At 55.4% G+C, this 54,948-nt stretch carries 43 protein-coding genes and 5 pseudogenes; 25 read left to right on the top strand and 23 right to left on the bottom strand.

All coding sequences use genetic code 11. The annotated features are described in order from the left end of the window. Positions 1-4 precede the first annotated feature (4 nt). Positions 5-229 carry a DUF7504 family protein gene (locus tag ACP99_RS21635; RefSeq protein WP_449271593.1) on the top strand — a complete coding sequence of 75 codons (225 nt, stop codon included), beginning with the start codon at positions 5-7 and terminating at the stop codon, positions 227-229. A 184-nt stretch (positions 230-413) separates the two neighbouring features. Here ACP99_RS21635 and ACP99_RS15060 read toward each other — a convergent pair whose 3' ends face one another. Next, positions 414-1,343, bottom strand: a complete 930-nt coding sequence (locus tag ACP99_RS15060; RefSeq protein ID WP_049987385.1) for a hypothetical protein — start codon at positions 1,341-1,343, stop codon at positions 414-416. Between the two features lie 288 nt (positions 1,344-1,631). Here ACP99_RS15060 and ACP99_RS15055 point away from each other — a divergent pair, with 288 nt between their 5' ends. Further along, positions 1,632-2,291: a hypothetical protein gene (locus ACP99_RS15055; RefSeq protein ID WP_197052487.1), complete on the top strand. Its 660-nt coding sequence runs from the start codon at positions 1,632-1,634 to the stop codon at positions 2,289-2,291. A 4-nt stretch (positions 2,292-2,295) separates the two neighbouring features. After that, a complete protein-coding gene (locus ACP99_RS15050) occupies positions 2,296-2,862 on the top strand; it encodes a helix-turn-helix transcriptional regulator (RefSeq protein WP_049987391.1) in 567 nt (188 codons plus the stop codon). A 63-nt stretch (positions 2,863-2,925) separates the two neighbouring features. On the opposite strand, the gene ACP99_RS15045 is transcribed toward ACP99_RS15050, so the two are convergent. The 5 genes from ACP99_RS15045 to ACP99_RS15035 all read right to left on the bottom strand — a co-directional run bounded on the left by ACP99_RS15045 (position 2,926) and on the right by ACP99_RS15035 (position 8,745). After that, on the bottom strand, positions 2,926-4,071 hold the full coding sequence (locus tag ACP99_RS15045) for an ABC transporter permease (protein WP_049987383.1): 1,146 nt from the start codon (positions 4,069-4,071) through the stop codon (positions 2,926-2,928). Next, the gene (locus ACP99_RS15040; RefSeq protein ID WP_049987382.1) at positions 4,068-4,733 is read right to left on the bottom strand and encodes an ABC transporter ATP-binding protein; all 666 of its coding nucleotides are present in this window, start codon (positions 4,731-4,733) and stop codon (positions 4,068-4,070) included. Before ACP99_RS15040 ends, ACP99_RS15045 begins: the two co-directional genes overlap by 4 nt. After that, on the bottom strand, positions 4,730-5,872 hold the full coding sequence (locus ACP99_RS19510; protein ID WP_231554307.1) for a hypothetical protein: 1,143 nt from the start codon (positions 5,870-5,872) through the stop codon (positions 4,730-4,732). Before ACP99_RS19510 ends, ACP99_RS15040 begins: the two co-directional genes overlap by 4 nt. Before the next feature lie 211 nt (positions 5,873-6,083). Continuing rightward, positions 6,084-7,844, bottom strand: a complete 1,761-nt coding sequence (locus ACP99_RS20160; protein WP_156105761.1) for a DUF7282 domain-containing protein — start codon at positions 7,842-7,844, stop codon at positions 6,084-6,086. Between the two features lie 292 nt (positions 7,845-8,136). After that, positions 8,137-8,745, bottom strand: coding sequence for a TetR/AcrR family transcriptional regulator (locus ACP99_RS15035; RefSeq protein WP_049987381.1), 609 nt, complete (start codon positions 8,743-8,745; stop codon positions 8,137-8,139). A 275-nt stretch (positions 8,746-9,020) separates the two neighbouring features. Here ACP99_RS15035 and ACP99_RS15030 point away from each other — a divergent pair, with 275 nt between their 5' ends. Next, complete coding sequence (locus ACP99_RS15030) at positions 9,021-10,616, top strand: COG1361 S-layer family protein (RefSeq protein ID WP_156105760.1); 1,596 nt, start codon at positions 9,021-9,023, stop codon at positions 10,614-10,616. 4 nt (positions 10,617-10,620) lie between these two features. Next, positions 10,621-13,112: pseudogene (locus ACP99_RS15025) on the top strand (efflux RND transporter permease subunit). A gap of 74 nt (positions 13,113-13,186) precedes the next feature. On the opposite strand, the pseudogene ACP99_RS21425 reads toward ACP99_RS15025, so the two are convergent. After that, positions 13,187-13,588, bottom strand: a pseudogene (locus ACP99_RS21425) (zinc ribbon domain-containing protein); the annotation flags it as partial. A gap of 1,235 nt (positions 13,589-14,823) precedes the next feature. On the opposite strand from ACP99_RS21425, the gene ACP99_RS15020 reads away from it, so the two are divergent. The 4 genes from ACP99_RS15020 to ACP99_RS20630 all read left to right on the top strand — a co-directional run bounded on the left by ACP99_RS15020 (position 14,824) and on the right by ACP99_RS20630 (position 24,019). Next, complete coding sequence (locus ACP99_RS15020) at positions 14,824-17,583, top strand: BGTF surface domain-containing protein (RefSeq protein ID WP_081927511.1); 2,760 nt, start codon at positions 14,824-14,826, stop codon at positions 17,581-17,583. A gap of 477 nt (positions 17,584-18,060) precedes the next feature. Beyond that, entirely contained in the window at positions 18,061-20,031 is a 1,971-nt protein-coding gene (locus ACP99_RS15015) for a DUF7827 domain-containing protein (protein WP_197052486.1), read from the top strand. A 29-nt stretch (positions 20,032-20,060) separates the two neighbouring features. After that, a complete protein-coding gene (locus tag ACP99_RS21630; RefSeq protein WP_049987377.1) occupies positions 20,061-20,837 on the top strand; it encodes a BGTF surface domain-containing protein in 777 nt (258 codons plus the stop codon). Positions 20,838-21,313: 476 nt separating this feature from the next. Then, complete coding sequence (locus ACP99_RS20630) at positions 21,314-24,019, top strand: BGTF surface domain-containing protein (protein WP_081927509.1); 2,706 nt, start codon at positions 21,314-21,316, stop codon at positions 24,017-24,019. A 106-nt stretch (positions 24,020-24,125) separates the two neighbouring features. On the opposite strand, the gene ACP99_RS15000 is transcribed toward ACP99_RS20630, so the two are convergent. Further along, a complete protein-coding gene (locus tag ACP99_RS15000) occupies positions 24,126-25,241 on the bottom strand; it encodes a tubulin/FtsZ family protein (RefSeq protein ID WP_049987375.1) in 1,116 nt (371 codons plus the stop codon). A 232-nt stretch (positions 25,242-25,473) separates the two neighbouring features. Here ACP99_RS15000 and ACP99_RS21020 point away from each other — a divergent pair, with 232 nt between their 5' ends. The 3 genes from ACP99_RS21020 (at position 25,474) to ACP99_RS14985 (ending at position 28,613) form a co-directional block, all read left to right on the top strand. Next, a complete protein-coding gene (locus tag ACP99_RS21020; protein ID WP_049987374.1) occupies positions 25,474-26,514 on the top strand; it encodes a SipW-dependent-type signal peptide-containing protein in 1,041 nt (346 codons plus the stop codon). A 393-nt stretch (positions 26,515-26,907) separates the two neighbouring features. Further along, positions 26,908-27,300, top strand: coding sequence for an IS200/IS605 family transposase (tnpA, locus tag ACP99_RS14990; RefSeq protein WP_049987373.1), 393 nt, complete (start codon positions 26,908-26,910; stop codon positions 27,298-27,300). A 2-nt stretch (positions 27,301-27,302) separates the two neighbouring features. After that, positions 27,303-28,613 carry an RNA-guided endonuclease TnpB family protein gene (locus ACP99_RS14985; RefSeq protein ID WP_049987372.1) on the top strand — a complete coding sequence of 437 codons (1,311 nt, stop codon included), beginning with the start codon at positions 27,303-27,305 and terminating at the stop codon, positions 28,611-28,613. Between the two features lie 227 nt (positions 28,614-28,840). Here the strand turns inward: ACP99_RS14985 and ACP99_RS14980 are convergent, their stop codons facing one another. Next, positions 28,841-30,991: a PAS domain S-box protein gene (locus tag ACP99_RS14980; protein WP_081927508.1), complete on the bottom strand. Its 2,151-nt coding sequence runs from the start codon at positions 30,989-30,991 to the stop codon at positions 28,841-28,843. A 771-nt stretch (positions 30,992-31,762) separates the two neighbouring features. On the opposite strand from ACP99_RS14980, the gene ACP99_RS19500 reads away from it, so the two are divergent. Further along, positions 31,763-32,206: a pyridoxamine 5'-phosphate oxidase family protein gene (locus ACP99_RS19500; RefSeq protein ID WP_081927507.1), complete on the top strand. Its 444-nt coding sequence runs from the start codon at positions 31,763-31,765 to the stop codon at positions 32,204-32,206. Positions 32,207-32,245: 39 nt separating this feature from the next. Here ACP99_RS19500 and ACP99_RS19495 read toward each other — a convergent pair whose 3' ends face one another. The 3 genes and pseudogenes from ACP99_RS19495 to ACP99_RS19490 all read right to left on the bottom strand — a co-directional run. Continuing rightward, a complete protein-coding gene (locus ACP99_RS19495; protein ID WP_197052485.1) occupies positions 32,246-32,623 on the bottom strand; it encodes a pyridoxal-phosphate dependent enzyme in 378 nt (125 codons plus the stop codon). Positions 32,624-32,718: 95 nt separating this feature from the next. Further along, a complete protein-coding gene (locus ACP99_RS14970; protein ID WP_049987370.1) occupies positions 32,719-33,969 on the bottom strand; it encodes an RNA-guided endonuclease InsQ/TnpB family protein in 1,251 nt (416 codons plus the stop codon). A gap of 136 nt (positions 33,970-34,105) precedes the next feature. Next, positions 34,106-34,582: pseudogene (locus tag ACP99_RS19490) on the bottom strand (threonine ammonia-lyase); the annotation flags it as partial. A gap of 55 nt (positions 34,583-34,637) precedes the next feature. Between ACP99_RS19490 and ACP99_RS19485 the strand changes: the two are divergent. The 3 genes and pseudogenes from ACP99_RS19485 to ACP99_RS19480 all read left to right on the top strand — a co-directional run. Next, a pseudogene (locus ACP99_RS19485) lies at positions 34,638-35,266 on the top strand (IS607 family transposase). Then, a complete protein-coding gene (locus ACP99_RS14965) occupies positions 35,259-36,995 on the top strand; it encodes a zinc ribbon domain-containing protein (RefSeq protein WP_049987369.1) in 1,737 nt (578 codons plus the stop codon). The pseudogene ACP99_RS19485 and the gene ACP99_RS14965 overlap by 8 nt, the downstream one beginning before the upstream one ends. A gap of 607 nt (positions 36,996-37,602) precedes the next feature. Then, positions 37,603-37,812: pseudogene (locus ACP99_RS19480) on the top strand (transposase); the annotation flags it as partial. Here ACP99_RS19480 and ACP99_RS21275 read toward each other — a convergent pair. From ACP99_RS21275 to ACP99_RS14955, 4 genes are all read right to left on the bottom strand, one after another. Further along, a complete protein-coding gene (locus ACP99_RS21275; protein ID WP_269319673.1) occupies positions 37,811-37,939 on the bottom strand; it encodes a hypothetical protein in 129 nt (42 codons plus the stop codon). The pseudogene ACP99_RS19480 and the gene ACP99_RS21275 sit on opposite strands and share 2 nt — an antisense overlap. A gap of 148 nt (positions 37,940-38,087) precedes the next feature. Further along, complete coding sequence (locus tag ACP99_RS14960) at positions 38,088-38,498, bottom strand: DUF7344 domain-containing protein (protein WP_049987368.1); 411 nt, start codon at positions 38,496-38,498, stop codon at positions 38,088-38,090. Further along, positions 38,491-38,808: a hypothetical protein gene (locus tag ACP99_RS20625; RefSeq protein WP_197052484.1), complete on the bottom strand. Its 318-nt coding sequence runs from the start codon at positions 38,806-38,808 to the stop codon at positions 38,491-38,493. The genes ACP99_RS14960 and ACP99_RS20625 overlap by 8 nt, the downstream gene beginning before the upstream one ends. 201 nt (positions 38,809-39,009) lie before the next feature. Further along, entirely contained in the window at positions 39,010-39,885 is an 876-nt protein-coding gene (locus ACP99_RS14955) for a DUF7504 family protein (protein ID WP_156105759.1), read from the bottom strand. A gap of 233 nt (positions 39,886-40,118) precedes the next feature. Here ACP99_RS14955 and ACP99_RS14950 point away from each other — a divergent pair, with 233 nt between their 5' ends. The 4 genes from ACP99_RS14950 to ACP99_RS14945 all read left to right on the top strand — a co-directional run bounded on the left by ACP99_RS14950 (position 40,119) and on the right by ACP99_RS14945 (position 42,700). Further along, positions 40,119-40,370 carry a winged helix-turn-helix domain-containing protein gene (locus ACP99_RS14950; RefSeq protein ID WP_049987366.1) on the top strand — a complete coding sequence of 84 codons (252 nt, stop codon included), beginning with the start codon at positions 40,119-40,121 and terminating at the stop codon, positions 40,368-40,370. A 265-nt stretch (positions 40,371-40,635) separates the two neighbouring features. Next, positions 40,636-41,025 (top strand): HNH endonuclease, encoded by a 390-nt coding sequence (locus tag ACP99_RS19475; protein ID WP_081927505.1) that lies wholly within the window; start codon positions 40,636-40,638, stop codon positions 41,023-41,025. Beyond that, positions 41,006-41,317 (top strand): hypothetical protein, encoded by a 312-nt coding sequence (locus tag ACP99_RS20135; protein ID WP_156105758.1) that lies wholly within the window; start codon positions 41,006-41,008, stop codon positions 41,315-41,317. The genes ACP99_RS19475 and ACP99_RS20135 overlap by 20 nt, the downstream gene beginning before the upstream one ends. 108 nt (positions 41,318-41,425) lie before the next feature. Continuing rightward, positions 41,426-42,700: an RNA-guided endonuclease InsQ/TnpB family protein gene (locus ACP99_RS14945; RefSeq protein ID WP_049987365.1), complete on the top strand. Its 1,275-nt coding sequence runs from the start codon at positions 41,426-41,428 to the stop codon at positions 42,698-42,700. 283 nt (positions 42,701-42,983) lie between these two features. Here ACP99_RS14945 and ACP99_RS14940 read toward each other — a convergent pair whose 3' ends face one another. The 3 genes from ACP99_RS14940 to ACP99_RS14930 form a co-directional block, all read right to left on the bottom strand. Beyond that, a complete protein-coding gene (locus ACP99_RS14940; RefSeq protein ID WP_049987364.1) occupies positions 42,984-43,451 on the bottom strand; it encodes an HVO_A0114 family putative DNA-binding protein in 468 nt (155 codons plus the stop codon). Further along, positions 43,432-43,740, bottom strand: a complete 309-nt coding sequence (locus ACP99_RS14935) for a toxin-antitoxin system TumE family protein (RefSeq protein ID WP_049987363.1) — start codon at positions 43,738-43,740, stop codon at positions 43,432-43,434. Before ACP99_RS14935 ends, ACP99_RS14940 begins: the two co-directional genes overlap by 20 nt. Before the next feature lie 405 nt (positions 43,741-44,145). Then, positions 44,146-45,480 (bottom strand): IS200/IS605 family transposase, encoded by a 1,335-nt coding sequence (locus ACP99_RS14930; protein ID WP_049987362.1) that lies wholly within the window; start codon positions 45,478-45,480, stop codon positions 44,146-44,148. A 360-nt stretch (positions 45,481-45,840) separates the two neighbouring features. Between ACP99_RS14930 and ACP99_RS20620 the strand changes: the two genes are divergently transcribed. The 3 genes from ACP99_RS20620 to ACP99_RS14915 all read left to right on the top strand — a co-directional run bounded on the left by ACP99_RS20620 (position 45,841) and on the right by ACP99_RS14915 (position 48,763). Further along, positions 45,841-45,987: a hypothetical protein gene (locus ACP99_RS20620; protein WP_197052483.1), complete on the top strand. Its 147-nt coding sequence runs from the start codon at positions 45,841-45,843 to the stop codon at positions 45,985-45,987. Positions 45,988-48,015: 2,028 nt separating this feature from the next. After that, positions 48,016-48,300, top strand: coding sequence for an AbrB/MazE/SpoVT family DNA-binding domain-containing protein (locus ACP99_RS14920; RefSeq protein ID WP_049987360.1), 285 nt, complete (start codon positions 48,016-48,018; stop codon positions 48,298-48,300). After that, positions 48,293-48,763 (top strand): type II toxin-antitoxin system VapC family toxin, encoded by a 471-nt coding sequence (locus tag ACP99_RS14915; protein WP_049987359.1) that lies wholly within the window; start codon positions 48,293-48,295, stop codon positions 48,761-48,763. The genes ACP99_RS14920 and ACP99_RS14915 overlap by 8 nt, the downstream gene beginning before the upstream one ends. 68 nt (positions 48,764-48,831) lie before the next feature. Here ACP99_RS14915 and ACP99_RS14910 read toward each other — a convergent pair whose 3' ends face one another. Both ACP99_RS14910 and tnpA (ACP99_RS14905) read right to left on the bottom strand, forming a co-directional pair. Continuing rightward, entirely contained in the window at positions 48,832-50,070 is a 1,239-nt protein-coding gene (locus ACP99_RS14910) for an RNA-guided endonuclease InsQ/TnpB family protein (RefSeq protein ID WP_049987358.1), read from the bottom strand. Then, positions 50,067-50,456 carry an IS200/IS605 family transposase gene (gene tnpA, locus ACP99_RS14905; RefSeq protein WP_049987357.1) on the bottom strand — a complete coding sequence of 130 codons (390 nt, stop codon included), beginning with the start codon at positions 50,454-50,456 and terminating at the stop codon, positions 50,067-50,069. Before tnpA (ACP99_RS14905) ends, ACP99_RS14910 begins: the two co-directional genes overlap by 4 nt. 788 nt (positions 50,457-51,244) lie before the next feature. Between tnpA (ACP99_RS14905) and ACP99_RS14900 the strand changes: the two genes are divergently transcribed. Both ACP99_RS14900 and ACP99_RS14895 read left to right on the top strand, forming a co-directional pair. Next, entirely contained in the window at positions 51,245-53,440 is a 2,196-nt protein-coding gene (locus tag ACP99_RS14900; RefSeq protein ID WP_156105757.1) for a hypothetical protein, read from the top strand. A gap of 107 nt (positions 53,441-53,547) precedes the next feature. After that, positions 53,548-53,889, top strand: a complete 342-nt coding sequence (locus ACP99_RS14895; RefSeq protein ID WP_156105756.1) for a hypothetical protein — start codon at positions 53,548-53,550, stop codon at positions 53,887-53,889. 145 nt (positions 53,890-54,034) lie between these two features. On the opposite strand, the gene ACP99_RS14890 is transcribed toward ACP99_RS14895, so the two are convergent. Together ACP99_RS14890 and ACP99_RS14885 are read right to left on the bottom strand one after the other, a co-directional pair. Next, positions 54,035-54,457 (bottom strand): HVO_A0114 family putative DNA-binding protein, encoded by a 423-nt coding sequence (locus ACP99_RS14890; protein ID WP_049987354.1) that lies wholly within the window; start codon positions 54,455-54,457, stop codon positions 54,035-54,037. 38 nt (positions 54,458-54,495) lie between these two features. Further along, positions 54,496-54,813 (bottom strand): toxin-antitoxin system TumE family protein, encoded by a 318-nt coding sequence (locus tag ACP99_RS14885; protein WP_049987353.1) that lies wholly within the window; start codon positions 54,811-54,813, stop codon positions 54,496-54,498. Between the last annotated feature and the right edge of the window lie 135 nt (positions 54,814-54,948).

Below are 54,948 nucleotides of genomic sequence, written 5' to 3'. Positions count from 1 at the left end.
CGAAATCACCAAATTCTTAGATTCAATAGGGGCCGAAGCATACCCGACGCTAATCATCGTCGATTCACTGTCGGTTATACTCCAGTATCTCTCGCTCGATAGTACTGTTCGCTTTACCCGTCAATGTATCTCACTTTTCGAGCAGTATAGGACAATCGGTCGGTTCTCTATTTGTCCTCACGCCCATACTGAGGAGACGGTTAATACGATCAAATCCCTCTTCTCTTAGCTACATTAAGGCGCTAAGCCCTCTTCCTGATCGCGCCTCCTGTTCGGTTGACGCTCGCTGAGGAAGGGGGTTAGTGATATTGTTTTGCAGAGAGTAGCAGAGTATCTGCAAAGCTCGTTGTAGAAAAGGAAGTCCTACCCTCACGGAGCGAATGGCGTCAGCCGTGAGCGAGTAGGATCCTAGCTCACTCTCCTCGTTCGAAAGTTACGGTACTGTTGTCGGTGGCATCGCTGACAACGACTGTATTGGATCCATCACTCTGTTCGATCGATATTTTTGTCCACGTGTTGAGGACGGTTTCAGACTCAAGATTGACTCTCGTGATGACTGTGTGCCCCTCGATAGTGGGGTCGGTCAACTTCACCTCGATCACACCGTCGTTTGTCGCCTTGAGCACAGTTGCATTCAGTTGGGAGGACGTATCAAATTCGGTTTGAATGGTATAGCTGGCGTACGTGTTCGATTCAAGAAGCTGTTCGAGTAACTTCCGCTCCGTATCGTCAAGGACACCCATAGTGTCAGTGACATTCAACTCGAGATCCTCGATCTCCGGGTGGGCCGCGCGCACGTCCACCGACTGGTTGTCGAGCATCACCTCGGCTTCAACCGTTGGGAGGCAGTCATCGACTGGCCGAACACGAACACCGACAGTATCTCTCGGTTCTTCCCGGGCAACAGTTTCGTAATACTGGTTGACCCGAATTTCGACGTGGTCGTAATTCTCGAATCCGGCAGTTGCAGAGACTTCATCCCACACTAACTCTGCGAACTGTTCCCGGTTGATCTCGTCGAATGGCTCGTCGTGGTCTTCGACCAATGTGACCGTCACACCTTCAAGTTCGACATCCGTTCGGGTCTGATCAGGATCGTCGACGCGGAGGTTGCCTCGACAGGTGCGCTCACCTTGATCAAAGGCAACGGTACTGTTGCTGTCGGCCACCGAAATATCGATCCGATTCGCTTCGTCGATGGTCACGTTCTGATCGGTTCTATCCGTCGAGGACGGCGAGGAATCCGGTGGGGCGTCACCCGCGACGACAATTGCACCGCTAATAGCGAGCACGGCCAACGATACTGCGACTGCGTACGCTGCGAGGCGATATTCGTCGTTCATTTGTTTCTGTACCTCTCCGATTGCGGGGATTTTGTTGGGGACATCTGTAGTGGGCGGCGATCTTGGCCATCTCTCCGAACGAGACGGTACACCGGAGGCGTGTGACAAGGTCGGAAATGACCGTGGTTCGCCCGGATAGTGGCCTGATCGCGGCGAGTGGGAGTTAGACGAAAGAGTTGGTAAACCCCCGTTGGAAACGGGCGTGAAACGCGTTTCGACGCCCGTTTCATTCGTTTCAAAGTGTTGAAAATCAGCACTTTCATACCACAAACCGTCGGTCACAGAAATGTGAAGTCGGATGCCCTCCCCCGCATCGTGCTGCTCGTTGCACTTGCCGGTCTTGCCGGCAGCTTTGCCGTCCTCGTGAACGTGTCCGGTGTGATATCTGCACCACCATCAGACACGACCCACGAGTTCACGATCGAAGACGGACAGCTCATCGACGTACGCGATGGAACGAGTCAACCGCTACGAACGGATCTGAGTACCGTCGAACGGATCACAATCACTGATCTTGAGACTACCCCTGTCGTTACAATTACGCCCCGTGACCCGCCCCAGTTGAGCCTCGCAGAGCGGAAACGTGCAAAACAGATTGTGACGGCAAACGGAACGCTTGCTACTCCAGATGACGCCATCTATACGATGCGACCGATTCCGGTCGGCACTCGTAGTGATCGGGCCGCCATCGTTGGCGCGGATCCTGAGATGACGTGGAGCCAACTCGAGACGGTCAATGAGACCGAATTCACTATTCGAGATGGAACCCCTGAGGATACGGTCGTTCTCGAACGAAAAGACAAACAGATGAGCACTCAACGGGTGCTTGTCGTCGTCGACCCACTCGAGGGGAATGTCAGATACAGCGCGATTGTGAACTTAGAAACCGAGACGGTCGAAGCCTTCGTCCGACTGAGAGGCGTGACCGGAGAATCAGTTCCAAATTGAGATGATGGCTGATACGTCACTTCGGCCCAAAGCGCTGCTCGCTGCAGGTATTTTCGTCCTTACAACCACTGTGCTTCTCGTACTGGTCGTCCGCCTCGTGACACCGCCCTCGATCGTAGTTCGGCTTGGTGGCGATCCTGTCTACACGGGGGCGATCCGGCCAAGCCTCACATTCGCCGAGGCAGCCGTTCTCATCACGACCGCGTTCACCGCTGGTGTAAGCGCAGCAGTACTCTATCTCGAAGGCCGTCATACTCCCAGTTCTGCGGAGCGATCTATCGAGTCGAATCCCAAGGGCCCTTCTCACCGTGGCTCCGATCCAAAGCCCACAGACGAACTACTTGAGGCTCGTCGACGTGACTGGGAGGAGACTGCAGACCGGCTCGCCGATACTGAGCTGGCCGTCTACGAGGTCATACTTGAGGCAGATGGAGTGCTCCCGCAAAGTGAGATCGTCGAGGAGACAGAGTTCTCGAAGGCAACGGTGAGTCGAACGCTAGACACACTCGAGGCCAAAGAACTCATAGAACGCAAACGCCGTGGCGTAGGAAACGTGGTCTTGTTACGGTAAGAGGTTTCTTTTGCCCGCTCGAACCCCCACGGCTAGCCGGCCGTGGAGGTGATCATCCTGTGGTCATCCACGAAGCGCTTCGACGGGCGGATCGTTCGCTGCTTTCCACGCTGGGTAGAGCCCACTCAACATACTCGCCACGACAGCGAACCCGAACCCCAGAAGTAAATATCGAAGGCTGGGCCAGCTGAAGATGAGCATCGGATCGTTCGTCACCAACTGGAAGATGACGAGGCCAACCCCAACTGAGGCAAGTGCACCGCCGAAACCTCCAATGATGCCAAGGAAGGTTGCCTCTGCCAGAATCATCCGAAGGATCTCACCACGTCGAATCCCCACCGCTCGAAGGACGCCAATTTCGCCGCGGCGTTCAATTGTACTCATCAACATCACGTTGAGGATGGCCACGCTAGCGACAACGAGCGAAATCGAACCGATGCCAAGTAATGCGAGGTTGAGCGTATTCATAAATGACCCAACATTCTCCCGTGCAGCGGCGAAGCTGGTGACACTCAGTACCTCGTCATCGCCCTCGTTGAACCGAGCTTCGAGTGCATTTGCAACTTCTTGGGCTTGGTCACCGTCTTCGGTGATGATCGTTACTGAACCGTAGTATTCCTGCTCTGAGAGTGCTGACACTGGAAGGACGAGTTCCCGTCCACCACGGCCAAATCCACCTTGTGATTCGACGAAACCTCGAATTCGGTAGAGTTGTCCGTCATACTCGACGGGATCGCCCAGTTCGAGATCCAGTTGCTGAGCAGTGCTATTGCTCAGCAGCGCCCCCGACTGGAGACGATCTGGATTCTCACCTTCTGAGACGGTATACATCGCACTGGCTTGGGTCAATCCGGTGACGCCGACGAACACCTCTCGTCCGTCCCTTGTCTCTAGGGTTGTGTGATTAGTCTTCTCTGGGACCACCGTCGCATCACCAGCGACAGAACGGATGTCAGTGACCTGCTCCTCAGTAATTCCATCTTCAGGACTGTCAGGACCAGCGGAGATCATCACTTCATCCGTGAGGCTACCAAGATTCGCTGTGGCCTGCTGTTGGATTGCGACACCGGCGATCCCAAGCGAGGCAATCGCGACGACGCCGATGACGATACCCAGCATTGCGAGCGCGGTTCGAACTCGGTTACGTCCGAGGTTTCGCCACGCCATCTGGACACTTGGAAAGCGCCACAGAAGCTCAGTAATGCTCATTGCTCGATCACTCCATCGACGAGGCGGACGATCCGATCTGAGTAATCGACTAATTGTTCGTCGTGGGTGACTGATACAATCGCAATGTTCTCATCTTCTTTGAGCCGCGTCAGTTCATCGAGTATCGTGCGGCCTGTATCTTGATCGAGATTCCCTGTCGGTTCGTCTGCAAGCAAGATATCTGGCTCGTTAATGAGCGCGCGGGCGATCGCGACACGTTGTTGTTGACCGCCCGACAGCTGGTTTGGTGTATGATCGAGTCGATCACCAAGGCCAACGCGTTGCAGGAGATCTATGGCTCGATCGCGACGATCGCGAGAGGTGTCCCACATCGACGGGAGTTCTACGTTCTCGGTTGCAGTGAGCATTGGCAAGAGATGAAATGCCTGAAAGACAAACCCAATTCCCGATCGCCGTTCCTCTGTGAGTTCGTCTTCGGAGAAGTCGGTCACATCTTGTCCATCTAGTCGAACCGTGCCTTCCGTCGGCGTGTCAAGCAGTCCGACGAGATTCAGCATCGTACTCTTTCCGGATCCAGATGGACCGATCACTGTCACCATCTCGCCACGCTCGGCGTGGAAGTCAACACGCTTCAGCGCCTCAATTAACTCCTGCCCGTTGCGATACCGTTTCACCACATCGCTGAGTTCGACAACGCTCATTGACTGCGCCAGCGATAGACACCGAAGCCGATCACGAGGACCGATACCGCTGCGATTCCAATTATCGTGAGGGAGAGACCCCCTGAACTATGGGAGTTTCCAGGCCCACCAGTATGTCCAGCTCCGGGATTGTTACTGCCAGGCATTTGTTCGGCACCGACACCCATTGATGGACCGGTCCCACCGAGCTCGATTTCCTGAGTTTTCGTCACTCGTTCGTTATCGACGATATAGGTGATTTCAACCGGGACAGTCGACACGTTTGATTCTGTTTGCGCTGTAAGCTCGAACGTGGCAAACTCACTGCCATCGATAGCACCAATAAAGTACTCTCCTGTCGGTGCGGTGGGGCTTACTTTCTCAGTTTGCGGAACTCGAACAAGGACCGACTGAGTATCCGTCCCACCAAGATTCGCAGCATCACCCTGGATTTGCACTCCAGTACCTGTCTGTATTGTTTCGACACCGGTGAGACGAATTTCTCCGAGCGGGGTTGTTTGGTCATCTAGATCCACAGTAAAGGATGTTGAGTGACGGTCACCGGCTGCTGTGTAGTTTGCAGTAACCTGTATCGTTTCTGCAGACACACTACTCGTATCGAATACGGTCGATCGATTCGAATTCGGGTGAATTTCTAAGAGGTAGTTCTGATCGATAACTTCACCGTTGGATACCGCAGTAATCTCGATGTTTGAAAGGTCGGTATTCCCGAAATTAGTCAACGAGACCTTTGTCGTATCTGTTCGGTTATTCGACAACTCAGTCGAGAGATCTGCCCGAACAGTTGGTTCGGTCACATCAACGTACATCGGGTAGGTGTAGGAGTGGAAGTTCCCGTTCTCGTCTTGGACCACGAGATGCAGATTTAACCGTTTCTCACCCGACTGATCAAATGTTGTCGAGATCGGGATAGAGAGTGAACCACCGGGTGCAATCGATCCGACATCTTCGACTCGGGCATAATCACTGGCACTACCCGGCGATCGGACGTACACATCCGTGATTTCGGCAACTGAATCACTGTTCTCTAGGTTCGCGATCGTTGCGTTAAACGTAACTCGCTCTCCAGTATTCGGCTCGTTTGGTGTTACTGAAACGGAGGATAGCTGTACTGCTGGCTCTGCTGCCGTTGCAGTCATTGTCACAGCACCGGTGCTGCTTAGGAGGACTACGACCACAACGGCCAATCGTTTCGATTGGGACCAATTCACGGCCCAAATATGTCTTATTGTGTTACTAAATCTTGCTGTCTGCGGTCAGACATTCCGAATGGATCGTGTCAGCGTTGTCGGATTCATTCCCGGCGTAAACGCCGGGATTCTCTCCTCGTAGAAAGATAGATCCCCGAGACTAGGTATGTACTCGTCGCAATACCAGAAGCCCCACGATTGCGAATGCGGCAATAGTCGTAAGCGGTGAGAGCGGCAAACTCGACTTCGTAGTTCCAGAGGGTGGTAATGGCGTCCGAGTTACAACAGGATAGGGTGTTGAAGTTGGGGTCACCGTCACCGTTGGTGTCATTGTTGCCGTTTCTGTCGGTTGCTTAGGGACCTCTATGCGAGCAGTATCGTTAACAACCGACTCGTTCTGTAAATAGAATGAGGCGTCAGGATCATAGGATTGTTCCTCGCCGGAGCGGATTACCTTCGCGCGGAGTTGTTGTGATTCTAACAGGGGTGTATTCAGCTCCGCAGAAATATTCGCGTGTTCACCAGCGGCCAGATATTCACTCCGTCCAACAACTGTGTTATCCTCACTTTCAATCTGGATGAATCCACCTTCTGAAAGCTCTGCACGAGAAACCGTGACCGATGTTCCGTTCAGTTGTTGTGATTCAAATTCGACGTATGGATCGGAGGCAACCAGGTGAATTTGTTCAGCAGTCTCGGAGCGATAGGGACGGAGCCACAACGTGGCGTTCGTTCCCCGCGGTACTGAACGCACATCAAGGGTGGTCTCGAATGTTCCGTCATCACCGATCTCCGCATCACCCAACTCAAGGAATGAGTCCGATCCAGAACCACGAAGGCCCACTTCGAGTGTTGTACCAGCAACACGGTTCGTCTCCCCAGACACAGAGAAGGCATCACCATCCCACGGTTGGTGTATCGAACCGTTCGTCGGCTCCAGTGATACCGATGCTTCACGGAGATCAAACGTAGTTGTCGCAAGCGTTGTCTTCTCGTCGACAAACGAACTCTCTTCGGTTAGAACGACCTTTGCACGGTACCGGTTTGACTCTGATCGGGCCGTAAGGTCTGTGGCAGTGGTATCCCAAAGAAGATAGATTTCATCGTCTGCGAAGTTGGGTAGAACCGTGACAGCATCAGTCTCGGTAGCGACGTATGTCCGTACCTCCTGGTTGGGATGTGGGACGGCTTGCTCAAGGACTATTCGGAGGCCATTTGCTGTGGCGCTTCCGGTAAGATCATCTCGATTTAGCGTCGTTTCGAGGCCGCTTTCAGAGAATCGTGCGACCGCGTAGTCACGGTAGGTAACGTTTCTACTGGCAACCATCGACTCTTCAATCGGCTCGACATTCGCATCCCCATTATCAGACCCTCCAAGGTACTCATCAGGCGTAAGCGATCGTGGCGCGCTGAAGGCCTCTCCTGTCATCTCATCACGCGCCTCGACAGACAGCGTAGTGACGTCGCGTTCGATCCCACCGATGATCAGCCGCAACGGGTACTTTGCGGGCTTTATTGGTTGTTCAAGCGGCTTGTGGTGGATAGTCGCTGATCCCCCCTCAATGAATGCGCCTGCATTTTCTGCCGTCGTTTGTCGTGTGTCAATCGTAATCTCATCAGTACCATCGCCATTGAGTTTGACAGTCGTGTTGAATCCGTAATCGTCACCGCCGATCACGAGCGTTGCCGTCTCAGAATGTGAGATTGAAATTGTTGTGTCATCGCCGCGGGTGACGGTCAGTCCGTTCTCATCGATCGATCCAGATGCATCTTGTATATTGCTTCTAGCACTTCCCCCTGATTTTACACTGTGGGAAACAGCATCACCTTCCACTGAAGGTGAGTTCGCTGATGAGATCTCCTCGGAGACGACAGTCCCTGGACCGACGATTAAAAGGGTACACACGATAGCGACTGTCAAAAAGACGTGATGAGGGGCCATACAGAGCAGTGTTGGCCCCAGATACCATACGGAGTTTATAAAGCAGTTCGGTCAAAATATCACAGGAGATAACAGCGGAGATGTTGGTGTGCCAATCGAGAAGTTGATGAGTTGGTCTGTAGCCCGCACGTCCACGGTTTTTGAAACTCGTGCGCGCTGACGAGACTGGGGCTCTCTCGTTCGCATACGAGAATAAACGCTGAACGCCCTCTCTACTGCTCTACCCGGTCGCTTCGACTCTGGGTTATCTCTGAAATAGAGGACTTAGCATCTAATTTCGGGTAACGGACTGCCCGTATACTCGCGTTTTCAGGTATGTCTCAATCTCAGTTTGGGCTTGGTTTTTCCACGCTTCGTTTGGGTTAACTGCACACCTGAGTAAGGCACCATCAAGAAAGAGAAGGATCGTTGTCGAAACGGCTTGAGGATCCAGGTCACGGAAGGTACCTGATTCTACTCCTGCATTGAGTAGTTCCGAAAGATAGTCTTTGAACACCTGATCGCTTCGCTCAAAGTGACGACGGTATCGTTCATCGTGTGCTGCTCGAGCCCGCAACTCCAGTAGGGTTCGGGGTCGAGTCGATTCGGTCAGCGTGGCAAACGTCTGTGCGAGAAACTCCTCTAACCGTTCTCGTGGGTCAGTGACATCACTCTCAGTAAATTCCGTTTCGAATGCATCCAGAAGGTATTCTAACGTCTCGATGACCAACTCATCTTTGTTCTCGTAATGATAATACAACAGACTCGTACTTTTATCGAATTCATCACCGATTCGCTGAATCGTCAGATCTGAGTACCCATACTTATCGAGTGCACGGTAGGTTGCCGCGAGAATTTCTTCACGCGTGCCCTCGGGATCATCAAACGTATCGGTGTTCACTGATCCGACACCCTAACCGTTCGGTCCCATTGCTGACCGTATCTTCCGGTTATTGTGGCCCCGAATCTGGTGTACTGGCCAGTCATACTGGTGTACCTTCGGTGCAGGGGGTTAAGCCATTTGATTGAACGAACAATCAAAAAGAGTATAACCTGAGCGTTAAACTACGAAGTAATGAGTGCCCCCACTGCCTTGAAATCCCCTCCAGTACGGTACCTGCAACTGCAGGTCACCCTCATCACAACTATAGATGTGAATGAGTATGGGGGAGCGAAATGAGTCGTCGAAAAAGTATTTCCGTTGTAGTGCTCGGCTTGTTAGTGATAATCGGCACTGTCGGGTTACCGCCCCTTGCCGCAGCACAAAGTAGCGGCATCACAGCCGGTGAACCGGATCTCGATGTGTATCTCCCCGACAACGAACTCGCTCCAGGAACCGAAGAGACCGTTGCCTTCCAGATTGCAAACGATGGGGAGGTTGATTTCGGCTCGGACGTCGAACAGGTCACGACCGCCCGTGGTGTGAGCCTCGAAATTGTTGACGGTGGCCCGTTTGAGGTGAAAACTGGAGAAACACCAATCGGCCCGATTCCAGATGGACAGGTTGGTGAGGCCACCCAACGGCTTGCTGTGCCCGAAGACATCGAACCAGGAACATATGATATCGATGTCCGAGTTCGGTATGACTACACCAACCGTGTCACTTCGGGTGATACCCAACGACTTTCAGAAAGTGAGCGGCAGACAATCACTGTAAGAATTCCAGATGAACCGCAGTTCGAGGTCTCTGATGTCGAAACCGACGTCGCTCCCGGATCTGACGGAGACGCAACCCTTGAAATCGAAAATGTTGGGACTCAGACGGCTTTCGGTGCCCAAGCGACGATCAACGGCGGTGGCGGTGTCACCGTTGACGGTGGGACTGCCGAAGAGGTACTCGGTGATCTCGAACCTGGTGAATCGAGGAACGTGACAGTCCGTGCTGCAATCGATGAGTCTGTTGGCGATGATGGGGCCAAACCTCTCTCGGTCGCATTCACCTATGACGACGAGAACGGTATCGAACGCGAAGGCGAGACACTCACTGCAAGTCTTGCGCCTGCTCAGGAATTGACATTCTCCGTTGACGATATCAATAGCGCACTCCGGGTCGGTGAAACTCAGACACTCACCGGGACGGTCACAAATGAGGGCCCACGCACTGCTGATAATGCTGTGGTTACCCTTACGGATCCGGGTCCAACAATCACTCCTGTCGAGACATCTGTCGCCGTTGGCTCACTGGATTCGGGCGAGTCAGCGTCATTCGAGTTTGACGTTGAGGTGACAAGCAGTGCGGCCGCCGGCCCGAGACAATTCGAGTTCGCTGTCGATTACTGGAATCAAGAAGATACTGAACTGCAATCGAACACGCTTCCCGCTCGCGTAGATATCGGAGAGGGCACCTCCGAATTCGAGGTTGAACCAGTCAACGGTACGTTTGCAGCGGGTTCAGATGACACGTTCGAGGTCACTGTAACGAACACACGCGAGTATGTGGTTTCTGATGTCTCCGCAAAAATCTATATGGACTCGCCACTGTCGTCCTCGGACGACGAAGCATTCATTGAGGAACTTCAGCCAGGAGAATCCCGGACGATTCGCTTCCAACTGAGCGCAGGTAACGACGCTACTGCAAAAGTGTATCCTGTGAAGATGGACTTCCAGTACGATGAGCCCGATGGAGATACGATCATCTCCGATACGTATCAGGTTCCGGTTGAAGTGACAGAAGGGTCTGGCAGCGGCGGATTGCCACTTGTTCCCATTGGGGGCGTCCTCGTGTTAGTACTCGCCGCTGGAGGATATCTGTACTATCGTCGGCAGGGCTAAATCGATGCGGCTTGACTTCCAGCGCTTCGTCGACTGGGCAGACGATCATATCGTTAATCGCCCAAAGAAGGTGATGCTAGCGTTCCTCATCGTTACACTTGTGTTCGCCGGCGGGCTGGGGAACGTCTCTACGGAAGCAGGGACCCAACAATTCGCCGAGGATATTCCCGCAGCGAATGCGCTCGAACAAGTCGAAAACGAGTTCCTGCCGGTATTCGATGAAGACGGTGGTAGCACCCAACTCGTTCAGCGGGATGCAAACGTCCTCTCGAAGGACTCGATGATCGCAATGTTGCGAGCGCAGGAGACGCTTGCAGATCGGGACGATATGTATGTTTCGAGCACCTCCTCTGCAGCGAGGATTGTCGCACAGACGATTGATCCAGAAGCGACGACGCTTGAACAGCAAATCACTGCTCTCGAACGTGCACCGCGGACAGACGTCCGTCGGGCGATAGAAGAGAATGCAAATAATCCGGCGTTTACAGGGACGCTGAGCAACGATTTTAATCGTCGGTCGGCTTCAGCGTCAGCAACGATCGGTGTTGTATCCCACGACCTCCCGCAGGGAGCAGGCGGTGGGACTGCTGGGCAGTCCGGCGAGAGCCACTGACTCCAATTCAGACGGATGCACAGCGAATTATTGATACGGAACTCGACACCGATATCACTGTCTTTGGTAGCGGTATCATCGCTGATGAGTTCGGGACCGTCATTACCGATTCGCTGTTGATCGTCACGCCCGCAGCGGTCCTTCTTATCGTGGGATTTCTCATAATTGCCTACCGCGACCTCTTGGACCTTCTGTTAGGTGTTACCGCGCTCGGAATGGCTGTGATTTGGACGTTTGGTTTCCTTGGGCTTGCTGGGATCCCGTTCAACCAGATAATGATCTCTGTTCCGCCACTGCTCTTAGCAGTTGGAATCGACTTCGGAATCCACGCGATCAATCGCTACCGTGAGGATAGAGCCACTGGATTAGACATTGAGTCGGCGATGACCGTCGCAACAGATCAACTGTTGGTCGCCTTCTTTATTGTCACCGGGACGACAGTCATCGGCTTCCTCGCGAATCTTGCTTCGAGTCTGCCCCCAATCCGTGACTTTGGAATCGTTGCTGGCGTCGGAATCGTCTTTACGTTCTTTATTTTCGGTATTTTCCTGCCCGCGGCAAAGGTATGGCTTGACCGTCGACGCGGAAGCTGGCCAATTCCGACCTTTAGTCAAAGCCCACTCGGTAAGGAGGGGTCACGCCTCGGTCAGGTCCTCTCAATTGGTGTCTGGTTCTCGCGGAAGATCCCTGCTCTCATTCTCATTTTTGCACTCGTGTTTAGCGCGGGAGCTGGTGCGTATGCTACGGGTGTCGACACATCGTTCTCACAAGAGGACTTTCTCCCGCCAGAGGAGGTCTCACCACTTCTGAAGTCGCTTCCTGAACCGTTTGCACCAAGTGATTACGGCGTGGTGGGGACGCTGAATTTCCTCGAAGACAAATTCACTAGCACACAGGGGGGGTCAGTCACCATATACGTCGAAGGGAGGATGGAAAATGACGCTGCTTTAGAGCAGATCTATCGCGCGGGTGAGGACCCACCGGATGCGTTTGTTGATGACGGCGATCGACGTGCAGAGTCGACAAGCATTGTGACGGTCATCCAGGATCATGCCGAACAGGATCCCGAATTCGCCGAGCTCGTCGAACGGAATGACCGCAACGACAATGGTGTCCCCGACGATAACCTCCCGACAATCTACCGTGAACTCGAACAGTCATCTGCGGGTGGGCAGGCCTCAGAGTATCTCTCAGAGGATCATCGAAGTGCACGAATCGTGTACTCAACTACCGCGGATGCCTCCAATAGCGAAGCCACCACTGCAGCCCGTGAGATCGCGTCTGAACGCTTCCGGATGGATGCGACAGCAACGGGTAACACTGTAGTCTTTCAGCAGGTTTCTGATCTCATCTTTGAATCCGCAATCACAAGCCTCGCAATTGCACTCGGAGCGACCGTGATCTTCTTGATTGTCGTCTACTGGATTCTTGAGGGATTACCGTCGCTTGGCATCGCCAACCTCGTTCCGATTGTTGTCGCGGTTGCAGCAGTCGCAGGGACGATGCGCGTTCTCGGAATCTCATTTAATGCGTTTACCGCGACGATCCTTTCGTTGACCATCGGTCTCGGGATCGATTACTCTGTGCACGTCGTACATCGGTTCATCGACGAGCGTAGAGAGCGCCCGCTGTATGAGGCCTTAGAACGAACAGTCATTGGAACTGGTGGAGCACTTCTTGGGAGTATGGCCACTACGGCGTTCGGCATTGGCGTGCTCGTACTTGCGGTTCTGACCGTGTTAGGTCAGTTCGGGACTCTGACAGCGATTTCGATCGTCTATTCGTTCCTCGCATCGCTGCTCGTCCTCCCATCGGCACTGGTGATTTGGGACCGCATTATTAACGGAGATCCCGCTGAACCGATGGGGCATCCAGACAGGTGAATCGCCTCGGAGTCAAGCCCCGAGGCTTTCGTGTGGATTCCTGTTCTAACTGCGTAGCGTAGGACAGTAGACGAATATTTGCCGTTCACGTTCAGCGTCCCACGATTCAAGTGCATATCTACGGGTGCGCCTCTGTCGGCTGCATTTTGCCGACGACGGAGATACTGCAAATCGATGTTCTTCGAGGTGTTGTAGTCGGCGTGGTTCTTGTCCCCGCACTTCTGAGACGAAAACGTTTCACCCGACCGGTTGTCGCTATGGGTGGACCACACGCTGAACACCGCTTCGAGATATTCCGAGGGTCAACCTGCACAACTTCCACGCCATACACTTCGGCCTTGTACTCGACGTATTCGTAGAGGTGCCGGAACGCCCAGACGTGTTGTTACGTTGCCTTCGGAATGTTCCCGAATATGGGTCAAGTCCTCGAACACGATGTGCGAACAGTCGTTTTCACCGGCCTGCGCGATGATCTCCTTCGTGTATCCAGTTGATCTCGGAGAGGCTTTGAGAATATCCCCGGCCACAGTTTTCCCTGCGTCCGGGCACGGGTCGTGCCATCGGCCTGCTTGTGCTGCCCTGTATGCTATGCTGGGCAGGCACAAACGGGCGAGAGTCGCTTTTTGTCTGCCGTGTCACCACGGCTTCGAAGATGTCCTCTCCGGAATGGTGTGATGGCCTTCATCCTCCGAGTGGATCTCAACCCAACCGCCAATTTTTGCCCCGTTGTGCTTGACCACGGATACGCTGCCGAGAAGTTGACATCCTCCCCGCCCTGAAGGGCGAGGATTCCAACGCGGGACAGCGGGCCGGCCCCACGTCCCCGTTGGCAACTTCTCGCCTGCCGAACGGGGTCCGGCGAGGCGATACCGGGTTTGTGCGCGATACGTCGGCCCCGCGAGGGGTGTGGCGTGTTCGGCGTCCGGTCGGACGCGGTATCCGCTTGCACCGTACATCCCGTTCGTCTCGGAGAGACGGCGGGGATGCCCCCGGTCGCAGGTTTCCCCGCGTCCGGGCACGGGCCGTGCCATCGGCCTGCCTGCCCTTCGCGCCACGGTGGGCAGGCACAATCGAGCAAGGGTCGCTTTTTGCCTGCCGTGTCGCCACGGCCTCGGTGACGCCCTTGCGGGAACGGTATGATGTCCTTCGTCAGCCGGGCGGACCCCAATCCAACCGCCAGTTTTTGCCCGTTGTGCTTACCCACGGATACGCTGTCTGGGGGCTTAATACGGCTGTTGTAGGCCTGTTGTCGGATTCCTCCCCGCCGTGAACGGCGGGGCTTTCTCCTCGCACTTCCGTAATTCGGCGGATGAAAGCTCGTCACTCAGGTATAGCTCACTGGTTCCGTCCGCTTGAGTACCTCCAAACCCTCGATTTGGAAGCTCCAAAGAAGTAATTAATCTGGTATTTTGTGGGTAATTCATCTCTGAGATATTATCTAACTACCGGATAATTACCGGATTAATCCATTAGATAGTGCTTACTGAGAACAACGACCAGTTAACAATTCATTTAACCCAGAAGACATTTACCGGGATGTCACGATCATCTATTCGCCCCTACCCACACCAACTTCAGTATGGAGTATTCAGTCGATCTCAACTCTCAGAACCGCTGAAACAGCCATTCAAGGCGGTTGAGAGTATGAGTACTGCTCGAAACTGCTGAAGTTGCAGACAACTGGGATCCAAACTCACCAACGAGACACACTATGACAACACGAAACTATCGAATCAAGACACGCGCTGTGTTCCTCGCAGCGTTGATGGTCTTCAGCGTCTTCGCTGGGACTGTCGCGTTTGCGGGCTCGGCGAGTGCTGACGCAACTGATGTTGCTGTTGATGATGCAGAACTCGACGGCACGACCGAAATCACAGTAACGACGAGCGACACAAACGACGACGAAGCATATGTCGTTATTGACGTGAACAGAAACGGCGAATACGATGCGGGAACAGACGTCCTTTTGAACCCTGGAAACGCTGCTGCAGGCGCTGAAGACGAAATTGTATTCAGTGACGTCTCTCTTGAAGGCGCTCCTGGGGGAGATCACACCGCATATGCGACCGCTGGAATCTCTGGTGGGGCTGATGCAGCCCCAACCCCAAATGACGGAGATACACTCGGTACCGACGCCGATTGGGGTGAAGCTGAGGGAACATTCACCATCTCAGCTGAGGGGGATCGAGATGTTGATTTGTACTTCGAAACCTATCAAGACCTCCTTGATGAGCAACTGCTGTGGGGACAAGAGGTCGCTGTCGCGGGATTCACCGCTGGAGAGACGGTTGTTCTCCGTGAATGGCAAGGCGATGAAGACGGTTCCCGGACCGCAGAGCAGTTGACTGCTGATGACGACGGTGTCATCACCTTCGACAGTGCACAGCTTGAGAGCGGTGATTACTATATTGGTGAGCAGGTCGCGGCGGGCGAACCTGCCCCTGAGACGTTCGAGGTTCTGCCGCAAACGCTTGATGTTACCTTCGATGACGACGAAGTGAACAATCAGGAGTCCACGAGTGTTGAGTTCGACTCCAACCGTGGTGACTATGCAATCAATGTCAGTGCGGAGGGCCTCGACGCCGAAGAGCTCGCAACGATCTTCGGCGACGGAGCAGATCAGAACGGTGAACTCGAAATAGAAACAGTCGATGACGATGAAGATCGTATCACGCTTGCCACGCTGTCAGATGGTGAATACGACATCGGTTTCGACGGCATTGACGCTGGTGAATACGATTTCGAGTTCGAGGTGACCGACACCTCAGCGTCCGATAGCGCATCGATTACGGTGACCGAAGAGGATGTCGACTCCGCGTTTAGCGAGGGTGTGTCTTCGGATACAGCTGGGGACATTGCAGAATTCACCATTGAGCTCGACGATACCGACAGCACGTACATACAGTTCGGTGACTCCGATGTCGGCTTCGTTGACGTGCTCTATCTCGAAGATGACGATGATGATGAGGAAGTCACCTTCCGAGTGAACACTCGAACACTCGGTACCCCTGGTGCTGAAACCGACAACGTGTATGACTCCGACGATGACATCGTCGAGAGCGAGGTTCACGGCGACGACACCGGTGCCACCTTCTGGGATGAAGATGTGAGTGACGGCAACCCAGATTACACCTTCGAGGGATATCTTCAAGAACTCGATCTGATAGACAGCGGTGATAGCGCAGAAGACCAACTAACGCGGCCACTACAGCCAGCCGATTATGAACTGACCGCCGCAGCAAACGGTGAGTTCATCATCAACAGCGAGGGTGAATCTGAAGCTAATGACGAAGTCGACTCGGCACTCTTCGAGTTGATGGCACCGAGCCTCGGTGAGATAACCACACACGTCGCCCCCGAAGATCCTGCTGATGCGGATGACGAACTCGATGATCTCTTAGACACGGTGACTCAACGCGAAGAGATAGCCGAGGATGATCGTCTCATCATCCAAGTCGAAGCGACCGGTCTCTACGGGGCGATCGTTGAAGCGAACGGTGGTGATTTCGACGTCCTCGAGGATGGAACATCGCTCGCTTCACTCGGTGTCCTTACCGGTGAATCGACAGAGGCCCAAGATTGGACCGGTGAGGGGATCAACTTCGAGGTCGAAGCTGATGATGCCACCGGTAATCAAGAAGCGACCTCGCTCGACCTTGCGAACGACAATACGGATGACGGGTACATACTCTATGATGAAGAGAACGGCCAGTTCTTTGTCGTACTCGATACGACTGGTGATGGCTTCAGCCAAGACATCGAAGCTGGTGACGAATTCGAGGTGATGATGGAGTATGAAACCGATTCGGAGGACCTCTATGAGTTCGATACGACGGCCAATGCGTACCCGGCTCCGTACGCGGGTGGCGCTGGTGGTGATTCCAGTGAGGCCGCATACCCCTACTTCGAAGCTGACGCAACCGAGGACAGTACCGGCACGATCTCAATTATCGAGCGATCGGTTAGCTTCGATAACGTGAACAACGGCGTCCTCGAAGTTGAAGCAATCGACGAGGCTACGATCACTGGAGAGACTACTGTCGCGCCTGGGTCAGACGCTCAAGTGCGCGTCTCCTCGACGGATGCTGATCCGTCGTTCCGCAGCTCGACAAGAGTAGATATCGCTTCGGACGGATCCTTCGAGGCGACATTTGACTTCAGTGAGCAGTCTGCTGGTGATCTCGCTGAAACCAGCTTCCGCATCGGTGGTAGCGACGTCGATACGATCGACACCGAACTGGTCGAACAGGTGGATGAAGAAACGGATACACCGACGCCGGACACTGAAACACCCACTGAGACCGACACACCAGAGCCGGAGACAGACACACCGGAACCGGAAACAGCGACTCCCACACCAGAAACCGAAACTCCCTCTGAGACGGATACTGGTACGCCCGGCTTCGGTATCGTCGTCGCGCTGATCGCGCTCACTGCAATAGCCCTCCTCGCGATCCGCCGCGAACACTAATCGTTCGAATGGCTGGATTTCTATCCAGCTTCTCCATTCTTATTTTTCGAGGTCCTCACGGTTTACGCGTGTGCGCAGAAGACAGTGAAACTATTAGCAGGCGACGAGGCAGAAGACCAACCGGGGACCACGTTGGCAGACGGCAGGCGAAAAAAAGGCCCTACCCGATTTTTCAGCCTGCCGTACTGGGAGGGCACCCTCCACAGTAGTTTAGATAATTTATTTGATTTAGACGTTTCGTTCTGTTGGTAATTCACACACGAATACCAATACACAAAGCACTTAATGGAGAAGGTATGAATGGCAAGACGCCCCTACCTCCAAGTCGGTTGCAGTAAGGAGTATTCAGTCGCCCCGTTGGTCCGCCCGTGAGATAGTTGGTACGTGATGAGCGCCCTGGGGAATGACTGATCGAAACTACTGCGGCTGCACTGCGATGCGGATGCGATGCGACCCAAACGACAACACAAACCAAATATGACAGACGGAAACTATAGATCCAAGGCACGCGCTGTATTCCTCGCAGCGCTGATGGTCCTCAGCGTCTTCGCTGGGACTGTCGCGTTTGCAGGTTCGGCGAGTGCTGCGGCTACTGACCTTACGGTTAGTCCCGGTTCCGTTGACTTGTCTGCCGAAGACACGTCAGTGGATGTTACAGTAACGACCGAAGGAGCCACTGAAGAGGTCTCTTGGGCTCTAGCAGATAGTAGTGGAACCGTCGTAGCAAACAGTGGCGGCACTTCAGCGGCTGCCAACAGTGAAGTTACCTTCAACCCAGATCTTGGTGATCTGAGTTCGGGGACATACACTCTTGCTGTCGCCGGTGACGGCACAGCTGCACCAGCTGTGGACGACGACATCGGTGACTACGGTGACCAAGAAACCACTCTCAGCGTCTACGACTCTGGCGCTGACGAGTACGACGACGTTGATGCCTTCTACAGCGATACCGGTGCCCTGCTTGAAGAGGGTCTCCTCTGGGGTCAGGAAGTCGCTGTCGGTGGCTATGATGCTGGCGAAAGCGTCGTCCTCAGCGAATGGCAAAGTGACGAAGACGGTGCTCGGACCGCCGAGCAGCTGACCGCAGACGACAGCGGTGTCATTGTCTTCGACAGTTCTCAGCTCGAAGACGGTGATTACTTCCTCGAACCGCCCGCAGAGGGCTACGACTCGGACAACCCGCCGGAAACCTTCGAGGTCCTCCCGCAGAACCTCGATGTTGAATTCGACGATGAGGAAGTCTCCACGGGAGGCACCACTGACATCACGTTCGACTCCAACCGCGGAACCTACAACGTGGACGTCAGTGCTGACGGCCTTGACCTAGACGACCTCGAGACGATCTTCACGAATGGTGACTGGACTGACGGCGACATCACTCAAGATGACGATGATGACCACATCACCATCGATGCCGTTTCTGACGGTGACTACGAAGTCGGGTTCTCTGAGATCGATCCCGGTGAGTACAACTTTGAATTCAACGTGAGCGACACGTCTGCCTCGGACACTGCAAACATCAACGTGACCGAAGAGGACGTTGACGCCTCCTTCGCGGAGGGTGTCTCCTCGGACACGGCCGGTGACATCGCTGAGTTCACTATCGAACTCTCCGACACCGATCACACCTACGTGCAGTTCGGTGACTCCGATGTCGGCTTCGTTGACGTGCTCTACCTCGAGGACGACAACGATGACGACGAAGTCACCTTCGAGGTCAACACGCGTGCACTCGGGACCACTAACCCTGAAAACGTCTACGACTCCGAGGACGACATCGTCGAGAGCCAGATCTACGACGGCGGCGCCATCGGTGACGGTGCTGCCTACTATGATGAGGACACCGACACGCCGATCGGCAATGCAGAAACTGGCGACGATGCGTTCAACGCCTACCTCGAAGAACTTGACCTCATTGACGACGCCGATACTGAAGATGGCACGGATCAGCTGACGCGGCCGCTGCAAGCGGCTGATTACGAACTCACCGCTGCCGCAGATGGTGAGTTCATCATCAACAGTGACGGTAACACTGAAGCCGACGAGGAACTCGACTCCGCGCTCTTTGAGCTGACGCAGCCGAGCCTCGACGGCATCACGATCCACAAGGCACCCGAAGACAACGCTGACCAGGACGACGAACTGCAGGACGTCCTCGACGCTGCAACCGCTATCGACGAGGGTGGCGAAGTCGCCCTCGATGACCGTGTGATCATCCAGGCTGAAGCCTCTGGTCTCTACGGTGCGATGGTCGAAGAAAACGAAGGCGACTTCAGCACGCTCGAAGACGGCACGGCACTCGCTAACGTCGCGCCCGTCTTCGCGAATGCTGGTGATGACTGGGACGGCGAAGGGATCAACTTCGTCGTTGAAGCCGATGACGCGACCGGTAACCAGGACGCTACTGAACTTGACTACACTGGCGCAGGCGAGTCTGACGCTACGTAGTCTTCGACGAGCAGAACAGTACGTTCTTCGTGATCGTCGACACGAGCTCCGACGGTGCTTTCGCTGGTGAGGTAGACGACGGCTCCGAATTCGAGGCCTCCCTCGAATACGAGACCGACAGCGACAACCTCTACGAGTTCGATACCTCCGACAACAACGCAGGTGACGCAGGTCCGCACAGCCCGTACGATGGTGGCGCTGACGGTTCGCCCGACGAAGCCGCCTACCCGTACTTCCAGGCAGACAGCACGCAATCTGTGAGCGCTTCGTTCACAATGGCTGAAGCGTCGGTCACCTTCGACAACGTGAACGACGGTACGCTGGAGATTGAAGCGAGCGACGAAGCGACGATCTCGGGTACGACCAACATCGCACCCGGATCGGACGCAGAACTCCGTGTCTCCTCGACGGACGCTGATCCGTCCTTCCGCAGTACGTCTAGCGTGGACATTGCTGAGGACGGTTCCTTCGAGGCGACCTTCGACTTCAGCGACTACTCCGCTGGCGACCTCGCGGACACGACGCTCCGCGTGGGTGGCTCCTCGATCGATACCGTCGAGTCCGAACTCGTCGACCAGGTAAGCGAGCCTGGCACGGACGAGCCGACGGATGAGCCGACGGATGAGCCGACGGACGAGCCGACGGATGAGCCGACGGATGAGCCGACGGATGAGCCGACGGATGAGCCGACGGATGAACCCACCGAGGGCGACTCCGGAACGGACACTGGCACGCCCGGATTCGGTGTTGTCGTCGCACTGACGGCACTGCTGGCCGCGGCGCTGCTGGCTACCCGTCGCAACTAAACGGCTGAATCACCGGACCTAGTCCGGCCCTTTCGACTTTCCTTTCTTTCGGATGCTACACCTGCGAGCAACAGCTATCGGTAGTGAAGAGCACTGAGCTGGAATACAGAATACACAGACGTTACTCTGGCGTGTCGTGTTCAGCTCCACGCACAAATTACAGTTGTTATCGAACCTCATCGAAAACAAACGTACCAGTTGTTGTTCCATACAAATACGACCAGATACCGTTCGTATACCCGATTTGGCAGTGGTTTCTAAATAAATCAACATAAAAACTCGCCGCACTCTTTTCCGAACCAGTTCAGTACACAAAGCATTTAATAGATGGTTACCGACGTATAGGCGCCCCTACCCGAAAGTCGGCTTCGACGGAGTATGCAGTCGCTCTCAGTCGGTCGAATGACATCATCGTCGGACGACTATGAGACGTGACTGTTAGAAACGAATGAAGCTACAAGCGGACAGAGATAAATATGACAGAACGAAACTATAGATCCAAGGCACGCGCTGTATTCCTCGCAGCGCTGATGGTCCTCAGCGTCTTCGCTGGGACTGTCGCGTTTGCGGGCTCGGCGAGTGCTGCGGCTACTGGCGTCACCCTTGCAGGTGACGCTGTCGACCTCGGAGGAGGAGAGTACGCTGTTGCTGTAGACAGCGAGAATGTACCGGTTGATATCACAGTAAACACAGACGATACAGCTGGTGACTATTCCTACGCTATCGTCGATAGTGAGGGAACTGTCGTAGCGTCTGATTCCGTCTCTGGGGAGGCTACTGACGGATACACATTCAATGCCGACCTCAGTGGCGTCGATGAAGAAGAACACACTGTTTACGTCCAGAACAGTGGCGACGAATCCGCCCCAGCTGTAGGCGAACAACTGCCTAACGATTACAGTACTGGCACCTCTGCAACCCTTTACGCGTACGATGTTGACCGTGTCTTCGCAGACTCGGCAGACATCTCCGGAACGCTACTTTGGGGTGAAGATGTGGCTGTTGGTGGCTTCGCTTCGGATTCCGTCACACTGACCGAGCAGGTCGATGACGAGAACACCCGAACTGCTGAACAGCTTGCTGTTGACGACAACGACTTTATCAGCTTCAACAGTGCGCAGCTTGAGGACGGCGATTACTACCTTAACGGTAACACCAACGACCTATTCGAGGTCTTGCCGCAGAACCTCGACGTCAGCTTCGACGACGAGGAAGTCTCCACGGGAGACACCTCGACCGTTGAGTTTGACTCCAACCGCGGATCCTACAGCGTTGAAGTCAGTGCTGACGGTCTCGATCAGAGCGAAGTAGAGACGGTCTTCGACGATGGATTCGAGGGTGACATCACCCAGCCCGACGGCGAAGACTACATCATCGTCAGCGACATCTCCGACGGTGAGTACGACGTCGGCTTCGATGAAGTCGACCCTGGTGAGTACAACTTCGAGTTCAACGTGACGGACACGTCTGCTTCGGACAGTGCATCGATCACGGTCACCGAAGAAGACGTTGACGCCTCCTTCGCGGAGGGCGTCTCCTCGGACACAGCCGGTGACATCGCTGAGTTCACCGTCGAACTCTCCGACACCGACAGCACGTACGTGCAGTTCGGTGACGAGGACGTCGGCTTCGTTGACGTGCTCTACCTCGAGGACGACGACGATGACGACGAAGTCACCTTCCAAGTGAACACTCGGACGCTCGGCACCCCTGGTGCTGTAACCGACGATGTGTACAACTCCGAAGATGACATCGTCGAGAGTGAGGTTCACGGCGACGACACCGGTGCCACTTTCTCCGACGAGGAAGTTGGACAGAACATCGGCGATGGTCAGACCATTGAGGATTACCTCGCAGAACTCGATCTGATCGAGGATGATGACGCTGAGGCAGACTCGCAGCTGACGCGGCCGCTGCAGCCCGCAGACTACGAGCTGACCGCCGCAGCAGACGGTGAATTCCTCATCAACGCTGACGGCGAGAGCGAGGCTAACGAGGAACTCGATGCTGCACTGTTCGAGCTGACGGCACCGAGCCTCGGCGAGATCACCACGCACGCGGCACCCGCAGACGCGGCTGACGCGGACGATGAACTCGACGACCTCCTTGAGACTGTTTCCCCGCGAGAGGAAATCGCTGAGGGCGACCGTCTCATCATTCAGGTTGAAGCCACTGGCCTGTACGGTGCAATCGCCCAGAAGGGCGGTAGCTTCGACACGCTTGAGGATGGCTCCGATCTGCAGGTCCTGAACGATGTCGTTAACGAGGATGGCGAAGGCATCAACTTCAACGTTGAAGCCGACGATGCAACGGGCAATCAGGAAGCCACCTCGCTTGACCTGAACACCGATAGTGAGAGTGACGGCTACGTGGTCTACGACGAGGAGAACGGACAGTTCTTCGTCGTTGTCGACACCTCGGGTGATGCCTTCAGTCAAGATATCGAAGACGGTGACGAATTCGACGTGACGATGGAGTACGAAACGGACAGTGAAGACCGCTACGCGTTCTCCACGAACGATAACGCTGGAAACGGCGATGCGGCCGGTCCGTTCGACGGTGGCGCTAACGGCGACAACACCGAGGCTGCGTACCCGTACTTCCAGGCTGACTCCACCGAGGAGATCACTGGAACGTTCTCCATCGCAGAGCAGTCGGTCACCTTCGATAACGTGAACGACGGCGTCCTCGAGATTGCAGCGAGCGGCGACGCGACCATCTCGGGTACGACGAACGTTGCGCCCGGCTCGGACGCTGAGATCCGTGTTGCATCGACGGATGCTGATCCGTCCTTCCGCAGCACGAGTGAAGTTGACATCGAAGGCGACGGTTCCTTCGAGGCAACCTTCGACTTCAGTGAGTACTCCGCTGGCGACCTCGCGGACACCACGCTCCGTGTGGGTGGCAGCGAAGTCGACACCATCGAGTCCGAACTCGTCGACTCTGTCAGTGACGGAACGACGACCGAAGAACCCACTGAAGAGCCGACTGAAGAGCCGACTGAGGAGCCCACCGAGGAACCCACTGAGGAACCCACTGAAGAACCCACCGAAGAGCCTGCTGACGGCGACGGTGACGGTGACAGTGACGGTGACTCCGATACGTCCACGCCCGGATTCGGTGTGGTCGTTGCGCTGACGGCACTGCTGGCCGCGGCGCTGCTGGCTACCCGTCGCAACTAAGCGACTGAATCACCGGACCTAGTCCGGCCCTTCGATTCGACTTTCCTTTCTTTCGGATGCTACACTACACCTGCGAGCAACAGCAATCGTTTTCGAAGCGGAGCGCTTACGCAGATTCATCCTGCTCGGAATCCCCATCAGCGTTCGCAACTGCTCGCAGATCCGCTAGCCGGTCAGCCGGTGAGATGCCACCAAGCAGTATCAACACTTCAACCTGCTCGGCTTCTCCCCGCGGGAAATCCCCACCGCGAATCGCTTGCGACTCCGTTTGTTCTTGTACCCAGGTTCGGCTCTGCTCAATCGCGTCACGATTGAGCCAAGCAGGGGGGCCACTCACAACGACGAGGCCACGGGATGCTGACTGGATCGCACACGGGGCTGTAAGGTGCCCCAATAGTGCCTCTCGTGTTTGTGTCGTAATCCGACTCTGTGCTTCGATCGGATCGACGTCAGCGGTCGATTGCCCCCCAAAGAATCGCTTGAGACCGAACCATCCACCGTCGTCTTGTGCAGGAAGTTCACGCGAGGCGTATCCGATCGCGCCCACGCCACCACCGTGAAGGGTGTTGATAATTTCGGAGGCATCAACAACGCTCTCGCCGACGGCATCATCACGTGTTTCGCCGGCGGCAAAGAGCACGCCGAGGCGACGGGCAAGCTCAGTATTGACGGTTGCATACTCCTCAGCTGTGGGTTGTCCATCGGAGATCCAACTCTCGTTGTCGCAGATGAGGACGTGATCTGTGGTTGAGACAAACCGCCTGAGGGCCTGCACAGCCCGCTGCGCGTGTTGTGGGCCTTCCTGCGTAGCTGGGAGGACCCCCACGCCATAGACGGGTTGTTGATAGACACGGTTGAGATGCTTTGCGAGTACCGGTGCTGCACCCCCGCCTGTACTCCCACCGAGGCCCGCACAAATGAGGAAGGCATCTGCCTGTGAGACAGGTGCATTATCAGTCCCACGAAGGAGTTGGCGGTGGTGCTCCTCGGCGTGCGCTGCGATTTGATTTATGTCGGAATTCCCAGATTCATCGAACTCCTCCGCTAGGAACTGAATCTGGTTTGCTGGTGGAATCGTCGAGAGATGGTTGAAACTTGCGGCAGCTGTATCACACGCGACCGCATCGACGATGTATTCTGCTTTGCGGGTTTGCTCGTCTGCTTGGAGGGCATCAGCGATGGCACTGCCGGCTTTGCCAACGCCGAAACAGAACACCTTCATCGTGGCTGGGTTGGAATCGATACATCCTGTATGTTCCGGAGATTGATCAATAGCAGATCGGCTCTGCTGATATCCTCTTTTTCAAAGGATTTCTCGTCTGATGACGGCGGCGAATTCCCCTCCTAAGATCGCTAATTGTTCCTTTGATATTCTATCTGGCAATTAGCTATGGAATGTCCGTATCTGCGTCTTAGCGAGCCCGTTCCGGTTTCCCGGGCGGGTGGTCCAACCGATGACAGACGAGAAATTCGAACTGTCCCGCCGGCAGATGCTTGCTGGAGTCGGCACCATTGGTGCAGTCTCTGCGGGCGCTGGTCTCGGGACTACGGCGCTGTTCAGCGACGAAGAATCGTTTGAAGACAACTCGATCACTGCGGGCACGCTCGATATGAAGGTGCAAGCGCAGTTAGTCGCGGCAAGTAGTGAGTACGAGTCCGCTATTGGCGACCTTGTCTATGATGAAACCGCAGATGGTGAGCCAGAAGAAGGAGTGACCCTCGGTTACTCTCTGAGTGATTTCAAGCCGGGCGATTGGGTGATCATTTGTTATGAGATCTCCATCAATGACAACCCAGGGTACGTCGCGATCCACGGCGGGGAGTTCTCACAAGGTGGAGGGACGACCACGGAGCCAGAACCAACGCCTGATAATGGTGAGCTCGCCGATAACCTCCTGTTAACCCACTGGAATGGGGCTTCAGTGTCGACGTCGGATATCTCTTCACGCGAAGACCTAGTCGAACTAAGCCAGACGACGAACCTCAACAGTACCGAACCGATGGGCGGATCGTGGGGCGAACCCGACATCGATGGGAACGCAACGCTGGGTGGCGGTGACGAAGCCCAGTACACGGACGTCCTTGAGTTCCTTTTCGGAGCCGATCAAAACCCCAATAATGTGGGTGGGGTTCCGAACGAGACGACGCAACTTGGGAACGGATACGGTAGCACTGATGGTGTTGTCATTCGGAATCCGACTGATGGAAGTGAAGGAGGGATCGGTGGACCCGGGACCGATGTCAGAGAAGTCGGTGACTCTGAGAACTCAGAGAATCCGGATTCGGTGACCTTCTGTCAGTTACTCGAGCTCCCCCGCGAAGTCGGCAACGAAGTGCAGGGCGATTCCCTGGAGTTTGATCTGGCGTTCAAGACGGTGCAGACCCGACACGTCGGGACCACCTACAGTGATCTGAGCGACAATATTCGTGAGTACCCCTTCGAGAACCAAGTCGATGGGACTAACGAGGAGAACAATATTCCGTCGTCAACCTAACGTGGAGGACCCGATAGCTCTGTTTGATTCGGCTGCTGCTAGGTTCGTTGGATAATTACCTAGCACAGAAGAGCAGCAAATTAGTTTGTGCTCCCCTTTTGCATCCTCCATTCTTCTTGTTGAGGGTTGTCACTATCTGCTCAAAATCATTTTTAAACATTCCTAAGTATTACAACATATGAGCAAAAACCCGAGGATGGATAGTCGGTGCAGACTATCCGTAGCCCCCATTCCCCCTCTCTGTTTTCTATCTTTCTACGAGGAGAGAATCCCGCCCTTTGGGGCGGGCGTGAAGCCGACAACTCCTACACGAACCACCATCGGTTGTAGGCCGAATACCACACGACTGCAAACCTATATTAGAATTGGGTGTGTAGAAATCAGTATGGCCAAATGAAGTACAACCTCGAAACCGGGTCGCACACGGTCTACGCACTCCAATATCACTTCGTGACCGTCACGAAGTACCGCGCAGACCTCCTCACCGACGAAATCGCAGAACGCATCGGTGAGATTGCCAGCGACATCTCCGAGGACTTCGGCGTGAACATCCAGAACGTCAACGGCGGAAGCGACCACGTTCACATTCTGTTCACAGCGAAGCCAACGACTGACCTCACTAAGTTCATCAACTCGCTCAAGGGCGTCACGTCCCGCAAAATCCGTAACGAGAATCCCGAATTTCGGCAGGCACTCGACGAGGCGTTCTGGCAACCGGGATACTTTCTTGCCACCACCGGCCAAGTGAGCATCGACGTGCTGATGGAGTATGTGGAGGAACAGTAGCGATGTCCACGACCGTCACGAAGACGTTGCAGGCGACGTTCGCGCCACCCACCGCGCACAAGCAGTCGAAACTCAACGACCTGCTCGACACCTACCGTGACGGTCTGCAAGAGGCGTTCGACGCCGGGGCGAGTACGATGTCGGCAGTCAGCGACATCGTGACGCCTTACGACCTGCCGTATCAGGCGAAGGCCGCCCTCTGCAACTACGTCCCGAAACTCCGCACGACGTACAACGCCAAGGAGTTGGACGACGGTCATCCCATACGGCTCACGAATCAGGCTGCAAAGTTCGACCATTCCGAAGAACGTGACTATGGGTTCACGTGGTGGGTGCCGCGTCCTGGTCGGGGAACGAACTTCTGGATACCGCTCCGCATCAACCCCGAACAGGAATACCTCTGGCACGACCTCGTATCGGAAGACGCAAACGCAGGCGAGATACGGCTTCAACAACACCGAAAGAACTGGGTATTGCACGTCACCGTCGAGTACTCGGTCGAAGAACCAACGACTGACGGTGACGCCACGCACATCGGCTTAGATATCGGAGAAACCGCCCTCATCACGGGCTGTGCCCTCAAGGACGGTTCTCCGACTGACCCGTTCGTGTGTAGCGGAAGCAGCGCGAAGCATCTCCGCAAAGAGATGCACACCACCTTGAAACGACTCCAAGAGCGTGACGCATCCGAGTGGCGGATTGAAGACCGCTTCTCGCATTATCAGAACGCACTCACCAACATCGTAGAAAAGGCGTCTCGACAGGCCGTCGAGTACGCGAAACAGTATGAGAATCCGGTGTTGGTGATGGAGGATTTGACGTTCATTCGTGAGCGTCTCGACTACGGGAAGTATATGAATCGTCGATTGCACTCGTGGGCGTTCGCCCGACTGCAAGGGCGCATCGAGGACAAGGCGAGAGAAGCAGGCATTCCTGTCGAGTACGTGAATCCAGCGTACACCTCGCAGACGTGCCACTCGTGTCAGCGTATCGGTCGGCGGGATTCACAAGCCGAGTTCCGGTGTCCACACGACGACTGCCACGTTTCGACGTTTCAGGCCGACATCAACGCTTCTGCGAATATCGCACGACGGGTTGACCCGTGGGGAGAGAGCGTCCCGCTTGACAAGGCGGAACGCGATGACTCGCCTCGGGATGGGAGCGGTTGTGACACCGCCACGACTCACCGTGAGAAGAGCGTACCAGCGCAGATGACGCTCACGGCCTACGAAGAGTCGAAACCCTCTGCCAGCGTTCACGAGACAAAGTCTCGTGAGCCCACCAGAACCTCCGGTTCTGGGGACGACGACTGACTGGTATTCCCCATGCGTGGGAAGCCTCGCCGTTTACGGCGAGGAGGATGTCACACTGGCGATATTGCTGGCCCATTCACGATTGGTAGTGAATTTCTCTCCTACGTTATTGCAATCTTCATCGGATTCGTAATTATTACGCCAATTTTGAACAAGGTATTCGGGAGCAGTACAACGTGACCTCACGGTGATGAAATCGTCGCTTCCAAAGTATGGCTTTGGCACTCTCAGGGAATGTTGATCTCGAAACGAGCACCGCCACGTTCGTTTGTGGCTGTGATGTCCCAGTTATGGCGATCCCCAATTTCCTCTACGATACTGAGTCCAAACCCGGTTCCATCATCAGCAGTTGTATACCCTGATTCGAACACTTTGTTCGTTCCTTCGTCGGGGAGTCCTGTTCCATCGTCGGCAATATAGAACCCCGTGTCCGTTTCACCGATCGTTACTGTTACATTTGGACCGCCGTGTTCGATGGCGTTTTGCAAGAGGTTCGAGAGAAGTTGCTGGAGTTGATCGCGATCTGCACGCACCGTCTGTTCGGTCTCTATCGAGAGTGTTGCATCTGCCGTCGCCAGATCTTCCCAACAGCTCCGAGCAAGCTTCGCTATTGAGACTGCTTCGAGTTCTATTGCCTCTTCACCGGCATACGCCAGTGCCAACAAGTCCTCGATCAACCCGTCCATTTTAGCTAATGCATCCTCGATTTTGTCGAGGTGGGCGCTGTTGTAGTCTTCTCGGAGTAAGTCGACATACCCGTCTGCAATTTGTAACGGATTCCGCAGGTCGTGACTTACGACGCTCGTGAACCGTTCCAATCGCTCGTTCTGCTGGATAAGCTCTTGCTCCCGTTGTTTTTGCTCGCTGATATCGCGTTGCATCGCCACAAACCAATCTTTCCCATCGAAATTGAGCCGGATCAGATTGATTTCGATGGGGAACGTAGATCCATCGGCTCGTTTGAGCTTCCCCTCGAAGCGTCGTGGCGTGTTCACTGTGAGATCATCCCAAAACGACGTCGCGTGATCGGGGTCTGCTGCCACGTCGATATCCCAGATGTGCTGACTGTGGAGTTCCTCTTCTGTGTATCCGAGCTCCTCACACAACCGCTTGTTCACGTCTCGAATGACACCGTCAATGTCGTGGACGACGATCATATCCGGCGAGTAATCAAAGAGAGCTTCCAGTTGTGTGGTTTGAGCCTGTAACTGCTGTTCGTACTGTTTATGGTTCGTGACGTCATCTTGGAACCCGACAAATAGGTTGAGCTCACCGCTGTCGTCGAACAGTGGAGCAATACGGACGCGGTTCCAGAATTCGGTGCCGTCTTTTCGGTAATTTCGTAACTCAACAGTCGCTGAGTCGTGGTTTTCGATTGCAGAGCGGAGTTTTGCAACCGGCTCTTTTGCAGTCTGTGCTCCCTGGAGGAACCGACAGTTCCGACCGATGGCTTCGTGTCGTTCATAGCCAGTGAGGGTGGTGAATTCGTCGTTTGCGAAAATTATCGGGTTGTCCTCTTGGTGTGGATCCGTCAAGACGATGCCTACCGGCGCTTCATTGATCGCTTGCTCTTTGGCCGACAGACTCGATGTGTCTGCAGGAGTGTCTGCTATCGGGGTGATCGTACAAATGAGCGATCCATCATCCGTGTACGAGAGCGTGTGTTTGACCTCAATTTCTTCGTTGTCCTTCCGAACGAATGTCGTGGTCCCGTGCCACTGATCATCGTGTGCTTCTGGAAGCAGATTGTCATAGACAAATGGAACGTCCTCCTCGTGATAGAGTGTCTCCCAGTGTAGACCAATGAGTTCCTCACGGTCATAGCCGAGTAAGTCAGCCCAGGCGGCGTTTGCATACTCGATCTCTCCAGTCTCACTAAGGATGCTGATTCCATCTTGTGCGGTTTCGATGGCCTCGAACCCGCGGTCCATATACCGTTGCGCCCAGTAGCCTTCGACGGCATTCTGGATTCGATTGGCAAGTACACTGTATTGGTCGGTTCCCCCGGTCTTTTGAAGGTAATCAGTAACGCCCGCGGAGATCGCCTCACTGGCGATTTCTTCGCTGCCCTTGCCTGTAAAGAGAATAAATGGGAGGTCAGGATACGTTTCACGAACGCGCTCTAACACGCTGAGACCGTCTAATCCAGGCATATCGTAATCGCAGACGATACAATCGACGGTGATTTCACCCTCGGTGAGTACCTCGAGTGCCTCTTCTGGATCCGTCTTGCTATGTATGTTGAATGAGTCGTGTTCTCGTTCGAGAACGGTTGCGACGAGGTCGGCGATACTGGGATCGTCGTCGATATGCATAATTTCGATGGGTTTCGAATCAGGCGGTACTGTTGTGGTAGTCCGGCGATCCCAGTCGTCCATACTTGTGATGTTATCTGAAGTGTTATTGGCCTTATTAATTCTGTGTCATAGATGAGTTATCACTCTTGTATGGGATTCGAGCAGGACTGGTATGGTGTTACTCGTACCGATCGGTGTCGAGTGTTGTTCTCGCTACTCGATTGACTTACCATACGAGATCTCGTCTTTGAAGAAGCAGCGAAGGCATTTCCACTCTTCCTCATCTGCAGAATCTGCGACACCGATAATGCGTTTCCCAACACTTTCGGAGACACGTCGATATTCAGCAGTAGGTTTGCACGCAGGTGTGTGTGGTTTTGACTCCGATAGTGGTTTGTGCAGTTTTGTCTTCGACGTATCGCCTGTTGCGACGAGGTACCAGTTTTCAATCCCCACAGATACCATAGAATCTGGCTCGTAATGCAATAAACATATGTCCATTTGATCGAGGATCGGAGATCTTTCGACGGGCAGTGAGAGATAGGGAATTCTCTAACGTGGTACACGTGCCCAACCCCCTTCATTTCCCGTGGAAGTTTACTCGGAAACAGGAACTAATAATTCCTGTTGATTCATAACAATTTCAACCCATCGTTGCTAACAGACGAGTGGATAGTCGGTCCAGACGATCTTCTCCATCCACCCAATCTCCCTTTGACTAATCCGTTCAGTTAGGGGCACGCTGATTTTCTCAGCTGACTCACGGAAATGAACGAGAATAGTATGGTTGGTAAATCGTATACGATACCCACACAGCCACTGTTATTGTTGAGTGGTGACATTGGAAATTAAATGACTGCAGATTTAACGAGAGACGAAATCGATACATTGCTACGAGAATCGGGATCTGGAGTATTAGCGCTTACCGACGGGGAAGAGGCCTACTCAATTCCGGAGTCGTTTGGGTATGACGGTAACAGATTGTACTTTCAGTTTGCCAGTACAGCAGATTCCAAGAAAATGGATTTTCTCGAAACAACAGAGACAGCAACCCTTACAGTCTACAGTGAGGAGCCAGCCAAGAGTGTCCTCGTACAGGGAGCTGTTGATCCGGTCCCCGACGACGAAGAGATACGCGCAACCACTTCGATTGCGGAAAACGCCTCTATCCCTACCCTGAACGTATACCCGGAAACGGCCCTCCAAGATCTGACGATGGATTACTATCAATTGACTCCGGACACAATCACTGGCCGGTCGTTTAACGCATTCACTCCCGCATCAACCAAGCGATAACGATACTACATCCGATATACAATAGGCTTCGATTTCCGATTACTCTGAGCTATCCCTCCCCTCGAGGACGTCGTGGAGATGAGCGGTATCGATGTTTCGACCGGAGATCGGGAAGACGACAGTTTTCCCACGAATCCGCTCGCGCGTCTCCCGAAGCGCGGCCAGACTCGTTGCGCTGGCTCCCTCCGCAACGATAGACTCCGAAACGAGCAACTCACGAATTCCATCTCGGATTGTATCTTCGCTGACGAGGTGGAACTCATCGAGTCGCTCACGCAAGAGACCCATCGTGAGCGCGAAGGGAACGCGTGTTGCGACACCCTCGGCGAACGTCTCCATTCGGTCGTGTGCCTTCAGATGACCTTCACTCCAGGCGGTATGGAGCGCGGGCGCGGCTTCGGATTGGACACCGATCACCGTTGCATCTGTAAGCTCACCAACAGTGAGACAGTGACATCCTCCTCGTCGTAAACGACGAGGCTTCCCGTACCGCAGGTGGGATATTTGCTGGTTTACGACACGGCCTGTTCTCTCGAGTGAAACGTCCCGCTCTCGCGGTCGAACAAGTATGTCGATGGCTGTGCCACACAGCCGTTACTCCTATCCTCCCCGTGAGGACTCGGAGTTATCTTCTGTCGCATATTCTCCGCCCCGTTGCAATCCGCATTGGCTACCAACTCGCACGATGAGCAGACGTACAGGCCACGGTGTTTCCGGTTTGACTTCGTGTCGTCGCCACACGCCGAACACGTCTTCGAGGTGTTCCACTCGTTCTTTTTCAGTACCTCGACACCACGGATCTCGCCCTTGTATTCGAGATACTGGTAGAGACGATCAAACGCCCACGAGTGCAACTTCTTGTTGTTGGTCTTCCCCCAGTCGGACTCGCGCACGTCTTCAGGCCAGCTCACCGCGAGCGTTCCAACACCACGCTCAACACACTCCGTGATGATGGAGTCCGTAAGCGTGTGGTAAAAGTGGGTTTCGCGCTCTGCGAGTTTTCGACGTGCCCACTTCGATTTCTCGGATGGGCCATCCTCACCCTCGGTACCGTACTCTGTACGCTTGAAGTAGTGCTTGTCCTGTTTGAGCGAGTTGCCGGGATATAGGACGTACTCGTCGGGGAAGGCGACCGTGGCGATGTTCTTAATGCCAAGGTCGATGCCTGCCACGCCGTCGCCCGCTGAGTCGTTCGTTTCGAGACTGACCTTGCAGACGAAGTGCAGTTCCCACTCCTCACCAGTCCAAACGGTGCGGACGTTCTGTACGCTGTTGACTCCCGAGAGGTCAACGTCGGGGCGAGTCTGATACTCACAGAGCAGGAAATCAGACCAATACTCTTTGAGATTCGAGCCCTTGCTGAGTCGGACGCGGTTGTTCTCGGGGTCGTGTTTGAACCCGTCTTCTTTGAACGTGACCGTACTCTTGGGTCGTCTGTCCCCGTGTTTTCGGTAGCCGGGCGGATTTGCCTTGTCGTCTTTGTGTCGCAGGTCGAACCACGAGTGGAAAGCGTCGGAAAGTTCTTCAATGACTTTCTGACTGGATTGTGCGTTCAGGTCTTTCCAGCACGACTGGTTCTTCATATACGATTTCAGCACGCCCCCGTCTGGGATTTTGCCGGTCTCATCCCAGATGCGGTCGGCTGTCCATCGTGCGACGTTCCAGATGGTTGAGGCGGAATCGCCAAGCGAGTCGAGGCCATCGCAGACCTGTCGGTGATTCTGAATGGAACCAACGTAGGTGCGTGTGACCTCAATCGCCATACATAGCGTATGTAAACAATACTACTTAATGAGTCGGATTAGCGTTGAATATCCGGGCAGCCATCGACTGTGGGTTGTGCAGGAGTTGTCGGATTCACTCCCACCGTAAACGGCGAGATTCTCTCCTCGAAGAAAGATAGCCCGCAGCACTCGACCCACCCCCGATTGGGCAGACAAGATAATCGATGTCGGGAAGATCTTCCACAACTTCGAGCCCTGCCGTTCCCACACCGGCGACGAGCGCGGGTTCGTTCGCTGAATGCACGTATCGATATCCCTCCTCTGCAGCCAGCTCCTCGGCGTGTTCACGGGCTGTATCAAAGTCTGAGCCGTGGAATACGACGGTCGCACCGAGACGTTCCATCGCTGTCACTTTCGATGGATTCGCTTCTTCTGGTACGACAATCGTGACTGGGACGTCAAATTCGCGGCCGGCGTACGCAATTGATTGGCCGTGATTACCTGTACTCGCTGCGATCAATCCCGGGTCCCGAAAGCGCTCATCGAGCTGGGAGACTAGCGTGACACCACCACGAACTTTGAACGCACCCGTCGGAAGCGTATCTTCGCGTTTGATGTAAATATCAGCATCGAGCTCCGCAGAGAGGGTTTCGTGACTGTTACAAAAATCAGAATTGTTAAGCAGCGAAAAGCAGTAAATAGTAGTAATGACAAAGGTGTACTCCGTCGGAGAGTTCGCAGACGAACTTGGAGTCCACCGTGAAACCGTGAAAAAGTGGTGTCGTGAAGACCAAATCCAGTATTCTCGAACCCCTGGTGGACACCGACGGATTCCACACACCGAACTTCAACGACTCACAGGAAAACCGTCGCGGAGAAGCGATAAAGTCGCCATTTACGGGCGTGTTTCAGGCCACGCTCAGAAACAAGATGGCGACCTCGACCGACAACTCGAATCGCTCACTGAGTACGTACACAACCATGGTTGGAGTATTGAAACAAATACTCCGACGTAGGGAGTGGTCTCAACGAGAACCGTCGTGGACTGAACAAACTCTTAGACGATGCTGAGAACGCCGACTACGGACGCGTCCTCGTTACCTATCAAGACCGCCTAACCCGATTCGGATTCTCCTACCTTGAACGCCTCCTCGACCAGTACGGCGTCAAAATCACGGTCATTAACGATGAAACTGATAAGACTGCACACGAAGAACTCGTTGACGACCTCCTACAACTCGTTGCCAGTTTCGCAGGCAAACTGTACGGGATGCGCTCCTCAAAACGCAAGCGGATAGTCGAAACCGTGGAAGCGGAGGTGGAAACCAATGAGTAGTCACCTCGCACTCCCGATCCGACTCCCGTTCGAAGAGAAAGAGCGCCACGCTCGATTAGACACACTCACGAAGAGCGTAGCAAATACGCTTATCCAGCGATACTGGACGCCCGAACACCTCACCGGGGTTGCCGATTACTCGTATCAAGCGTGGAAATACTTCGACGAGGGCGAAGCGTTCGCTGACGTTGATCTGTACCTCCCGTCACGGTACAAACGCTGTGTGATGCAGAAAGTCGGTGAGACACTCCGCAGTCACGCCGACAAACGTGAAGCCTTCCAGTCAATCCAAGGTGTCCTCCCTGACCACAAAATTCGCCGCATCCATACCCGGCGAATCAAAGAACAGCTGTGGAACGCAGAGGAATACATCAAATCTGGGTACGTTGACCTGCTCATCGGGCAACTCAATTCCCACTACGACAAACACGGTCGATTCCCTGAGTCGTACTTTGAGATGCAGGACTGTCCATCGTACTCAAAAGGCGTTCTTCCGTACTCCGCAGACGACGGCCCGACGAGCGGGCAGGCGGTCAAATACGAGTACGACGAAGACACGCAGACACTCACGGTCAAACTCAAAACGCCCGATACGCTCGAACCTGAGACTCGTGGTGGTTGGACGTGGACAGAACACGAACTGGAAGGTTACGAAGCGTTCCAGAAACTCCTCGAACACGGCAGTCTCTCCGCACCCTCCTTCCACCCGACACAGACGAAAACCGGAGACAACTACTACGAGCTCTCGTTCCCCCTCGAAGTTGAACACCAAGAGAAATCAGGCGACGTTGAAACCGTTTTAGCAATTGACGGTGGGATCCGTAAAGACGCTACCGCCGTTGTTGTGAACAAGAATGGAGAACAACTCTCTGTCCCGTACTTCATCCAGAATACAGAGCGCGAACGGATGAAACGGCTTGATCGGGAACGCAATCAACTCAACTCCAAGTTAGCATATCTACGCCGAGAAGGGCGTGACCACACGGATTCGTTCAGGCACGTTCAGGCAGAGTACGAGCGAGTCAACAACAAGATTCGGCACAAGCGCGAACAACTCGTTCACGATGTAGCCAACCAAGTCTTTGCACTCGCGTTGGTGTATGACGTGGATGCAATTGTTCACGAAGACTTGCGGAGTCTGTCACCGCCTCGTGGGGAAGGCCAACTCTCGTGGGAATTGTCGTCTTGGGCACGCCGAGAGATTATCTCGAAAATCGAGTATCGAGCGGACATCGCCGGACTGCACGTGGAGAAAGTGCATCCGGGTAACACGTCTCAGTCGTGTCCACGGTGCGGTTCCACGGGCCACACCACGAAGTCCCCAGACCACTTCCACGAAGTATGGCATGGTGGTCACTTCCGTTGTGACAACGCTCGGTGTGAGTTTCAAGCCGATCGGGACTATGTTGGTGCAGTCAACGTGGCTCGTGTGTTCTTCAGCGAGACGGCGTCGCTAGACCACGGTTTCACGTCCTCGTATACCGGGGGTTCTGAAATCGTGCTAGCAAGCCGTTCCGCTGGCACGCGTCTCGTGTTCGGTGAAGCGCCTGTTGCGTTTACTGGACAGTCGAAAGCGGTGGCTGCTGGTGGCGGGTCGTGCTTCATAGCGCCCGCTGTCACCCCGATAGAGACGAAAAACAATAGCAGTAACAACGATTCAGTGTCAAGACCAGCGACACACAGCACCTCTCAATTCACGAGAGAGACTGCTGTTTACTGCCGAAAATAGGAACGGTCTCACTCCGCACGAGCGGCGTCCGCGGAAGGTACTCAGAGACGACTCGGCGTGCCCGATACACGTCTGCGGGTGTCGGTGGCGTGAGCTCGTGATACGGGAAAAGCGTGGTCTCATCCGGTGATTCCACTGGTTCGAATTCTTGGGCCATATTTTACCCTTCAGTGGAATCCATATAATGACGTTGAAACGACAGAACGCTCTTCAGGACGAACGGGCGGTATTAGTCGAGGAACAGGGATGATGCTGCTGGTTTGCCATCCGGTCAACTATCGAATCCCTGTTCCTCACCAAAGTATTCAATTCAAGCACATATGTCTTTTCACAGCCGAGTGAACTCGGATGCCTCGAGGTTTGACCTCGGGGCAGAAGCTGACAGCAATAGCTGTCCGACTCCTCAGAAGATATACAAATGCGATCACAAAGCACTCAAATCCTTGCGAAACAAACGCTCACTGCCGATTGCGAGATCGGCACACAGGAGAGGAGAAGGTAGGTCAGAGCACCCTTCCTCTCCTACGTACCATTCATCGCTCTTTGTTGTCAACACAAAAAGACCATCATCTCACTCATTACGGTCAGCCCCCTAAGCTGTGATCTGGGATCCGACCTCGGCGAGCACTTCAGGGCGGGCGCCTACAGCACCGAGGAAGCCGACCTGTATCCCGGCAACCGCTTGAAACAGGATGGCTACTACTTCCAGAAAGAAATCGCCAAATGTGACGACTCAGGTGGCGAACGGGCTACTCGGTTACACGCGAAGTGGTCGGAGCGCCGCACCCACTTCTTCCACTCCTTAGCGAAGCACATCAAAGGTTGAGTCGCTCGTTGATCGCACCCAAGAGAGCGGTCTCGACATCGACGAACAGGAGGTGTGGGATGTGATCGACGACCGGGCAGATGCGGGTGAAGAGCCAGCAACGTACAGTTGGGTCCATCTCAACAAGTTCCGCAAATTCGAACTCTATGATCGGTGCTTCCCGTGGACGACAGCGGACGAACTTCGAGCTGTGGTTGACGAACTTCCGTCCCCGACACCCCGTCCGGGATGGGAAGCAAGTGGGGAACGGTCATCGACCGACGACTTCAGTCGTGGGTGACTGACGATTCGGTAGGCTCGTGGGCGAGTGAGTAGCTACCCACACGGAGTGTTTGCAGTGCCCCATCGAAGCCGGGGCCGGGAACGAGCAGCTCTTGCGCGGAACTTTCCCACTCGATGATCCCGGCTTCGAGGAGGGCAGGCAGATGTGAGCGTTTGAGGTTCGTCCGGGTGTTCGTCACCTGGCGTGTCGAGACGGTGTTGCCTTCGGCATCGGCTTCGAGGAGAGCGAGCACTTCCGCGAGCTGGCGGAGGTGAACCCGTCCCCACGGAGCCATCGCGAGTGTGAGGATGACCGCACGCTTTCGATGCTGGCTGAGCAGATGGAAGACGTCATTGTCGCGATACAGTGGGAGATCCTCCGGGTTCCCGGGACCATCATATGGCTCATCACTCATTATGGTTCGCCCCCTGAGCCGTGATCTGGAGTTCGACCTCGGCGAGCACTTCACGGCCGACAGGACGCCACTGACAGCCGGTCCATTCGTCTTCGAAGCGCCACCACCCGGGGCCGGTATGCCGTGGTTCGAATCGGTAGCGACGACGTGACTCCCGCTGGACCGTGAACCGAAGCTCCAGGCTGAACGGCTGTGCTGCGGCGGGATTCTCGTGGCCGTGGGTGTCGCAGTGACGATCTTGGTGAGTGAGTAGACGATACAACGCTTCGAGATCCACGATGAGCGTGGATGTGTCTCGTGGGGAATTCATCGGTGGCAGGCCGGGATTTCACCCAGCCCTCACCTCCATCGGGTGATACAAATCAATCCATACGGCGATGACCCGGCTACGGATGGGGCCTCGTTGACCGGGCCACAAGACATTGACCTCCTCCCGCGCCTAAAGACGGGAGGTATGCGCTCGTATCTTTATCACACAACTGTTAGGCGCGGGAGGAGCTCAATTGAGCATTCACACTGAGATTGAAACCCGTCCGTCCGCATCGAACTCGATCACGACATCGAACAGCGGATCAAGAGTAGTAATCGTCCGCTCAGCAACGACCGATGCATCACACTGCACCTGCAAGAGTGTGTCAGTGCCAGCAACCCGGCCGATGAGCAGGTGGAAAAACTGAAACAGCTGGGAACGTGCTGTCGCATCGAGAAACGGCGCAAGCGAGTGGATCCGTACGACCGAATTCGCGCCGATCTGCTCCCAGACGGCCAGTTGGTCGTTCACTCGCTGGCCGAGCGTCGAGAGGTCCCCACAGTCGGGGATGCTCACGATCTGTGCTTCGGTCAGCGAGTGATCGTGATCAGAGTCACGTCCGAGTCTGTGCTGGGCGCCGAGTTGTCCAAACTCATCACTCGCTCCACAGACGACGATCGTTCGTCGTCTGCCAGCCGCTGTACGGTCCAGTTCTGATTCCGGGTTCGGTTCCAATATCGGTTCTGCCCCCGGCTCCGATCCTGATTCATCGGCGGTCCCCGCATCCATTGCAAGCACCTCCAGCCACGCGCGATGATCGGCGGGACCAGCGACCGTATACGTCGGCCACGCGATGTGCTCAGCGCTCTCGTCTGCGGATCGGACACACAGGATGCTCGTTCCGGGGGCAACCGTTCCATCAGTCGACGTCGGCGTTCCGTCGATGGTGATTGTCCCGTCACTGCCGAAATCGATACGATATCCCTCGTATTCGAAGCCCGCTGTCACCGAGGGTCGTTCCGGATCGGCGAGCAGTTCCTGCAGCGCATCGACATCGATGACGTCCTGCAGCGGTGTGAGCACACGCTGGTCGACTCCCTCGAGCCACGCAACCGTCGTCGTGACTCGAGTACTCAACGGGGCGTCTCGTCCGGAGGGGCTAAGAACAGGCACAGGTTGTGAATCCATCGTCTATCTCTGGTGGGAGTGTCTGATCAAGTGCCGAAGGCGCCGGCCAGATAGACACACTGACATCGGATCGGCGCTGGTATACATCACTCTACTTGATTCGTTGACTTGTTTGTTTCTACTGAGCGGTCAGCATCTTCTATTATATATGTTTCCCCTGATGGGTCCGAACCTGCCGTGTGATGGGCGGATTGATCAGCGACACCAAGTTGCGAATCTTACGGCAACTGCGAACGGAACCGCTGCACGGCTACGCGCTCGCAGCCGAGTTAGATCTCAGCCACGGGTATATCTACACACACTTGCGCGAACTCCGGGATGCGGGAATGATCGAAATCGCCGCCGAACGCGACGGGAAGAAAATCTACCAGCTTTCGGAGAACGGCCAGTATCTCGTGAAAGCCTTCGAAGACGAGGTGATACCGGAGTCGTAGGTACTCTCTTCCTGAAACAGAGACTGGATATCGATCGCATACGAGTTGCTAGACGCGATACCGTATTATTTGCACTTCCTGCAAGCCACAAGGAGACACCAGAGTCACTGGAACGATCTCTCGGTCGGATGTTTTTGCGCACGTTGGGGCTTGAGCTGTGCGAGACGTGCAGAAACACCGTTGTCTAGGGCTACAGACAGCAAACACCGGACGGCAGTGCCGTGCAGGAAGTGCAAATAACTCCACTCTATGCCATATTTCGGTGATGACAGATCGAAGCTTTCGACAGAAAGTCATCGACGAATACGGCAACGCGTGTCTGCTCTGTGGTCGCTCGCCATCGGATGGGTACGACCGCCGCCAGGGACTCTCGACGCATCACGTGAACGGTGATGAATCAGATAATCGCCTCGAAAACGTCATTCCTGTCTGTCAAAGCTGTCATATCTATATCCATCGTTCGGACAAGCCGCCCTACCGAAAGTGGCATCGACAGTTGCCTCTGGAGGCTCGGAACTACTGGAATCAGTTCACCGAACGACCGTATACGGGTCCACAACTCACGCGGGAGGAAGCCGAACGTCGCTTTGGTGATGACGGTGAACCGCCACGCGGAACGCGATACTTCGACGCTGATGATGAACGTGGTCCGTGAGGATACACACGAGACCGATCATATCGACGTTCCCTCAAGCACACAAATCAGATCAAAGACGAAATTGACAACCGAGACGCCGCTGACCTGCTATATCTGTGGTGAGACCAGCGAAGAGTGGATAGCGGTGGATATGATCAGATTGTTCAGAGACCAAGCGGCCGCGCGTGACCGATTTGAAGAAAAGCACGGCCGCGAACCCGAGAGCGATCTGTTCGTCTGTCCCGACTGTGAAGCTGAAAATCCTTATACAGACTCAAGGAGAATACCTGCGCCTTTAGGCGCAGGATGAATCCGACAATATTCTACACCAGCCACACTTCGATGGCAAGGCCGGATGTTCCACGCCAACCGACACTATTAACAAAACAGCATTCATAACCAGTTATGAAGCCAGAAAATGAGTCGAACCGTCCGAACCTTCGAGGCCACGATTACGAACCAGCGACAGGTTCGTAACGACCTCGACCAACTCGGATGGGCCGCCTCAAAACTCTGGAACGTTGGTCGCTACTACACACAAGAACAGTGGGACGAAACGGGCGAGATTCCCGATGACGGGGAACTCAAAGCCGAACTGAAAGGCCACGAACGCTACACGGACTTACATTCTCAATCCAGTCAGCGCGTTCTCGAAGAACTCGCTGAAGCGTTCAACGGCTGGTTCGGCAAGCGTCGGAACGGCGACGACCGTGCCCGACCGCCCGGCTACCGCAAAAACGGAGATTCCCACCCGCGTTCAACCGTGTCGTTCAAAGCGGCTGGATTCAAGCACGATGCACAGTTCACCCGTGTCCGCCTCTCGAAAGGCCGGAACCTCAAAAAACACCGTTCGGACTTCATCTTGTGCGAGTGCCAGACTCGCCCGGATGTTGACCTGACCGAGTGGGACGTTCAACAGGTTCGCGCTGTTTACAAGCGCGATGAGTGGCGTTTACAATTCGTCTGTCGAACCACTATCGACCCGGAAACGCCCGGCGACGAGGTGGCAGGTGTTGACCTTGGGATTTGCAACTTCGCCGCCGTCTCGTTCGGCGGTGAATCGGTGTTGTACCCCGGTGGCGCACTCAAAGAGGACGAATACTACTTCACGAAGAAGAAAGCAAAGTGCGACGATTCCTCGTCCCGAGAGGCCACTCGTCTTGACCGAAAGCGAACGGGTCGTCGGACGCACTTCTTGCACGCACTCTCGAAAGCAATCGTAGAGGAGTGCGTGGAACGAGGCGTCGGAACCCTTGTCGTTGGCGACCTTGGCGGTATCCGAGAAGACGACGAGAACGGCGAACCTCAGAATTGGGGCGACCACGGCAATCTAGACTTGCACGGGTGGGCGTTCGACCGCTTCACGACGCTACTTGATTACAAGGCGGAAGCCGAGGGCATCGACGTGGAGTTGGTGTCCGAACACGATACGTCGAAGTCGTGTTCGGCGTGCGGTCAGACGGACAACAATCAGCGCGTTGAACGCGGGCTGTACGTGTGTGAGGAGTGCGACACGGTGGCGAATGCGGACGTGAATGGTGCGGAGAATATTCGGCAAAAGGTACTCCCGAGTCTCGCCACGGACGGCGGTGATAGGGATAACGGCTGGTTGGCACAGCCAGCGGTTCACCTGTTCGACCGTAGTGAGGGCCGTTTCGCCCCACGAGAACAGGTCGTGAACCGCGAACCTTAATATCCCAACTCAGCGGTGCGGTGCCGTGGGAGTCCCGCGTCTTCAGGCGCGGGAGGATGTCAACACGCCGAGAACAGTCGCGAAAAGTACGGAAGGTACTGATCAGGAGAGCCGAGAATGGGACTATTCGATCGAGTGACGTTTGAGGATGGACTCGATGTTGCATTTCCAGAGATTGCTGCGGATCCCTTTGAGATCACTTGGCAGACGAAATCCATTCAGGTCTCTGAGTTCCCGCAACGTCTCCTCGGTCACCGGGATTCGGCTGTCTCTCGACATCGTTCTACGCAGATGCGGCCGACTCTGACCCTTCACGACGGGGCAGGCCGAACTCGACCTCGATTCGGACCGTGTCGTAGGGAACGTACGGCTTCTTCGCGCGGCCGTCCTCTTCGAAGTGGATGATGTCGTACTCGGCCAGCAGGTGAAGATCGTCGTGCACGTCGTGCACGTCACGGTCGAGGCGGTCGGCCAACGCACGGATACTCTCGGGCGGGTGCTCCATCACCGCTTCGAGCAGCTCCATCCGCCGGTCGGTGAGCAGCTGGCGGAGCCGCGCACGATCTTCGAAGTTGACGACGTGCGGTACTTCCTCGCCTTGTTCCCACTGTTCGGCGCGCTCGATGGCGGCCGCCTGCGCCTGCTCCGCTGGGAGTGACGTGATACGTAGCGTCGAAGGGTACTCGACCTCGTCCGGGTCGGGCGTGAATTCGTCGTGGGTGGGTTCGGTGTCAGTGGGTTCGTTGCTCATAGATTTCGGTCACCTCGTTCTGGAAGTCCTCGATCAGGTCGGAGAGGCCTGTGAACTCCAGTTTCGTGATGTCGCCCTCAGGTGGGTGTCGATGATGCCGACCGACATCCAAGTGGTAGGGCGCGTTGTCGTACCGCAGGAGCGTGTCGCCGTCAGCGTCCATATACTGGAAGCTGTACTTCAACCCCTGCGGGAAGTCCTCGCTCACCGGGACCTGCCACGCGACCATCTCGTATCGGCTCCCGTCCGGTTTCTCGTCTTCTTCCCGGTACACGACCGTTGCAGGCATCGGTCTCCTATGTTGGGGAACAACCCCAACAGAGATAAAACTTGTTGTTGGACGGTGAATTGATCGGAGACGTAGCCGAGGGGCAGCTACGCGAATTAATCACTCCAAACGAGTAGCCGATGACGGACGCGCCCTCTGGTTATCGACGACGAGTATGTGAGTCTCGAAGCGAGGTTTAGTGATGGAAAATATTTGATATGACATTTTCTTCCTAGCAGCGAAGATGAGGCTATAGTGGATCTAACTGGCCTGTGATGTGTGGTTTCGGCCGAATCAACAAGTGGAATTTGCGTCAGATCGCTTTCTGAACGGCCGCTCTTGTTTCGCAGGCAACTATTCCAGAGATCTTGAGTAGTTTTGACACCCACCCACGACTAAAGTCGTGGGATTCCTCTCGTGGGAGTCTCAGTCGTCTGAGTCCCCGAGGGCGATATTCTCACTCGTTGTGGTACTCTGGTCTGTGTATTCCTCGTTGGCTGTTGTCTCCACCGCAACAGAGGGCGGGTTGTGGTGTTCCCGCCATTCGTTATTGTTCCACTTGAGGTACACGGGCCGTGCCATCGGCCTTACTGCGTTGTTCTGCTGTCTCAGGAACGACTCACTCGCCACGAGGTCGGCGTGTCCTTCAAACCCGCACGGACACGTTAGCGAATCCTCTTGTCGAATCGTTTCTTCTCGTTCGCCACACTTCGGGCACTCCTGACTCGTCCACGCTTCAGATTCTCCTTCGACCGTGATTCCGTATTCTTCGCACACGTCTTCGAGACGGTCGATGAACCGTCGATAAGCCCAGAAGTTGTGCGTCTTCTCGTTCACATGCGGCGACCAGTGCGTCGAGAGAACACCCTTGATGTCGCCAACGTACAGCGTTGAGACACCTTCGTCGTACAGGCGCTCAACGAGTTCCCGAACGAGTGAATCTTGAGCGTGGTCGCGTCGGTTCGTGCGCTTTCGATACAAGCGGTCGATTCGCTTGCTGGATTCGCGTTGGTTTTCGAGAAGCGACTGGTAGTACGCGATGCGCTCCGTGGTTTCACGGAACTGCTCGAATAGGCTGCGTCCTTCGTACAAGAGTTGTGAGCCGGTCGATACTGTGCAGGCGACGAGGTTGTTCGCGCCAACGTCCAAGGCGGCTTCTTCCGAAGCCAGTGGTGAATCCAGTCGAGAATCATCAACAGTGACTGGTTGGAAAGCCCTGAACGTTTCAGCGAGTTCGTCGTACACAATCTCAAGCCGGTTCTGCTCGCCGCTCCACTTCGGGTCGCCCGCAACTTCAACGCGAAGGCGCTGGTTCCGATTCAGTCCGAGTTCGTCTTTGAGTTCGGAGCCAATTGGGACCTCGAGCCGGGAACGTTTTCCGTACTCGATGGTGTACTGGTCGTTCCGCACGTAGGTTCGGAGAACGCGCCCGTCTTCTTCGTTGCCCCAGTATCCCGGCGGTGACGGTTTTTCATCGAGTTTTCCGGCGTGGTACTTGTTACTTGAGAAGAACGACCGCCACGCTTCCGAGTTTTTGCGGATGATTTGCTGGACGACACTACTGCTGAGGACGCCCTTGTACTTGCCTTCGAGACTGCCGGTGTCGGCGTCCCAGACGTTCTTGTCGTCTTCGAGGAAATTTTGGCGGCGAGCGTAGTTTGTCTCGTTCCAGAGACTCGCAGAAGCATCCAACCAGCGTTTGAACACCTCTCGCTCTTTCTCGGAGCGAGGGCGAACATCGAACTGGTTGACTCGCTTCATCAACTCGGGATACGAAGTGTTGGTTTGTAAAGGTCTGGATCGGCGTTGGAGACTCAGGTTGGCTATCGCTCGTGGTTCGTGTCGTGTATGGTCGGATTCATCCCACGACTAAAGTCGTGGGCTTTCTCCTTGAATCTCTGTAGTCGAGTCTCACAATACGGAAGGTCTCACCGGGGCGTGTCGGGTTGGACAGGTCGAGACCACTGTTCGAAGTCGGCGATGAGGGTCCGATCGCACGTGTTCCAGCCGGTATCGCCCCAAACTTCCTCGATTCGCCACCAGCCGGCCGTTTCTCGGGGGACGAACCGGAGTCGACGACGCGAACGGGCGCCCCCGAATTCGATGATGTGCTCACGAGGTGTGTTCGTCGTCATCGGCTGGGCGGTGGTTGCAGTGCTCTGTGGTTCGATACACCGTGTCGTCTCCGAGGGTTGCTCGGAATTCGTCTGCGAGTTCGTCATTTTCTGTGGGGCCACCTCCGAAGTGACCTCCACTTTCTTGGGGTGATAGAAATCAATCTAGAGCAACTCAGAAACGTCTCGATAGTGGTTTCAGCTCATATTCACAGCGAGTGTCGCGGTGACAGGCACGGTGTGACCCACGGTTCGATGCACGCTCAACCAGTATGGGGCAGCGATCCAGAAAACCGCAATACAGAAGCTGGTTACAGGTCAAACGCAACGACTGATATAATAATCAATATGGGGATCCCAGTGGGGGACGAGTGTGTGAGATACCGGTCAGGAGGGACCCGAGAGGGAGAGAAACAGACATCCATCACCCAGAGAAGTACCCCTCCCCGCTGGAGACAGTACATCGACATCCATCCAGATGCCGACTGTACGGAAACTGCACACGCGGATCGATACGTGGAATACACCGAGCAACCGGAATCGACAGCGATGGCGAGACTCCCTCTGCGGAACTGTCCCTCATTGGATATGGGCGTCCGCTCACTCCACAGATTGAGGGGTCCCCAAGACGGGAACGAATACACACAGACGATGATGCACTCTCGTCGGGCCACTCTCCAAGAGTACACGTATTAGACAAACGACAGTAGCTCAACTCCCATTCACGTAGGGGCTAGTTGCAACTCGACAGCAGGTGTTCTTGATGAGTTCTATCGATGAGTCACTGTTTCGTTGTCCGTATCTGGACCACTGGATGGGCGTTCCGGAACTCTCACACTCAAGACTCCTCGCTAATCCAGGACTGCAGAATGGCTGTTCCACACTGAGATGATCCACCGCTGACCGGAAGAGTTCCACCAAGCAGATCCCACAAACCGCCCCCAGTTATCACGACAGCTTTTCGGACAGGACACGCGAACTTGCCGGAGATATTTCTTCCTTTGAGCAACTCACTTGCTGTGCTTTCTCGTGTCAACACCCAGAGAACAGACGTCGCCACCGAACAGAAAACCCTAGAGAGAACACCTGTTGTTCTTGTACTGTCCGTCTACTTACTGCATCCTCGACAGCGAAACCGCCCCGCACTCTTTGCAGCACTTGTTTCGGACGAATTTGAGAGAAATACTCTTGAACAGCGACGTCGCGCCGCAACAGCAACGATTCTCCACTCCGAACGGAGAGGGTGTCACAACAGCAACGCTTCGAGTGGGGATTACTACGACATCCACGATCACGCTATCTTCTCTCTCCTCTGGATGACTCATCCCCCAAGCGTACGCTCCTTGAGAGGGATACTTCTCTCTCAACAATGCTGCTGAGAGTCACCACTCGATTCGAGAGGTGCCACTCTTTTGATCCGACACGACCGGTGGTGGCACTGGTATACTCCGTCGTAAACTGTTCGAGAGACACCACCCCTTCGAACAGACACTCTCGTTCCGATCGCAACAGTCCTTCCGTGAACCGCCTCGGGGTCAAGCCCCGAGGCACTCGGCCTGTTCCGCCGGTAGATCGACACCACGGAAAACAATCCTCCGATGGGAACGACCTGGTCGAAGAATAGTGTTTTTCTCAGAGAGTACTCCTCCGTCCACCCCCGATTGCCACCTGCTCGCCCCCCATTCGAGGCGGCGGTTGCCACCCAGTTCCCCCCACCAATCTTCGAGTCTCTTCCTACCAAACTTGGGTCTCTACCTGGAAAGACACGACGTATATCCCGTACGATCTGTTCGAACATCCTCCACTGTGTGTCCCCCTGGTAGGTGACACTGTTTCCCCGAGGAGACGATGCTTGTGCGTGGCTCCGTCCCGGGTTGTGTCTGTCTGTTAGTCATTCCCGTTGGATCCCCATATTAGTATTATATTCAGTCGCGAATTCCTCCCTGTAACCTGCTTCCGTCTGGCGATTATTCGAGGAGTGCCCGGCATCCAGATGAGTGCCTCTCAGTAGGGGCATCACCGTGGGGTGCACCCTCACTACTGGCTCACAGCCCTTGAGATCGGCATCAAGGTGGTCGTCTGCGACACGGCCTGATTCCCGTGGTGGGATTCCTCCGTTTACGCGGAGGAGGGGGTCAATCCGAGCAAAGCAGTTATACTAATTCCCACTCTACGTGGGAATATGGCTAAAGTAGACTCGAAGGGGCGGATTGTGCTCCCGCAGCGCGTTCGGGAACGGCTCGGGATTGAGCCTGGGACTGAGGTGGAGGTACACGAAGAAGATGGGAAGGCCGTCGTCAAGCCGGAGGACAACCCCGAAGCAATTATCGAACGGATGGAAGCACTCATCGACGAGACGTCGCCGGCGAGTAGGGAGACGAGGCCACTAGACGCCGACGTCGATCCAGTCGCCCAGAAGCACAGAGACGCTGTTCGTCGCGGCGCAGAGCAGGAATCAGATGCCTGAGACGGAGGGCCCGTATCTGTTCGACGTTGGCGTAATCGCCCTCGCCCACACGGATGCGCCCGTTCGCGACGCTGCACTCGAGTACGTCAAAGCCGGGATCGCGGGCGACATCGACGCCGTCGTCCCCTACCCGGCTGTGATCGGCGCCCACAACGTCCTCACGACGTACTATGGGCGTTCGAGTGCGGAGGTCTCTCGACTCCTCCAGAACTTCTTGGATGCCCAGCGGATCCACTGGTGCGACGACGTCTCTCAGGATGTCGTTCGGGATGGATTCTCGCAGGCAAGCGAGGTCAACGTCGGCGGATGGGATGGCTACTACGCACAGATAGCGATCACCGAAGGGGTGAACACCGTATTGACGATCGACGACGACTTCGAGCGATTCGATGCGTTCGACACCGAGATCATTCTCTCTGCGGAGCAATTCCAAGAGCTGAACGAGTTCTTGGACAGCTGTTGACCTCCTCCCGCGCCTGAAGACGCGGGAATCCCACCATGGGATTTCAGGCCGAGCGTGGCCCTCTGGTTTCAAGACGCATACGTTCCACGCGTCTCTTGCTGGGTCTCAGCATCGGCGTGGGTGTCTTGTGGGGCGGTCAAACGCCCCCCGTCCTCAGCCGAGTCATCGCCATCCGTGTGTTCTCTTGAATAGCTCTCTCCGCTGAGGTAGCGGTCTGCGATGTTTATCGCCCCGTTCACGTCCGCTTGGTACTCACCCATCCAGCAAGTGTCGTTCGTACACTTGAACGTCGCCTGCTGTGAACGGTATCCTATTTCACCGCACGCGTGGCACTCCTTCGATGTGTTGCACGGGTTCACCGTCTCAATGGGGATTCCCTTCTCGACGGCCTTGTAGCGTATCTGTGCGTTGAGTTTGGCGAATCCCCATCCGTGGAGGCGTCGGTTCATATACTCGCCGTAGTCCATTGACTCCCGTATGTAGGTCAAGTCTTCCAGAACAAGAACGGGGTTCTCGACGGATTCGGCGTACTCCACGACCTCGCGGGTGACCCGGTGGAACACGTCGTCGATCTGGTTCCACAGGTCGTCACCGAAGGACTCCGCGATACGCTCGCTTCCGCGCGTCTGGAGTCGGCGCTTGGCGGTGAAGTAGGTCTTGCGGAGCCGACGGACAGTCTTGCCCTCGTCGGCCCACAGTTGGGGCGTTGTCGGAGAACCGTGGTCGTCGCGGTGACACACCGTGACGAGTGACGCTTCCCCGATGTCCACTCCGATAGGTGTCCGTTTCTCGGCAGACGCCCCGGAGCGTTTCTTTACCTCGCGAGTAGCGGTGACGTGGAGGAACCACGTCCCCTCTCGCTCGAACAACCGACTCTCTCCCATCTCCGCGTCGCCAGCGTTCACCGCTTCGAGCCAGTCTCGTTGTTCGGGATTCGGCTGTGCTGGCAGCCAGAGGTGGTAGTCCTCGTGATGCGGGATCTTGACGTACCACTCGATAGCGTTCTCGGGCTTGTGGTCGAGCCGTAGCCCCTCGTTGGTGAACCGAACAGGGTGGTCGTCGTGTAGGTCGCCCGCATTGTAGGTCGTCGTGAGTTGCGGGACGTACTTCTTGAGCGCGTTCTTCGCGTACCCGCTCAGATTGTAGGTGACCACCACGTCGTTCGCTTCGGTCTGTGTGGTACAGTTCTGGTTGAAGGCGTCTTGGAGGGCGTGCCGGTATGCCTTTCGTGTCTCTCGGAGTTTCCGCCGCTTGTGGGCGTTCGGGTCCACAAGCTTGAGTTCGAGCGTCTTCGTGAGTTCGGTCACGAATCGCCCTCCTTGTGTTGCTGGATGTAGTTCTCGACAGTCTCGCTGGAAACGTGTCCAGCGGTTCCTGCGTAATACCCTCGCGCCCATCCGATTTTCTCACCATCGTAGTCGGCGTATCGGTGGTTGTACTTGCGCGAGGAGATACCCTTGAACCAGTTGGCGAGGAGTGCCGGTTCGTTCTTGGGTGGACTACTGACGAACAGGTGAACGTGATCAGACTGGACGGTGAGGTCAAGAATTTCGACGCCCTTGTTGTCGGCGATTTCGTGGAGGATGGTCCGCACACGGTCAGCGACCTCGTTGACGAGTACCGAGTTGCGGTACTTCGGCAACCACACTATGTGGTAGTTGAGGTTGTAGGTCGTATGCCGTGTGGTCTTCATCCGTATCACACACTATAGTCTGCTGACGTATTAATACTACTGATAGAACGGTAGGAAATCCAGCCATCGCGTCGTCGGTGGGTGTGTCGGCTATTGTCCGCTTGACCCCCGCCTAAAGACGGGGGTATGCGCTCGTATCTTTATCAATCGTTCTGAGTTGGGTTCTCCGTGTTAGCCCGCGTAGTTGGTGGAAATATCTTGCGCAATGTACGTCAGTCACCTTGCGTCGCGGGTGGGAACGTTCCTGTGTAGTTGGTCGTAGTCACCTCGTGTAGTTGCTGTCACTCTCCGCGCAAAGGGTGGTCACTCGCCTCGCGTCGGTGGTGTAACCTGTGTGTTTGCCTCGAAACGTTTGGAAGTCGCCAGCGCGGCAGCATTTACGCCTGCAAGCGGCGACCGGCAAGATGGTGATTCCGATGCCATAGGATGCGCACGCCGCTCAATCCACAGCTGAGCACGATCGCACCGCTGCGATATCAGCGGGACAACTCTGCTCGTAGTGGACACACGGTGTCTCCTCAGGAGCATTGGTTCCCCACCGCTTCGAGGAAACACGGAGACCCGAACAACGACCGGCGGTTCACGCTCTCACCAATAGACGGCACGAACCACATCCACACACCCACACCCACACCTGACAGATGTCAATCCACCCCTCATCCACACCCACGGATCGACTGCAACTGCCCATCAGGCGACAGACATCGACACGGTTCGACCGCGATAACGTAGCCTTCGTCGACGTCGACGCGTCAATGGCTGATCGACTCACGACAGGCCCGAATCGAATGACACTGGCCATCCGAGACCTCTACAGCAGCCAGTTACCGATCGACCACCTGGGATATTTTATGTATAACCACCCGGAGGGGGTTATCGTCGGCCTTCATCCGCATTCGCCGAAACTGCTCGAAGAGCAACAAGCGGGGCTGAACGACGTCAGTGCCGACGGCGAGTGGCTTTCGGAACCGCTGAAAACGACTGTCAAGGCACTCGAAGAACACCTGCCGGACTCGCTGTCACCGACGGTTGGGACGTTTTCCTTCGGTGGGTTCGGCACCGAGCCCGTGACGACGTTCCGGCTCGTTATGGAAAACAAACAGACCGTCGCCCCGCGTGAGAACGTTTCGAACGCGGATGTACTGGCATTCCTCGAGGAGTTTCGGAACGAACCCTTCCTGTATTACTGTCATATCCGACGCCAACCAACGAAACTGCCGGAAGCATACGAGTATCAGGTCGTCGTCCGGATCGCACTGTTCGATCCGGACTATCAGCTTACGACAACTGCCGATCTCAAACGCCTCGTCGAAGATGGCCATCCGCACGATCCGACCGATGTCTTCTCGGAGTTGGGTGTCGCCTCGAATATTTCGGTCTTCCGCGAGACGGTCGGCATCAGCCCGTGGGACGGCCAGCTGCTCGTGCGGGGAGATGCGCCGGTGGAGACACTCGAGGAGATTCGGCCGCTGCTCTCGGGCAACCAGGAATATATCGAACTCCTGCGCGGACGGTATGGGGCCGACGACCTCTATGATCACACCTGTGCGTACACGAGTCTGATGCTTCGTGAACGCGATCTCGGCCATTTCGTCGGCCTCGGAGGTGTCCAGCCGACTGTGGATATGTGGCAACGAGTTCCCGGCAAAACCGTCATGGATCTCGAGACGCTCACACAGCAGCCGGAGTATCTCGAACCCAAACCGCTGGAGGTCTCGATCGATTCCGATCCCGAGGAGGACGATGCCATCGCGACCGCGACGCGGAGTACGGCCAACGACGGGACAGCCCGCCACTGGGGGATCATCAAAATCGCCGCCCGGACGTTCCGCGAACAGGGCTGTAACGTCTATATTCCCAGAGAAAACACCGAGTCACGTCCGGATCTATGGATTCAAACGCCCTCAGGTGAGATCCTCGCGGTCGAAGTCGAGTCATCCACGAAATCGAAAGCGGCGAATCTCTTTACGAACGTGACGCGGCAGGCGATGTGGGGCTATCAGACGATCGTCGTGATGGATCCGGGTCTCGACGACGATGGGACGCCCAAGTCTGCGACGACTGCCGTCAACTGGGCGGTCAACAAACTCGCAAAGCCGATGAAACAGCTCGGCGAGACGGAGACGCTAGTACATAACACCACGAGCACGATCACCGTCGATGGGGCGACGCTGTTGCTCCCGGAGGGTATCTCAGAAGCACGCTGGTGGCTCACGTGGGATAACGAGTATGTCCTCCGTCACGACGGGGAGGTGTTAGCGCGGGGGCCGGCCACGGCACCCCTTAGCGAGTTCGAGTTCAATCTTCCGCGACTCTATACGATCGAAGAGGCCGGCGAGAAAACGTATGTTGTCGAAGCCGCCGATGGAGCGCGACTCCACACGTATGCGAGCGCCGATGACCTCACGCGAACCAAACTCAAAGCACCGCATCGCCCGGTAGATCTCGCACACCTGCAGTTCGTCGATTCGATCTACTCGTATGATGATGCGGACCACCAGCTCGTCCACCACGAAATCACGGCGAAATGGGACAGCCCACAGGCGACCGAACGCCACGAGCGAAGCCACGAAGACGCCTTTAGCACCTTTACGATCTCGAAACAGGGCGAACGCATCTGGGAAGATGAGTGTCGGCCCTTCATCCGGCAGTGGATCGGCTCGCTGAGTTCCTTCGGCCCGCCCGCAAAGAACATCTACGGGGAACACAGACAGGATTATACGACCCGGCGGGCGAATTCGACGGACACCGGCAAAGAAAAGTTCTATGATAATCTCACGTTCCGGTATGATCGGGGACTCATCGCGCCCACAACGCCGGGGCTGGAGACCACACCGCAGTTCCCCGAGGAATTCGACGTCGAGCCCGCAGACGTGCTCAAAGAGCCGCTGATCTACGGGCTGGAGGATCGTGCGATGGCGCTGAACGAGACGCCGGGTGAACCCGAATCGGGAGACAATCCAGATCCGGACGCCGACGAGTAACGACCGAGATCCACATCGATTCCACGCCGATGCGCTCACACAGACAGGTCACCGACGACCGCGTTTCGATCGCTCCGGACGGAACGGTTCGGCCGAATGAGCCGGTTGTGAGCCAGCACTTCGATACCGGCGTCGAAACGAGCGACCCACAGGCGGGTGTGGTTTTGCTGTGGGCCGACGCAATACAGGCGCTCATCCTCACCCCGGTTTCACAGACAGGTCGAATAACGGCTGCGGAGGCCGGTCTCTCATTCGAGCAGTTCGCTCCAGAGGAACTCGTCTATGCGTATCGGTTCCAGCGAGAGCGAAGTGGCGGTCGATTCAGTTGTAAGCGCATGTTGCGTTCGTGGGGTCTTCTTCCGGAGCAGACGATCCAGTATGAAGCTGAGTGGTCCGATGAGTACGCGTGTGTATTCGTCGATCTCGAAGCGCCGATCGAAACAGCGTGAGCGTGATCACGCAGGGCGCTCTCGATTGCCGTAGAGGAAGTCCGTGAGAACGACTGTATACACATTGTTCGAGCAGCTCAAAGGCATCCGAGAGCGCCTACCGCACGCGAAAGCAGTTGACTGACATACCCATGTAGGAGCGATTCTATGCGCTCGCCGGCGCACTGTCGCCATCGATGTCGACGCCTTCGACGAGTGGGTAATCGATGTGCATCTCGATCCGGTCAAACGGGACGACAGGCTGCATCGCGCCACCGGACCCGCCCGCTTCGAGTTCGAGGATGCCGAGCACCTCTAGTTGTTTCAGATCCGAGTGGACGTCGGAGATATCACGATCCACGAGGCGGGCGGCCTCCCGCATACTCTCGGGGCCGTGCTCGGCAATCGCTTGGATGAGTTCCAAGCGCAGCGGTGTGAGACTTTCAACGAGATCGTCGTAGCTCCCGAACTGCAGCGTCACCTTCCTCTCCTGTTCGTCGAGACCGCCGTCCTCGGCGGCCTGGACGAACTGTAGTGCGTCCTCACGGAGCTGTTCTCGATCGCCGACGGTGATGTGGAGTGTGGTCATAGTCGCGTTGAGGTGGTCGTGATGTTGGTTGGTGTGCGTTAGTAGGGCCGTGGTGGTTCGCCGCCAGCGGCGTCCCAGTACTCGTCTGCGCTCGCCCAGAAATCCACGAGCAACTCCTCCATCCCCGAGAAATCGACGTCATCGATCCCACCGGCAGCGGTGTGGAGTTCGTGGCCTTTCGTGTCTTCGTGAGCGTTGTCGTAGCGGATGAGAGTTAGGTCCTCGAGGGTTCCCAAATGAAGCGTGTACTTCCAGCCCGATGGGTAGGTCTCGGTGGTCTCAGTCGCTCGGAGCACAACGTTCTCGACGAGACCGGCCTCAACGTGGGTGTACTGGAAGACAGGCTTTTGGGCCATCCCTTACGTGTTGGGTCAACGCCCAACGTCATAATACCAGCGGAGAGTTTCGATTTCCTGTTACACTTCGCTCGCTCGCAGAATTCAGACAATCGGTTCGACGATAACCGTCTCGTGCTTCAGGTGTAGAGGAGG

The organism is Halobellus rufus (genome assembly GCF_000739575.1).
Taxonomy (GTDB): domain Archaea; phylum Halobacteriota; class Halobacteria; order Halobacteriales; family Haloferacaceae; genus Haloquadratum; species Haloquadratum rufum.
Note: the sequence above shows the minus strand (reverse complement) of the source record. Positions and strands in the feature narration are given on the sequence as shown.

Coding starts and splice junctions, on each gene's coding strand:
- ACP99_RS15060 (WP_049987385.1), bottom strand. CDS start 1,343: ATGAACGACGAATATCGCCTCGCAGCGTACGCAGTCGCAGTATCGTTG.
- ACP99_RS15050 (WP_049987391.1), top strand. CDS start 2,296: ATGGCTGATACGTCACTTCGGCCCAAAGCGCTGCTCGCTGCAGGTATT.
- ACP99_RS15045 (WP_049987383.1), bottom strand. CDS start 4,071: ATGAGCATTACTGAGCTTCTGTGGCGCTTTCCAAGTGTCCAGATGGCG.
- ACP99_RS15040 (WP_049987382.1), bottom strand. CDS start 4,733: ATGAGCGTTGTCGAACTCAGCGATGTGGTGAAACGGTATCGCAACGGG.
- ACP99_RS19510 (WP_231554307.1), bottom strand. CDS start 5,872: ATGACTGCAACGGCAGCAGAGCCAGCAGTACAGCTATCCTCCGTTTCA.
- ACP99_RS15030 (WP_156105760.1), top strand. CDS start 9,021: ATGAGTCGTCGAAAAAGTATTTCCGTTGTAGTGCTCGGCTTGTTAGTG.
- ACP99_RS15020 (WP_081927511.1), top strand. CDS start 14,824: ATGACAACACGAAACTATCGAATCAAGACACGCGCTGTGTTCCTCGCA.
- ACP99_RS15015 (WP_197052486.1), top strand. CDS start 18,061: ATGACAGACGGAAACTATAGATCCAAGGCACGCGCTGTATTCCTCGCA.
- ACP99_RS20630 (WP_081927509.1), top strand. CDS start 21,314: ATGACAGAACGAAACTATAGATCCAAGGCACGCGCTGTATTCCTCGCA.
- ACP99_RS15000 (WP_049987375.1), bottom strand. CDS start 25,241: ATGAAGGTGTTCTGTTTCGGCGTTGGCAAAGCCGGCAGTGCCATCGCT.
- ACP99_RS21020 (WP_049987374.1), top strand. CDS start 25,474: ATGACAGACGAGAAATTCGAACTGTCCCGCCGGCAGATGCTTGCTGGA.
- tnpA (WP_049987373.1), top strand. CDS start 26,908: ATGAAGTACAACCTCGAAACCGGGTCGCACACGGTCTACGCACTCCAA.
- ACP99_RS14985 (WP_049987372.1), top strand. CDS start 27,303: ATGTCCACGACCGTCACGAAGACGTTGCAGGCGACGTTCGCGCCACCC.
- ACP99_RS14980 (WP_081927508.1), bottom strand. CDS start 30,991: ATGGACGACTGGGATCGCCGGACTACCACAACAGTACCGCCTGATTCG.
- ACP99_RS19500 (WP_081927507.1), top strand. CDS start 31,763: ATGACTGCAGATTTAACGAGAGACGAAATCGATACATTGCTACGAGAA.
- ACP99_RS14970 (WP_049987370.1), bottom strand. CDS start 33,969: ATGGCGATTGAGGTCACACGCACCTACGTTGGTTCCATTCAGAATCAC.
- ACP99_RS14965 (WP_049987369.1), top strand. CDS start 35,259: ATGAGTAGTCACCTCGCACTCCCGATCCGACTCCCGTTCGAAGAGAAA.
- ACP99_RS21275 (WP_269319673.1), bottom strand. CDS start 37,939: ATGGACCCAACTGTACGTTGCTGGCTCTTCACCCGCATCTGCCCGGTC.
- ACP99_RS14960 (WP_049987368.1), bottom strand. CDS start 38,498: ATGAGTGATGAGCCATATGATGGTCCCGGGAACCCGGAGGATCTCCCA.
- ACP99_RS20625 (WP_197052484.1), bottom strand. CDS start 38,808: ATGAATTCCCCACGAGACACATCCACGCTCATCGTGGATCTCGAAGCG.
- ACP99_RS14950 (WP_049987366.1), top strand. CDS start 40,119: ATGGGCGGATTGATCAGCGACACCAAGTTGCGAATCTTACGGCAACTG.
- ACP99_RS19475 (WP_081927505.1), top strand. CDS start 40,636: ATGACAGATCGAAGCTTTCGACAGAAAGTCATCGACGAATACGGCAAC.
- ACP99_RS20135 (WP_156105758.1), top strand. CDS start 41,006: ATGATGAACGTGGTCCGTGAGGATACACACGAGACCGATCATATCGAC.
- ACP99_RS14945 (WP_049987365.1), top strand. CDS start 41,426: ATGAGTCGAACCGTCCGAACCTTCGAGGCCACGATTACGAACCAGCGA.
- ACP99_RS14940 (WP_049987364.1), bottom strand. CDS start 43,451: ATGAGCAACGAACCCACTGACACCGAACCCACCCACGACGAATTCACG.
- ACP99_RS14935 (WP_049987363.1), bottom strand. CDS start 43,740: ATGCCTGCAACGGTCGTGTACCGGGAAGAAGACGAGAAACCGGACGGG.
- ACP99_RS14930 (WP_049987362.1), bottom strand. CDS start 45,480: ATGAAGCGAGTCAACCAGTTCGATGTTCGCCCTCGCTCCGAGAAAGAG.
- ACP99_RS14920 (WP_049987360.1), top strand. CDS start 48,016: ATGGCTAAAGTAGACTCGAAGGGGCGGATTGTGCTCCCGCAGCGCGTT.
- ACP99_RS14915 (WP_049987359.1), top strand. CDS start 48,293: ATGCCTGAGACGGAGGGCCCGTATCTGTTCGACGTTGGCGTAATCGCC.
- tnpA (WP_049987357.1), bottom strand. CDS start 50,456: ATGAAGACCACACGGCATACGACCTACAACCTCAACTACCACATAGTG.
- ACP99_RS14900 (WP_156105757.1), top strand. CDS start 51,245: ATGACACTGGCCATCCGAGACCTCTACAGCAGCCAGTTACCGATCGAC.
- ACP99_RS14890 (WP_049987354.1), bottom strand. CDS start 54,457: ATGACCACACTCCACATCACCGTCGGCGATCGAGAACAGCTCCGTGAG.
- ACP99_RS14885 (WP_049987353.1), bottom strand. CDS start 54,813: ATGGCCCAAAAGCCTGTCTTCCAGTACACCCACGTTGAGGCCGGTCTC.